The 57203-nt window shown below is 62.2% G+C and carries 48 protein-coding genes (1 of these 48 running past the window's edge); 20 read left to right on the top strand and 28 right to left on the bottom strand.

Features of this window, described 5'->3' with window-relative positions; genetic code table 11:
• On the bottom strand, positions 1–200 hold the start of the coding sequence (locus GGI48_RS05235) for an adenine phosphoribosyltransferase (RefSeq protein WP_016966592.1). 349 nt of this gene lie to the left of the window's left edge; the window shows 200 of its 549 coding nt (coding positions 1–200); it begins with the start codon at positions 198–200; its stop codon lies beyond the left edge, outside the window.
• Between the two features lie 82 nt (positions 201–282).
• Positions 283–1017: a Crp/Fnr family transcriptional regulator FnrA gene (gene fnrA, locus GGI48_RS05230; protein WP_011060230.1), complete on the bottom strand. Its 735-nt coding sequence runs from the start codon at positions 1015–1017 to the stop codon at positions 283–285.
• 153 nt (positions 1018–1170) lie between these two features.
• On the opposite strand from fnrA, the gene GGI48_RS05225 reads away from it, so the two are divergent.
• Complete coding sequence (locus GGI48_RS05225; RefSeq protein WP_016966595.1) at positions 1171–1650, top strand: hypothetical protein; 480 nt, start codon at positions 1171–1173, stop codon at positions 1648–1650.
• On the opposite strand, the gene hemN is transcribed toward GGI48_RS05225, so the two are convergent.
• The 14 genes from hemN to ccoN (GGI48_RS05155) all read right to left on the bottom strand — a co-directional run bounded on the left by hemN (position 1647) and on the right by ccoN (GGI48_RS05155) (position 15953).
• Positions 1647–3029: an oxygen-independent coproporphyrinogen III oxidase gene (gene hemN / locus GGI48_RS05220; RefSeq protein ID WP_016966597.1), complete on the bottom strand. Its 1383-nt coding sequence runs from the start codon at positions 3027–3029 to the stop codon at positions 1647–1649. The two genes, GGI48_RS05225 and hemN, sit on opposite strands and share 4 nt — an antisense overlap.
• 148 nt (positions 3030–3177) lie before the next feature.
• Entirely contained in the window at positions 3178–3861 is a 684-nt protein-coding gene (locus GGI48_RS05215; RefSeq protein WP_047302953.1) for a sulfite exporter TauE/SafE family protein, read from the bottom strand.
• Complete coding sequence (ccoS, locus tag GGI48_RS05210; protein ID WP_179597334.1) at positions 3854–4084, bottom strand: cbb3-type cytochrome oxidase assembly protein CcoS; 231 nt, start codon at positions 4082–4084, stop codon at positions 3854–3856. The genes GGI48_RS05215 and ccoS overlap by 8 nt, the downstream gene beginning before the upstream one ends.
• A 21-nt stretch (positions 4085–4105) precedes the next feature.
• The gene (locus GGI48_RS05205; protein WP_179597332.1) at positions 4106–6556 is read right to left on the bottom strand and encodes a heavy metal translocating P-type ATPase; all 2451 of its coding nucleotides are present in this window, start codon (positions 6554–6556) and stop codon (positions 4106–4108) included.
• 100 nt (positions 6557–6656) lie between these two features.
• Complete coding sequence (locus GGI48_RS05200) at positions 6657–7193, bottom strand: FixH family protein (protein ID WP_016966603.1); 537 nt, start codon at positions 7191–7193, stop codon at positions 6657–6659.
• Between the two features lie 18 nt (positions 7194–7211).
• Positions 7212–8627: a cytochrome c oxidase accessory protein CcoG gene (gene ccoG, locus GGI48_RS05195; protein WP_016966605.1), complete on the bottom strand. Its 1416-nt coding sequence runs from the start codon at positions 8625–8627 to the stop codon at positions 7212–7214.
• A 393-nt stretch (positions 8628–9020) separates the two neighbouring features.
• Positions 9021–9998, bottom strand: a complete 978-nt coding sequence (gene ccoP, locus GGI48_RS05190) for a cytochrome-c oxidase, cbb3-type subunit III (RefSeq protein ID WP_179597330.1) — start codon at positions 9996–9998, stop codon at positions 9021–9023.
• Positions 9995–10180 (bottom strand): CcoQ/FixQ family Cbb3-type cytochrome c oxidase assembly chaperone, encoded by a 186-nt coding sequence (locus GGI48_RS05185; RefSeq protein WP_011060239.1) that lies wholly within the window; start codon positions 10178–10180, stop codon positions 9995–9997. Before GGI48_RS05185 ends, ccoP (GGI48_RS05190) begins: the two co-directional genes overlap by 4 nt.
• 5 nt (positions 10181–10185) lie before the next feature.
• On the bottom strand, positions 10186–10794 hold the full coding sequence (gene ccoO, locus GGI48_RS05180) for a cytochrome-c oxidase, cbb3-type subunit II (protein WP_016966609.1): 609 nt from the start codon (positions 10792–10794) through the stop codon (positions 10186–10188).
• Positions 10794–12236 (bottom strand): cytochrome-c oxidase, cbb3-type subunit I, encoded by a 1443-nt coding sequence (gene ccoN / locus GGI48_RS05175; RefSeq protein WP_011060241.1) that lies wholly within the window; start codon positions 12234–12236, stop codon positions 10794–10796. The genes ccoO (GGI48_RS05180) and ccoN (GGI48_RS05175) overlap by 1 nt, the downstream gene beginning before the upstream one ends.
• A 495-nt stretch (positions 12237–12731) precedes the next feature.
• Positions 12732–13679 (bottom strand): cytochrome-c oxidase, cbb3-type subunit III, encoded by a 948-nt coding sequence (gene ccoP, locus GGI48_RS05170; RefSeq protein ID WP_179597328.1) that lies wholly within the window; start codon positions 13677–13679, stop codon positions 12732–12734.
• Positions 13676–13906 (bottom strand): cbb3-type cytochrome oxidase subunit 3, encoded by a 231-nt coding sequence (locus GGI48_RS05165; RefSeq protein ID WP_016967269.1) that lies wholly within the window; start codon positions 13904–13906, stop codon positions 13676–13678. The genes ccoP (GGI48_RS05170) and GGI48_RS05165 overlap by 4 nt, the downstream gene beginning before the upstream one ends.
• Before the next feature lie 3 nt (positions 13907–13909).
• Positions 13910–14518: a cytochrome-c oxidase, cbb3-type subunit II gene (gene ccoO / locus GGI48_RS05160; protein ID WP_016967270.1), complete on the bottom strand. Its 609-nt coding sequence runs from the start codon at positions 14516–14518 to the stop codon at positions 13910–13912.
• A 10-nt stretch (positions 14519–14528) separates the two neighbouring features.
• Complete coding sequence (ccoN, locus tag GGI48_RS05155; RefSeq protein ID WP_047302957.1) at positions 14529–15953, bottom strand: cytochrome-c oxidase, cbb3-type subunit I; 1425 nt, start codon at positions 15951–15953, stop codon at positions 14529–14531.
• A gap of 99 nt (positions 15954–16052) precedes the next feature.
• Between ccoN (GGI48_RS05155) and GGI48_RS05150 the strand changes: the two genes are divergently transcribed.
• Positions 16053–16748, top strand: coding sequence for an alpha/beta family hydrolase (locus tag GGI48_RS05150; protein ID WP_260620625.1), 696 nt, complete (start codon positions 16053–16055; stop codon positions 16746–16748).
• A gap of 167 nt (positions 16749–16915) precedes the next feature.
• Here GGI48_RS05150 and GGI48_RS05145 read toward each other — a convergent pair whose 3' ends face one another.
• The 3 genes from GGI48_RS05145 to acnA form a co-directional block, all read right to left on the bottom strand.
• Positions 16916–18481: a methyl-accepting chemotaxis protein gene (locus tag GGI48_RS05145; RefSeq protein ID WP_016962821.1), complete on the bottom strand. Its 1566-nt coding sequence runs from the start codon at positions 18479–18481 to the stop codon at positions 16916–16918.
• A gap of 217 nt (positions 18482–18698) precedes the next feature.
• Positions 18699–19490 (bottom strand): CPBP family intramembrane glutamic endopeptidase, encoded by a 792-nt coding sequence (locus tag GGI48_RS05140; RefSeq protein ID WP_047302961.1) that lies wholly within the window; start codon positions 19488–19490, stop codon positions 18699–18701.
• A gap of 176 nt (positions 19491–19666) precedes the next feature.
• Complete coding sequence (acnA, locus tag GGI48_RS05135; protein WP_179597326.1) at positions 19667–22408, bottom strand: aconitate hydratase AcnA; 2742 nt, start codon at positions 22406–22408, stop codon at positions 19667–19669.
• A 208-nt stretch (positions 22409–22616) separates the two neighbouring features.
• On the opposite strand from acnA, the gene rlmM reads away from it, so the two are divergent.
• Positions 22617–23690 carry a 23S rRNA (cytidine(2498)-2'-O)-methyltransferase RlmM gene (gene rlmM / locus GGI48_RS05130; protein ID WP_179597324.1) on the top strand — a complete coding sequence of 358 codons (1074 nt, stop codon included), beginning with the start codon at positions 22617–22619 and terminating at the stop codon, positions 23688–23690.
• 192 nt (positions 23691–23882) lie between these two features.
• Entirely contained in the window at positions 23883–24134 is a 252-nt protein-coding gene (gene tusA / locus GGI48_RS05125) for a sulfurtransferase TusA (RefSeq protein WP_047302965.1), read from the top strand.
• Here the strand turns inward: tusA and GGI48_RS05120 are convergent.
• Complete coding sequence (locus GGI48_RS05120; RefSeq protein ID WP_047302967.1) at positions 24131–25540, bottom strand: MATE family efflux transporter; 1410 nt, start codon at positions 25538–25540, stop codon at positions 24131–24133. The genes tusA and GGI48_RS05120 overlap by 4 nt on opposite strands.
• A 188-nt stretch (positions 25541–25728) precedes the next feature.
• Between GGI48_RS05120 and pdxB the strand changes: the two genes are divergently transcribed.
• Entirely contained in the window at positions 25729–26871 is a 1143-nt protein-coding gene (gene pdxB / locus GGI48_RS05115) for a 4-phosphoerythronate dehydrogenase PdxB (RefSeq protein ID WP_179597323.1), read from the top strand.
• A 75-nt stretch (positions 26872–26946) separates the two neighbouring features.
• On the opposite strand, the gene GGI48_RS05110 is transcribed toward pdxB, so the two are convergent.
• Positions 26947–27126, bottom strand: a complete 180-nt coding sequence (locus GGI48_RS05110) for a PA1571 family protein (RefSeq protein ID WP_011060254.1) — start codon at positions 27124–27126, stop codon at positions 26947–26949.
• A 259-nt stretch (positions 27127–27385) separates the two neighbouring features.
• Here GGI48_RS05110 and GGI48_RS05105 point away from each other — a divergent pair, with 259 nt between their 5' ends.
• Entirely contained in the window at positions 27386–29164 is a 1779-nt protein-coding gene (locus GGI48_RS05105; protein WP_179601928.1) for an ABC transporter transmembrane domain-containing protein, read from the top strand.
• Positions 29165–29300: 136 nt separating this feature from the next.
• Here GGI48_RS05105 and GGI48_RS05100 read toward each other — a convergent pair whose 3' ends face one another.
• Positions 29301–31229 (bottom strand): transglycosylase SLT domain-containing protein, encoded by a 1929-nt coding sequence (locus GGI48_RS05100; protein ID WP_179597321.1) that lies wholly within the window; start codon positions 31227–31229, stop codon positions 29301–29303.
• A gap of 213 nt (positions 31230–31442) precedes the next feature.
• Between GGI48_RS05100 and GGI48_RS05095 the strand changes: the two genes are divergently transcribed.
• Positions 31443–33365: an ATP-binding cassette domain-containing protein gene (locus tag GGI48_RS05095; RefSeq protein WP_103741352.1), complete on the top strand. Its 1923-nt coding sequence runs from the start codon at positions 31443–31445 to the stop codon at positions 33363–33365.
• Between the two features lie 86 nt (positions 33366–33451).
• Here GGI48_RS05095 and GGI48_RS05090 read toward each other — a convergent pair whose 3' ends face one another.
• The gene (locus GGI48_RS05090; protein WP_016964862.1) at positions 33452–33889 is read right to left on the bottom strand and encodes a universal stress protein; all 438 of its coding nucleotides are present in this window, start codon (positions 33887–33889) and stop codon (positions 33452–33454) included.
• Between the two features lie 101 nt (positions 33890–33990).
• Here GGI48_RS05090 and GGI48_RS05085 point away from each other — a divergent pair, with 101 nt between their 5' ends.
• From GGI48_RS05085 to GGI48_RS05040, 10 genes are all read left to right on the top strand, one after another.
• Positions 33991–34428, top strand: a complete 438-nt coding sequence (locus GGI48_RS05085; protein ID WP_047302977.1) for a hypothetical protein — start codon at positions 33991–33993, stop codon at positions 34426–34428.
• A 557-nt stretch (positions 34429–34985) separates the two neighbouring features.
• The gene (gene fadB / locus GGI48_RS05080; RefSeq protein ID WP_179597319.1) at positions 34986–37133 is read left to right on the top strand and encodes a fatty acid oxidation complex subunit alpha FadB; all 2148 of its coding nucleotides are present in this window, start codon (positions 34986–34988) and stop codon (positions 37131–37133) included.
• Between the two features lie 28 nt (positions 37134–37161).
• Complete coding sequence (gene fadA, locus GGI48_RS05075; protein WP_016964860.1) at positions 37162–38337, top strand: acetyl-CoA C-acyltransferase FadA; 1176 nt, start codon at positions 37162–37164, stop codon at positions 38335–38337.
• A 99-nt stretch (positions 38338–38436) separates the two neighbouring features.
• The gene (locus GGI48_RS05070; protein WP_019093731.1) at positions 38437–38673 is read left to right on the top strand and encodes a DUF1653 domain-containing protein; all 237 of its coding nucleotides are present in this window, start codon (positions 38437–38439) and stop codon (positions 38671–38673) included.
• A gap of 114 nt (positions 38674–38787) precedes the next feature.
• Positions 38788–41400 (top strand): type I DNA topoisomerase, encoded by a 2613-nt coding sequence (gene topA / locus GGI48_RS05065; protein ID WP_179597317.1) that lies wholly within the window; start codon positions 38788–38790, stop codon positions 41398–41400.
• A gap of 165 nt (positions 41401–41565) precedes the next feature.
• Positions 41566–42090, top strand: a complete 525-nt coding sequence (locus tag GGI48_RS05060; RefSeq protein WP_179597315.1) for a DUF6586 family protein — start codon at positions 41566–41568, stop codon at positions 42088–42090.
• Positions 42091–42140: 50 nt separating this feature from the next.
• Positions 42141–43175 carry a hypothetical protein gene (locus GGI48_RS05055; protein WP_179597313.1) on the top strand — a complete coding sequence of 345 codons (1035 nt, stop codon included), beginning with the start codon at positions 42141–42143 and terminating at the stop codon, positions 43173–43175.
• The gene (locus tag GGI48_RS05050) at positions 43175–44191 is read left to right on the top strand and encodes a hypothetical protein (protein WP_179597311.1); all 1017 of its coding nucleotides are present in this window, start codon (positions 43175–43177) and stop codon (positions 44189–44191) included. The genes GGI48_RS05055 and GGI48_RS05050 overlap by 1 nt, the downstream gene beginning before the upstream one ends.
• 3 nt (positions 44192–44194) lie before the next feature.
• On the top strand, positions 44195–44752 hold the full coding sequence (locus tag GGI48_RS05045) for a LemA family protein (protein ID WP_179597310.1): 558 nt from the start codon (positions 44195–44197) through the stop codon (positions 44750–44752).
• A gap of 158 nt (positions 44753–44910) precedes the next feature.
• Positions 44911–45144, top strand: a complete 234-nt coding sequence (locus GGI48_RS05040; RefSeq protein ID WP_011060267.1) for a hypothetical protein — start codon at positions 44911–44913, stop codon at positions 45142–45144.
• 107 nt (positions 45145–45251) lie between these two features.
• Here GGI48_RS05040 and sulA read toward each other — a convergent pair whose 3' ends face one another.
• A complete protein-coding gene (gene sulA / locus GGI48_RS05035) occupies positions 45252–45725 on the bottom strand; it encodes an SOS-induced cell division inhibitor SulA (RefSeq protein ID WP_016967103.1) in 474 nt (157 codons plus the stop codon).
• Between the two features lie 10 nt (positions 45726–45735).
• Positions 45736–46341, bottom strand: a complete 606-nt coding sequence (lexA, locus tag GGI48_RS05030; protein WP_047302992.1) for a transcriptional repressor LexA — start codon at positions 46339–46341, stop codon at positions 45736–45738.
• A 251-nt stretch (positions 46342–46592) separates the two neighbouring features.
• On the opposite strand from lexA, the gene GGI48_RS05025 reads away from it, so the two are divergent.
• Together GGI48_RS05025 and nagZ are read left to right on the top strand one after the other, a co-directional pair.
• On the top strand, positions 46593–47300 hold the full coding sequence (locus GGI48_RS05025) for a TetR/AcrR family transcriptional regulator (protein ID WP_016967101.1): 708 nt from the start codon (positions 46593–46595) through the stop codon (positions 47298–47300).
• A gap of 201 nt (positions 47301–47501) precedes the next feature.
• The gene (gene nagZ, locus GGI48_RS05020; RefSeq protein ID WP_177435171.1) at positions 47502–48500 is read left to right on the top strand and encodes a beta-N-acetylhexosaminidase; all 999 of its coding nucleotides are present in this window, start codon (positions 47502–47504) and stop codon (positions 48498–48500) included.
• Positions 48501–48552: 52 nt separating this feature from the next.
• Here the strand turns inward: nagZ and GGI48_RS05015 are convergent, their stop codons facing one another.
• The 3 genes from GGI48_RS05015 to mfd are packed head-to-tail and all read right to left on the bottom strand — an operon-like array spanning position 48553 to position 55281.
• Positions 48553–51243, bottom strand: a complete 2691-nt coding sequence (locus GGI48_RS05015) for a DEAD/DEAH box helicase (protein ID WP_179597308.1) — start codon at positions 51241–51243, stop codon at positions 48553–48555.
• A gap of 11 nt (positions 51244–51254) precedes the next feature.
• On the bottom strand, positions 51255–51821 hold the full coding sequence (locus GGI48_RS05010) for a CsiV family protein (protein WP_179597307.1): 567 nt from the start codon (positions 51819–51821) through the stop codon (positions 51255–51257).
• A gap of 10 nt (positions 51822–51831) precedes the next feature.
• The gene (gene mfd / locus GGI48_RS05005) at positions 51832–55281 is read right to left on the bottom strand and encodes a transcription-repair coupling factor (RefSeq protein ID WP_179597305.1); all 3450 of its coding nucleotides are present in this window, start codon (positions 55279–55281) and stop codon (positions 51832–51834) included.
• A 354-nt stretch (positions 55282–55635) separates the two neighbouring features.
• Here mfd and GGI48_RS05000 point away from each other — a divergent pair, with 354 nt between their 5' ends.
• A complete protein-coding gene (locus tag GGI48_RS05000) occupies positions 55636–57099 on the top strand; it encodes a glyceraldehyde-3-phosphate dehydrogenase (RefSeq protein ID WP_016967095.1) in 1464 nt (487 codons plus the stop codon).
• The last annotated feature ends 104 nt before the right edge of the window (positions 57100–57203 follow it).

Raw genomic sequence — 57203 nt, 5'->3', positions numbered from 1 at the left:
ATCAGGAAGCCTCGGGCATCCATGGCGCCGATGTGGCTGAAGTCTTCTTCGACATAACGCTGGGCGAAACTGTCGGCCACCAGGCGCAGGGCACGGGGAGACTGAAACAGGGGAGTGATGTCACGGAAGATCACCCCGGGTTTCGGGAAGTCGATGACGGGGCGGATCAGGGATTTGATGTCAAAGGAGTCGAAGGCCATCTTCAGGTGTCCTGGCGGGCAATTTAGGCCGCGCCATTATAGCCGCGACCGAGCGCCTTGGCTCAGTCGCGAACGCCGTGGATCAGCCTTCTACAGAGCCCCCGGCCAGGGCGCACAGCTGGATCGGATCGAGGATGTGCACTTCCTTGCCTTCGGCGGCAATCAGTTCGTTCTGCTGGAAGCGGGTGAACACCCGGGACACGGTTTCCACCGCCAGGCCCAGGTAGTTGCCGATTTCGTTGCGCGACATGCTCAGGCGGAACTGGTTGGCCGAGAAGCCGCGGGCGCGGAACCGGGCCGACAGGTTGACCAGGAAGGTGGCAATGCGTTCGTCGGCGGTCTTTTTCGACAGCAGCAGCATCATTTGCTGGTCGTCACGGATTTCCCGGCTCATGACGCGCATCAACTGGCGGCGCAGTTGCGGCAGTTGCAGGGCCAGTTCGTCGAGACGTTCGAAGGGGATTTCACACACCGAAGTGGTTTCCAGAGCCTGTGCCGAAACCGGATGGCTTTCGGTGTCCATGCCGGACAGCCCCACCAACTCGCTGGGCAGGTGGAAACCGGTGATCTGCTCTTCACCGCTGTCGCTAAGGCTGAAGGTTTTCAGGGCGCCCGAACGCACGGCATACACCGAGTCGAAGCCGTCACCCTGACGGAACAGAAATTCGCCTTTTTTCAATGGGCGGCCACGTTTGACGATTTCGTCCAGCGCGTCCATGTCTTCCAAATTCAAGGAAAGTGGCAGGCACAGAGGGGCCAGGCTGCAATCCTTGCAATGGGCCTGGTTATGAGCGCGCAGTTTAACTGGCTCGGACATTCTAGAATCCTTGTGGGAAAACACACATAAGCCGTAAGGGTAACTCACGGGAGGAGGTTCCGGCCAGTCCGTGCCGTATTAACTGTGAGTCGTAAAGCAATCCTTTTGTGGGTCGATAACCTGTTAACGAAAACAACTTGGAGCGCCGCAACTATGTCCTTTGTTGGCGGTATTACTAATGGCAGCAATAACTTGCAGCCACTTTCTGAATCCTCGAAAAGCGATCAGGCTGATGAACTAAGGGCGTCGCCGTTAGTTGCAGAACCTGTGGTAGGAGAGGGCGTCAAAGTGTCGCTGTCGGGGGCCGGACTGAAGAAATCCTCCAGTGCTGCGGGCGATGACAGTGACATCGAGGAAAGCGGCCTGCCCGAAAATATTCAACAACTCCTCAAAATGATCAGAAAATTGCAACAACAGATTGCTGAAAAGCTGGCCCAGCTTCAGGCCGTCATGGCCGACAAGCGCCTGAGTCCGGAAGAGGCCAAGGCCAGGGTCGGCAGCCTGCAATCGGCCCTGGCGGCCCTCAACAGCGGATTGCTGACCGCCAATGCCGCATTGGCCAAGGCGATGAGGGATGCCGGCTTGAGTGCCGAGCAGGTGGCGAAGGCCTCTGCACTGCTCATGAAATCCTAGATGACCCGGGAAAAACGCTGGCGATTCTGCTGCCCGAGATAGGCATCAAAGATCATGCATACCGAACGTACCAACAGGCGTCCCGCCGGAAGTACGGTGATGGCCTCGGGGCTTAGTTGAATCAGTCCATCGTCGTCCATCTCCTGCAAGTCTGGCCATAGTTCATTGAAGTAGCCGCGAAAGTCGATATTGAAGGCTTGCTCTATATCTTCGAACTTAAGACTAAAGTTGCAGATCAGTTGTTGAATAACTTCACGGCGCAGACGGTCGTCGGCATTGCAGACCAGGCCGCGACTAGTGGCCAGTTGCGCGCCTGCCAAGGCATTTTGGTAGTGCGTAAGATCGCTGCTGTTCTGGCAATACAGATCACCAATCTGGCTGATCGCGGAAACGCCCAAGCCGATCAGATCGCAATGACCATGAGTGGTGTAACCCTGGAAGTTGCGCTGCAGGGTCGACTCTTCCTGGGCGATCGCCAATTCATCATCGGGAAGGGCGAAATGGTCCATGCCGATGTAGCGATAACCGGCGGCGGTCAGTTGTTCGATGGTGCGTTGCAGCATTTCCAGTTTCTCCGCCGGGGCCGGCAGTTCACTGCCGTTGATCCGTCGTTGCGGCATGAAGCGCTCGGGCAGATGGGCGTAGTTGAACACCGAGAGCCGATCGGGCTGCAGGCTGATGACTTCTTCCACGGTGCGGGCGAAGTGTTCCGGAGTCTGCTTGGGCAGGCCGTAGATCAGGTCGATGTTGATGGAGCGAAATTGCAGGGTGCGCGCCGCCTCGATCACCGCCCGGGTTTCCTCCAGGCTTTGCAGGCGGTTGACCGCGCGCTGCACCGCCGGATCCAGGTCCTGCAGGCCGATGCTGACCCGATTGAAGCCCAGCTCTCGCAGCAGGCCCATGGTCGACCAGTCGGCTTCGCGAGGATCGATCTCGATGCCGTAGTCGCCGGAGTCATCCTCCAGCAGGTTGAAATGCTTGCGCAGCAACGCCATCAGCTGGCGCAACTCGTCGTGATTGAGAAAAGTCGGGGTGCCGCCGCCGAAATGCAGTTGCTCGACCCGCTGGCTGGGCGCCAGGTGGCAGGCGATCAGTTGCATCTCCTGTTCCAGGCGTTGCAGGTAGGGCAGGGCCCGGCTGCGATCCTTTGTGATGACCTTGTTGCAGGCGCAGTAGTAGCAGATGTTGGCGCAGAACGGGATGTGCACGTACAGCGACAGCGGGCGCTGGGCCTTGCGGCTGTCACGCAGGGCGTGCAGCAGATCGAAGGCGCCGACCTGGCTGTTGAATTGCACGGCGGTCGGGTATGAGGTGTAGCGCGGTCCCGCCAGGTCATAGCGGCGGATCAGATCTGTGTCCCAACGAATGGCGTCGAGCATGCGGGAATTCCCCCGGATAGGCTGGCAGTGTTCGCGAGTCTAGGAGGTTAGGCGCGCGGCCATCTTGACTTGTATCAAGGGTGTTCGGGAGCTGCCGGGGTAGCGCTGGCGGGGCTTGGGGCTGCGGTTGCCGGGCACAGCCCCGGGGTCAGTGGCCCATCAGCCAGTGCTGGTGAGGGCCGGGCAGGGTCCAGAGGCCGAAGAGGATGACCAGCAGGCCTCCGGTCAGGCGCACGCTGCGTCGCCGCAACAGGGCCGTGACCCGTTCCGCCGCCAGGCCGGTGGCCAGCAGGACCGGCCAGGTGCCCAGGCCGAAGGCCAGCATCAACAGGGCGCTGTCCAAGGCATTGCCCTGGCTCGCAGACCACAGCAGGGTGCTGTACACCAGGCCGCAGGGCAGCCAGCCCCAGAGTGCCCCCAGGAGCAAGGCGCGGGGCAGGCTGGAAACCGGTAACAGACGATTGGCCACTGGCTGGATATGCCGCCACAGGCCCTTGCCCAATCCTTCGACGCGGGTCAGGCCGCTCCACCACCCGGCGAGGTACAAGCCCATGGCAATCAGCAGCAGCCCGGCCAGTATGCGCATGAACAGCGCCACCGGGCTGTTGGCCACCGCCCAGCCGGCCAGGCCCAGCAACAGGCCGGCCAGGGCGTAGCTGAGGATGCGGCCCAGGTTGTAGGCCAGCAACAGGCGAAATCGCCGGCTGCGCTGTTCCCGGGGGATCGCCAGGGTCAGGGCGCCCATCAGGCCGCCGCACATGCCCAGGCAGTGGCCGCCGCCCAGCAGACCGAGTATCACTGCCGACACCAGCAGGGGAGCCAGCTCAAGCATGGGGTGGTTCCGTTTTGCGGGTGGCTTCGCTCGGGGCGTCGGGCTGGCCCTTGGCTTCGTCCACCGCGGCGGTGTGGCTGGGGTCCTGATCGTCGAACAGGATGCTGTGGGCCGGGCCGTCGAGGTCGTCGTACTGACCGCTGTCCACGGCCCAGAAGAAGATGTAGATGGCGATGGCCACGATCAGCAGTGCGGCCGGGATCATCACATAAAGAGCTGGCATCTGGACTCCAGGCCCGGCGGCTCAGGCCGGCAACGGGCGGGGTTCGGGGGCGCTGGCACTGGCGGCCGGCCGCGGCATGCGGGTCAGGCGCAGGGCATTGAGCACCACGGTCAGGGAACTGATGGACATGCCGACCGCGGCCCACACCGGGGTGATCCAGCCGAGGGCGGCGAACGGCAGCATCAGGCCATTGTACAGTCCGGCCCAGAGCAGGTTCTCGATAATCACCCGGCGGGTCCGGCGGGCCAGGCTGAAGGCCTGTACCAGGGCGTCCAGGCGATTGGACAGCAGCACCGCATCGGCGCTGGTCTTGGCCAGGTCGGTGGCCGAACCCATGGCGACGCTGATATCAGCGGCAGCCAGCACCGGCACGTCGTTGACGCCATCGCCGAGCATCAGCACTTTGCGGCCCTGTTGATGCAGTTGTTGCAATACCTGCAGTTTGTCGTCCGGACGCAGACCGCCCCGAGCCTCGTCGATCTGCAGTTCGGCGGCGACGCTGGCGACCATCGGCGAGCTGTCCCCGGACAGCAGCAGGGTATGCCAGCCGCGAGCCTTGCAGGCGGCCAGGAGTGCCGGGGCGTCGCTGCGCAGCCGGTCATCGAGTACCAGCCAGGCGAGGGCACCCTGACTGTCCCCCAGCAACAGCCACTGGCCGGCTTCATCGGGCATGGGCGGAACCTTGCAGCCGCTGAGTTCGCAGACGTAGGCTGGTTGGCCGATCCGCAGGCGCCGTTCGCCCACCAGGCCTTCCAGGCCCAGGCCCGGGCTGCTGGTGACATCCTCGGCGGCCACCGGGGCACGGCCGAAGGCTCGGGCGATCGGATGCTCGGAACGGTTCTCCAGGGCGGCGGCGAGACTCAGGCAGTCATCGCTGGATAAGCTGCCCAGGGGGCGGATGGAGCGCAGCGCCAGGCGCCCTTCGGTGAGGGTGCCGGTCTTGTCGAAAATCACCGTATCGATCTGGTTCAAGCCTTCCAGCACATGGCCGCGGGTCAGCAGCAGGCCAAGCTTGTGCAGGGTGCCGGTGGCGGCGGTCAGGGCGGTCGGGGTGGCCAGGGACAGCGCGCAAGGACAGGTGGCGACCAGCATGGCCAGGACGATCCAGAAGGCGCGCGAGGCGTCCAGTTGCCACCACAGCAGGCCGATGGCGGCGGCCGCGATCAGCGAGAACAACAGGAACCACTGGGCCGCCCGGTCGGCGACTTCGGCCAGCCGCGGTTTCTCCGCCTGGGCGCGGTCCAGCAGGCGGACGATGGCGGACAGCCGGGTGTCCTGGCCCAGGGCCTGGACTTCCACCGTCAGCGCGCCTTCGACGTTCAGGGTGCCGGCCGTGACGCTATCGCCCAGGCCGCGGGGTTGCGGCAGGTACTCGCCGGTGAGCAGGGATTCGTCGATGCTCGACTGGCCATCGAGGATCTTGCCATCGGCTGGCAGCACAGCACCGGGGTGCACCAGCACCCGGTCGCCCAGGCGCAGTTCGGTGAGCAGGATGCGTTCGCTTTGGCCGTCCTGGCCCAGGCGCAGGCAGGAGGCAGGCAACAGGTTGACCAGTTGCGCGGTGGCCGCCGCGGTGCGTTCCCGGGCCCGACGCTCCAGGTAGCGGCCGGCAAGCAGGAACAGGGCAAACATGCCCACCGCGTCGAAGTAGAGTTCGCCGACACCGCTGATGGCGGTCCAGATTCCCGCCAGGTAGGCGCCGCCGATGGCCAGGGATACCGAGACATCCATGGTCAGGTGACGGGTGCGCAAGTCGCGCATGGCGCCCTTGAAGAAGGGCGCGCAGCTGTAGAAGACGATGGGGGTGGTGAGGAACAGTGCGACCCAGCGCAGGATGGTGTGCAGCTCCGGGCTCAGGTCGATATTGAATTCCGGCCAGGTGGCCATGGTCGCCATCATGGCCTGGAACCACAGCAGTCCGGCGACCCCCAGCTGGCGCAGGGCCAGGCGGTTCTCGCTGGCCAGTTGCTCGGAGGCGCGATCCGGCTGGTAGGGGTGGGCTGCGTAGCCGATGTGGCGCAGCTCGCTGAGCACCTGGCTCAGGGGCAGTTGACTGTCGGCCCAGCGCACATGCAGGCGATGGTTGGACAGGTTGAGTCGGGCCTCGGCCACTGCCGGCAGGCTGCGCAGGTGTTTTTCGATCAGCCAGCCGCAGGCGGCGCAACTGATGCCTTCCATGAGCAGAGTGGTTTCGGCCAGTTCGCCTTGGTGACGGACGAAAGGCTGCTGCACGTCGGCACGGTCGTACAGTGCCAGTTCGTCAACCAACTGCACGGGCAGGGCTTCGGGGTTGGCCGAGGCTTCACTGCGGTGGCTGTAGTAGTGCTCCAGGCCGCCGGCGACGATGGCCTCGGCCACTGCCTGGCAGCCAGGACAGCAGAACTCCCGGGATTCGCCGAGCACGACGGCGGTGAACCGGCTGCCGGCGGGAACCGGCAGGGCGCAGTGGTAGCAGGGCAGTGGCGTGGTCATCGGCGATCTTTGTGGTCGGGGAAAAACTCATCGCCGGCCGCTCGACTCCAGCCCTGAAAAAGGGGGGAGGCGGCGCACCGGCGATGGACGACGGGGGCGATCAGTTCAGGTCTTCCGCCCCTTGCAGCGGCTCGTCACCCAGCAACAGGTCCTTGTCGTGGCTGACCTGTTCCTCTTCGAACATGCGCCAGGTCTTGTCGCCTTCGACGCCCAGCAACTCGACGAAGCGTCGGCCTTCGACCTGATCGCTCAACTGGCCGATGTAGCGGCCGTGTTCGGTTTCGCTGCGGGCCAGGGTGATCTTGCGGTCTTTCTCCGGCTGGGTCGGCGAAATCAGGTTCAGCTCCAGGGTCTTGGGCTGGCTGTCGCCGCTCAGGCGCAGTTCCACTTCGCCGGTCAGTTCGTCGAGGTGCACGCTGGCGCGCATCTTCAGGGTCTGGGCCAGCAGTTCGCGGTCCAGGGAGCGGTTGATGCCCTTGCCGGCCTCGTAGTAGTTGTCGTTGACCAGGTTGTCCGGATTGTTCACGGCAATGGTCACCATGGACAGGGTCAGGGTCACCGAACAGGCGAGAATGCCAATGATGATCCAGGGCCAGAGGTGTTTGTACCAGGGGCTGGTGGCGGTGGCTGCGGGCATGATCACTTCTCTTGGCTCTTAACGGATTTGGGGGCCGATGAATCGGCTCTTGGCTTCAATGTGGACGCTGCTGTCGTCGGCATCCTCAAGGATGAACTTCACCTCGTTGGTGGTCGAGGGCAGGTGTTCCGGAGCAATCGACAGCTCCACCGGCATGCTGACGATATCGCCGGCCACCACGTGGATTTCGCGCTTGCCCTGCAGCTTCAGGTCCGGCAGGCCGGCGGCGTCGAGCACATAGGTGTGATCGCGCTGGTCCTTGTTCATGATCTTCAGGCTGTAGACGTTCTCGATCCGCCCTTCGGCGTTCTCGCGGTACAGCACGCGGTCCTTGCTGACATCGAAACCCACCAGCGAGCGCATGAAGAACGCGGTGATCAGCAGGCTGATCATGGCCAGCAGCACCAGGGCGTAGCCAATCAGGCGTGGGCGCAGTTTATGGGTTTTCTGTCCGGAGAGGTTGTGCTCGGTGGTGTAGCTGATGAGCCCGCGCGGATACTCCATCTTGTCCATGATGCTGTCGCAGGCGTCGATGCAGGCAGCGCAGCCGATGCATTCGATCTGCAGGCCGTCGCGGATGTCGATGCCGGTCGGGCAGACCTGGACGCACATGGTGCAGTCGATGCAGTCGCCCAGGCCCTGGGCCTTGTAGTCGGCGCCTTTCTTGCGCGGACCACGGCTTTCGCCACGGCGCGGGTCGTAGGAGACGATCAGGGTGTCCTTGTCGAACATCACGCTCTGGAAGCGCGCGTAGGGGCACATGTAGATGCACACTTGCTCGCGCAGCCAACCGGCGTTGCCGTAGGTGGCCAGGGTGAAGAAACCGACCCAGAAATACGACCAGCCATCGGCCTGGCCGGTGAAGAAGTCGATGACCAGTTCACGGATCGGCGAGAAGTAGCCGACGAAGGTCATGCCGGTGACGAAGCCGATCAGCAGCCAGAGGCTGTGCTTGCTCAGCTTGCGCAGGAATTTGTTGGCGCTCATGGGCGCCTTGTCCAGCTTGATGCGCTGGTTGCGGTCGCCTTCGGTGACCTTTTCGCACCACATGAAGATCCAGGTCCAGACGCTCTGCGGACAGGTGTAGCCGCACCAGATACGTCCGGCATAGACGGTGATGAAGAACAGGCCAAAGGCGGCAATGATCAACAGGCCCGAGAGCAGGATGAAATCCTGGGGCCAGAACGTGGCGCCAAAGATGAAGAACTTGCGCTCCGGCAGGTTCCACCAGACCGCCTGGTGGCCGCCCCAGTTGAGCCACACGGTGCCGAAGTACAGGAGGAACAATCCGGCGCCGCCAAGCATGCGCAGATTGCGGAACAGGCCGGTGAAGGCGCGGGTGTAGATTTTTTCCCTGGAGGCGTAGAGATCGACGCTGTTGGTCGCGTTTTTGGCAGGCGGGGTAACGTCTTGTACGGGAATCTGGTTGCTCATCATTGCATCCCACGGCAGTGGAAAAATGCCTCGGTCAGTACGTGCCGACCGCGGTCAAAAGGGGTGTTGCAGTGGCGCAATGATACGCCTGTAGCTCTAGCGCAAGGGTGCGACCTTTGGTCGCGTTGGGAGAAATCAACTGATGGTGTAATGACTTGAATCAATTGACTTGTGGATTATGGACTCTTTTGCCCGTCGCGCCGTTCAATTCTTCCGGGGAGCGGGCAGGTGTACGCCGCAGGTTTTGACGTCCGCCATATTGTCGAAACCTGGCGACCGGGTTGCCGGAAAGGCTGATCCGCCGTCGCGCATCACTCGATGCCAGGCGCAAACAAAACGGCCCCGCCAAGGTTGATTGGCGGGGCCGTCGGGTGTTGCTTTCAGGCGTCGGTCTTACTCGGCGTCGGCCTGCTTGTCACCGTGGGACAGGCTGTAGACATAAGCCGCCAGCAGGTGAACCTTGTCGTTGCCTTGCAGTTGTTCCTGCGCAGGCATCACGCCCTGACGGCCGTAACGAATGGTCTGCTGCAGTTGCGCAAAGCTCGAACCGTAGATGAAGGCTGCCGGGTGGGTCAGGTTGGGCGCGCCCATGGCTGGGGTGCCTTTGCCCTCCGGACCGTGGCAGACCGCGCAGTTGGCGGCGAACAGTTTCTGGCCATTGACCGGGTCGGCCTTGATGCCTTCCGGCAGCTTGCGACCGTCGAGGTTGGTCAGGACATAAGCGGCAACGTCGCTGACGCCTTGTTCCTTGATCGCGTCCAGCCAGGCCGGCATCACCGCGTGGCGACCGCCCATGATGGTGGCCTTGATGGTCTCCGGCTCGCCACCCCAGCGCCAGTCGGCGTCGGTCAGGTTGGGGAAGCCATAGGCGCCCTTGGCGTCGGAGCCGTGGCAGACCGAGCAGTTGGAAGCGAACAGGCGACCGCCCATTTTCAGGGCTTGCGGGTCCTTGGCCACTTCTTCGATAGGCATCGCAGCGTATTTGGCGAAGATCGGACCAAACTTGGCATCCGACTTGGCCATTTCCTTTTCCCACTCGTGCACGCCGGTCCAGCCGGACTGGCCGTTGGCGAATGGGGTCTGCTTCTCGTTATCCAGGTAGTTGTAGCCCGGCAGGACGCCTTTCCAGTTGCCCAGGCCCGGGTACAGCACCAGGTAACCCAGGGCGAAGACGATGGTGCCGACGAACAGCATGAACCACCATTTCGGCAGTGGGTTGTCGTACTCCTCGATCCCGTCGAAGGAGTGGCCGACCGTCTCGTCGGTCTGCTCGGCGCGCTGGCCCTTGCGGGTCGACAGCAGCAGCCAGGTCAGGGCGAAGATGGTACCCAGACTGAGGGCTGTGACGTACAGACTCCAGAACGTAGTCATTCTTTGTTACTCCTAGAAGCTTGCTCGACGTGCTTGATGGCGTCGGGATCATCCGCGAACGGCAGCAAGGTTGCGTCTTCAAACTCGGACTTGCGCTTGGGGCTGAACACCCAGAGCGCCAAGCCGATGAAGGCCACCATCACAACAAGGGTGCCCAGGCCACGAATCATCCCGATATCCATCTAGATCACCGTTTGCTTTTGATGATGGTGCCCAGGCCTTGCAGATAGGCTACCAGCGCGTCCATTTCGGTTTTGCCCTTCACAGCATCCTTGGCGCCGGCGATGTCTTCGTCGGTGTAAGGGACGCCGAGCTTGCGCAAGACTTCCATTTTCTTCGCGGTGTCTTTGCCGTCGAGCTTGTTTTCTACGAGGAACGGATAAGCCGGCATCTTCGACTCGGGGACCACGTTGCGCGGGTTGTACAGGTGCGCACGCTGCCAGTCATCGGAGTAGCGACCGCCCACTCGGGCCAGGTCCGGACCGGTACGCTTGGAACCCCACAGGAACGGGTGATCCCAGACGCTTTCACCGGCCACCGAGTAGTGGCCATAACGTTCGGTTTCAGCACGGAACGGACGGATCATCTGCGAGTGGCAGCCGACACAGCCGTTGGCGATGTACACGTCGCGGCCTTCCAGTTCCAGGGCGGTGCGCGGCTTCATGCCTTCCACCGGCTTGTTGGTGACGTCCTGGAAGAACAGCGGGACGATCTGGGTCAGGCCGCCAATGCTGACGGCGATGACCATGAAGAAGGCCAGCAGGCCAATGTTCTTCTCGACTACTTCGTGCTTCATCAGTGAGCTCCAACTACAGCGATCTGAGCGGCGGCTTCAGCTTCAGCCGGGTTCGAGGCGCGAACGGTGCGGAACACGTTGTACGCCATGATCAGCATGCCGGTGGCGAAGAACGCACCGCCCAGGGCGCGGACGATAAAGCCCGGGTGACTGGCTTGCAGCGCTTCGACGAAGGAGTAGGTGAGGGTGCCGTCATCGTTGATTGCACGCCACATCAGGCCCTGAGTGATGCCGTTGACCCACATCGAGGCGATGTACAGCACGGTACCGATGGTCGCCAGCCAGAAGTGGGTGTTGATCAGGCCGATGCTGTGCATCTGCTGACGGCCGAAGACTTTCGGGATCAGGTGGTACAGGGCGCCGATGGAGATCATCGCTACCCAGCCCAGAGCGCCGGCGTGTACGTGGCCGATGGTCCAGTCGGTGTAGTGCGACAGCGAGTTGACGGTCTTGATCGCCATCATCGGACCTTCGAAGGTCGACATGCCGTAGAACGCCAGGGACACCACCAGGAACCGCAGGATCGGGTCGGTGCGCAGCTTATGCCAGGCGCCCGACAGGGTCATCATGCCGTTGATCATGCCGCCCCAGCTCGGAGCCAGCAGGATGATCGACATGGCCATGCCCAGGGACTGCGCCCAGTCCGGCAGTGCGGTGTAGTGCAGGTGGTGCGGACCGGCCCAGATGTACAGGGTGATCAGCGCCCAGAAGTGCACGATGGACAGGCGATAGGAGTAGATCGGACGCTCGGCCTGCTTGGGTACGAAGTAGTACATCATCCCCAGGAAGCCGGTGGTCAGGAAGAAGCCCACGGCGTTGTGGCCGTACCACCACTGGATCATCGCGTCAGTCGCACCGGCGTAGGCCGAGTAGGACTTGAAGAAGCTGACCGGCAGGGAGGCGTGGTTGACGATGTGCAGCATCGCGGTGACCACGATGAAGGCACCGTAGAACCAGTTGCCGACGTAGATGTGCTTGGTCTTGCGCTTGGTGATGGTGCCAAAGAACACCAGGCCGTAGGTGACCCAGACGATCGCCAGCAGGATAGCCAGGGGCCATTCCAGTTCGGCGTATTCCTTGGTGGTGGTGTAACCCAGTGGCAGGGTCACGATCGCGCCGACGATCACCGCTTGCCAGCCCCAGAAGGTGAAGGCCGCGAGGCTGTCGGAAATCAGTCGCGTCTGGCAGGTTCGCTGCACGACATAGTAGGAGGTGGCAAACAATGCACATCCACCGAAGGCGAAAATTACCAGGTTGGTGTGCAGCGGGCGCAGGCGTCCAAAGGTCGTCCATGGCAGACCGAAGTTCAACTCCGGCCAGACCAGTTGCGACGCGATGAAGACACCGAGCCCCATGCCAAGGATCCCCCAGACCACCGTCATGATGGCGAACTGGCGGACTACCTTATAGTTATAAGCAGTCGGACTGATTGCTGTGCTCATTCTAAGGTTCCACGGTTTGGGTGTTTTATTAGGGATAAAAATCGGTCGCAAGTATGGAGAAAGCAGGGGGTCATTGCAACGCGCTATGACCTGGGTCAATGCGTTCCATGCCTGATTCTGCGGCCTTTCCCTATGCCGAGTAGGGACAAATATTGTCCTCGGGCAAACTGTCGCAGTGGACAAAAAATCGTGGGGGTCAGGTCAGTTGTAACCGGGTGTGTGGAAGCTCGTGGATCAGCTGACAGGCGGTAAGTCAGTCGACAGCCGGTATAAACCAGCCTTTGCGGCCTGTCATTGAGGAAAGCTCCGAACGTCAGGGATACCGATGGCCTGTGACCAGCCATTGCCAGTCCACTTCGGGGCAAGCTTAGACCTGATTGGGATCAGTGCAAACGCGGCGGGGGAGAGGGGTGCGACACTTGGTCGCAAAGCGGCAGGGAGGAAAGCTTCAAGCGGCAAGCTGCAAGTGAAATCTCGCAGCTTGCCGTTGATTTTTTACTTGTCGCCTTCAGCTTGTGGCTTGTCGCTGTTGTGGTGGGACAGGCTGTACACGTAGGCGGCCAGCAGTTGCACCTTGTCATTGCCGAGCAGTTCGCTCTGCGCTGGCATGTGGCCCTGGCGACCATGACGGATGGTCTGTTGCAGTTGCGCCAGGCTGGTGCCGTAGATGAAGCCGGCCGGCTGGGTCAGGTCGGGCGCGCCCATGATCTGGGTGCCCTTGCCGTCGGCGCCGTGACAGGCCACGCAGGTGGTGCTGAACGCTTGCTGCCCGGCTACCAGGTCGGCGTCGCTGTCGGCTGGCAGAGGCAGGCCGGCCAGTTCGTGACGGACATAAGCCGCTACGTTCTTCACGCCTGCTTCCTTGAGCACTTCGCCCCAGGCCGGCATGGCTGCCATGCGGCCGCCCATGATGGTGGCCTTGATGGTGTCGGCACTGCCGCCCCAGCGCCAGTTGTCGTCCGCCAGGTTGGGGAAGCCGAAGGCACCCTTGGCGTCCGAGCCGTGGCACACCGAGCAGTTGGAGGCGAACAGGCGTCCGCCCATCTTCAGTGCTTGCGGGTCCTTGGCTACTTCTTCCACGGGCATGGCTGCGAATTTGGCGAAGATCGGACCAAACTTCACGTCCGCCTTGGCCATCTCCTTTTCCCATTCCTTGGTCTGGGTCCAGCCGTCTTCATAGCCCGGCAGGATGCCTTTCCAGTTACCCAGGCCCGGGTAGAGGATCAGGTAGCCCACGGAAAACACCAGGGTCCCGGCGAACAGCAGGAACCACCATTGCGGCAGGGGGTTGTCGTACTCCTCGATGCCATCGAAGGCGTGGCCCATGGTCTGGTCCACGCTGCCCTTGGTTTCACCCTTGCGGGTGCCAACCAGCAGCCAGGTCAGGCCGATCAGGCTGCCGATGGTCAGTACGCAGATCCACGTACTCCAGAAGGTGGTCATGGCCGAATGCTCCTTGTTGCAGGCTCTTGAGGTTGAGCGTCATCAGTTGTGTTGCCGGCCGGTGCCGCACCCGGCATCGGGTCGTCGGCGAAGGGCAGCAGGCGTGCCTGGGCAAACTCGGGATTGCGTTTGGAGTTGAACACCCAGATCGACAGGCCGACGAAGGCGATCATCACCACCAGGGTCCCGAGCCCGCGGATCATGCCGCTATCGAGTTCAAAACCCATGGCTCACCTCTTGCTCTTGATCGCAGTGCCAAGCACTTGCAGGTAGGACACCAGGGCGTCCATCTCGGTCTTGCCCTTGAGCGTGGCGGTAGCGCCGGCGATATCTTCGTCGGTGTACGGCACACCCAGGGTGCGCATGACCTTGAGCTTGGTTTCGGTATGGCTGCTATCCACCGGTGCGTTCACCAGCCATGGATAGGCCGGCATCTTCGACTCGGGCACGACGTTGCGCGGGTTGTACAGGTGCGCGCGGTGCCAGTCATCGGAGTAGCGGCCGCCCACCCGGGCCAGGTCCGGACCGGTACGCTTGGAGCCCCACAGGAACGGATGGTCCCAGACGCTCTCACCGGCTACCGAGTAGTGGCCATAGCGTTCGGTTTCGGCGCGGAACGGACGGATCATCTGCGAGTGGCACTGTACGCAGCCTTCGCGGATGTAGATGTCGCGGCCTTCCAGTTGCAGCGCGGTGTAGGGCTTCATGCCTTCCACCGGCTTGTTGGTGACGTCCTGGAAGAACAGCGGGACGATCTGGGTCAGACCGCCGATGCTCACCGCGAAGACCATCAGCAGCATCAGCAGGCCGACGTTTTTTTCAATCGTTTCGTGTTTCATGGCGAACTCCTCAGGCCATCTGCGCAGCGGCGTTGACTTCGGCTGGCACTGCGGCACGCACCGTGCGCCAGGTGTTGTAAGCCATCAGGAACATGCCGCTGAGGAAGATCGCACCACCGACCAGTCGCACGATGAAGCCTGGGTGGCTGGCCACCAGGGTTTCGACGAAGGAGTAGGTGAGGGTGCCGTCTTCGTTGACCGCACGCCACATCAGGCCCTGGGCGATGCCGTTGACCCACATCGAAGCGATGTAGAGCACGGTGCCGATGGTGGCGAGCCAGAAGTGGGTGTTGATCAGGCCGACGCTGTACATCTGCTCGCGACCAAAGACTTTCGGGATCAGGTGGTACAGCGCGCCGATGGAGATCATCGCCACCCAGCCCAGAGCGCCGGCGTGTACGTGGCCGATGGTCCAGTCGGTGTAGTGCGAGAGGGCGTTGACGGTCTTGATCGCCATCATCGGACCTTCGAAGGTTGACATGCCGTAGAACGCCAGGGACACCACCAAGAAGCGCAGGATCGGGTCGCTGCGCAGCTTATGCCAGGCACCCGAGAGGGTCATCATGCCGTTGATCATGCCGCCCCAGCTTGGAGCCAGCAGTACCAGGGACATCACCATGCCCAGAGACTGAGCCCAGTCCGGCAGCGCGGTGTAGTGCAGGTGGTGCGGACCGGCCCAGATGTACAGGGTGATCAATGCCCAGAAGTGCACGATGGACAAGCGGTAGGAGTACACCGGACGCTCGGCCTGCTTGGGTACGAAGTAGTACATCATCCCCAGGAAGCCCGCGGTCAGGAAGAAGCCCACGGCGTTGTGGCCGTACCACCATTGCACCATCGCATCGGTCGCACCGGCATACACCGAGTAGGACTTGGTGAAGCTCACCGGCAGCTCCAGGTTGTTGACGATGTGCAGGATGGCCACGGTGATGATGAACGCGCCGAAGAACCAGTTGCCCACATAGATGTGCTTGGTCTTGCGCTGCATCAGGGTGCCGAAGAACACGATGGCGTAGGCCACCCAGACAATGGTGATCAGGATATCGATCGGCCATTCCAGTTCGGCGTATTCCTTGGAGCTGGTGTAGCCCAATGGCAGGCTGATGGCCGCCAGGAGGATCACCAACTGCCAGCCCCAGAAGCAGAACGCGGCGATTTTCGGCGCGAACAACTGAGTCTGGCAGGTGCGTTGCACCGAGTAGAACGAGCTGGCAAACAGCGCGCAGCCGCCGAAGGCGAAGATCACGGCGTTGGTGTGCAATGGACGTAGACGGCCGAAGCTGGTCCACGGTAAGTCAAAGTTGAGTTCAGGCCAGACCAACTGGGCAGCGAGAAAAACCCCGAGCCCCATGCCGACGATGCCCCACACCACCGTCATAATGGCGAATTGGCGGACCACCTTGTAGTTGTAGGCGGTACTGATAGAAGTGTTCATGGTTCCCCATCCACGGTTCAGCTGAAGTGAAAGCGACTGCGCACGGCAAGGCGCGCTCACTTCGTCTGGAGTTATAGGCAGACTAAAAGCGAGGCAAGCATGAGCAATGAGCACAAGGCCAGTATTGACGGGGATCAATGGGCGCAGTGCGTGCAGGAACGCGGCTGGTTATGGGAGGTCGCCGCTGTTACCGACCCGTTGCAAGCACCGACGCTGATCCTGGCCCACGGTGCCGGCGCGCCGATGGACAGCGGGTTCATGAACGACATCGCTGCACGCCTTGCCAGGCATGGGGTGAACGTCTTGCGCTTCGAGTTTCCCTACATGGCCCAGCGGCGCCTGGACGGCGGCAAGCGGCCGCCCAACCCAGCGGCCAAACTCCTGCAATGCTGGCGTGAGGTGCAGGCTGCGGTGCGACCTTATGTCACTGGGGTCCTGGCGCTGGGCGGCAAGTCCATGGGCGGGCGCATGGCCAGTCTGCTGGCCGACGAACTGGCGGCCGATGCCCTGGTGTGCCTGGGTTATCCCTTCTATGCGGCCGGCAAGCCGGAGAAACCGCGGGTGGCGCATCTGGCCGAACTGGCGACGCCGAGCCTGATCGTACAGGGCGAGCGCGACGCCCTGGGCAATCGCCAGGCGGTCGAGGCCTACACCCTGGCACCCAGTATCGAGCTGTACTGGCTGACCGCCGCTGATCACGATCTCAAGCCTCTGAAGGCTTCCGGTTACACCCATGAGCAGCATCTGGAGTCAGCGGCGGCCAAGGTCGCGGCGTTCCTGCAAACACTGGCCTGATCCTGTAGGCGCGAGCTTGCTCGCGAAGCGTTCACCCGGCTTTCGAATTTGTAGCGCGGTGAAGATTTATCGCGAGCAAGCTCGCTCCTACGTTTGTTGGGCGGGTTCGCGGGCATAAAAAAACCGCAAGCCGGTGCTTGCGGTTTTTTTGTCGCCGGCCCGGGGGCTTAGCGGTTGAAACGCTCCACCAGCGAGTACTGGGTGTGGGCGGTGCGGGTCAGGGCTTCGCTGAGTTCGGCCGAGTGCTGGGCCTGCTCCGACGTCTGGTCCGCCAGTTGCGCGATGGTGCTGATGTTGCGGCTGATCTCTTCGGCCACCGAGCTTTGCTCTTCGGTGGCGGCGGCGATCTGGGTGGTCATGTCGGTGATGTTGGCCACCGCTTCGCTGATGCCCACCAGCGCCTGGTCGGCTTCCAGCACCCGCGCCACGCCTTCTTCGGCCTGGCGATGACCGGCGTCCATGGTCTGCACCGCAGTGGCGGCGGTTTGCTGCAGCTTGGCGATCAGGGTGTGGATCTGCCCGGTGGATTCGCTGGTGCGTTGCGCCAGCTGGCGCACTTCATCGGCGACCACGGCAAAGCCGCGGCCCATTTCCCCGGCGCGTGCCGCCTCGATGGCCGCGTTCAACGCCAGCAGGTTGGTCTGGTCGGCGATGCCCTTGATCACATCGACCACGCCACCGATCTCGTCGCTGTCCTTGGCCAGCTGGGTCACGGTCAGGCCGGTCTCGCCCACCACCACCGACAGGCGCTGGATGGCTTCGCGGGTTTCCCCGGCGATGTCCCGGCCGCGGCCGGTGAGGCGATTGGCTTCCTGGGTGGCGTCGGCGGTGCGTTGTACGTGGCTGGCCACTTCCTGGGTGGTGGCGGCCATCTGGTTGACCGCGGTGGCCACTTGCTCGGTCTCGACCCGCTGGCGTTCCAGGCCGCTGGAGCTGTTGTGGGCCAGGGTGTCGGACTGCCGGGCCTGCTCGTTGAGGTGCTCGGCGGTGTCCTGCAGGCGGGTCAGGCAGGTCTTCAGGCGGGCTTCCTGGCTCAGGATCGACATTTCCAGGCGCGCCTGGGCGCCGCGGCTGTCGGTGTACATCTGGGCGATCAGCGGGTCGGAGGTGGTCTGCTCGGCCAGGCGCAGCAGGCGCTTGAGGCCGCGTTGCTGCCAGCTCAGGCCCAGCAGGCCCAGGGGCACCGAGAGCGCCGCCGCCAGGGCGAAGCCCCAATGGGAGTTGAGCCAGGCGCCGATCATGAAGCTCAGTTGGCTGACCAGAATGAACGGCAGCCAGTCCTGCAGTATCGGTAGCCACTTGTCACGCTTGGGAATGGCCGACTTGCCGGAGTTGATCCGCTGGTAGAGGGCTTCGGCGCGGCGTACCTGCTCGGCGGTGGGCTTGACCCGTACCGACTCGTAGCCCACCACCTGGCTGCCTTCGAACACCGGCGTGACATAGGCGTTGACCCAGTAGTGGTCGCCGGTCTTGCAGCGGTTCTTGACGATGCCCATCCATGGCAAGCCTTGTTTCAAGGTGCCCCACATGTGCGCGAACACCGCTGCCGGTACATCGGGGTGGCGGACCAGGTTGTGCGGTGCGCGAACCAGTTCTTCACGGGAGAACCCACTGATTTCGACAAAGGCGTCGTTGCAGTAGGTGATCACGCCTTTGGCGTCGGTGGTGGAAATCAACCGTTGTTGAGCCGGGAAGGTACGTTCGCGCTGAGTGACAGGCTGGTTATTACGCATGGTTTTTCAATCCGCAAGGCTTTGATGGGTTGTCGGCCGCTTCAACCGATTATTGAAATTATTTTTCAATAATCGGCGCTGGGTCTTATTGGCAGAATGTGTCGCTTGCAAAAAACGCCTGCGGGTTTCAGCCGGCGTTGGCGAGGGGCTAATCATTGACCTTCTTCCTTGGCAGTCAATACTTCTGAAGTACTGGTTTGGCTAAATGACCGGCCGTTTATCCGGCCAGCATCGGGTAGGTGAACAAGCCGAAATGCAGCAGATTGAGGCCGAAGTGAGTGGCAATCGCCGCGCTCAGGCCGCCAAAACGATAAGCCAGACCGTAGCCGACCCCGGCGATGCCCGCCAGTAGGGTCCATTGCCACCCCGCGCCCAGATGCACCAGGCCGAACAGCAGGGCTGCGCACAGCAGCGCCAGGTTCTCGCCGTAGGGCAGCGCCTTGAAGCGTCGGCTCAGGCCACCCTGGATGTAGCCACGGAACAGCGCTTCCTCCACCAGGGTCACCAGCAGCAGGTTGTTCAGCACCCACAGCCAGGCCTGATCTGGCCATTTCGGGGCCCAGCTGATGATCCCCAGCAGCAGCGCGCCACCTAGCGCCGCCACTGCACACAGGGTCAGGGCCACGGCGCTGGCATACAGCGACAGGCGCAACGAGCGCCGGCCGACGATCCATGGACACACCAGCAGCAACCAGAAACCGATCAGCGGCTTGTCCTGGTTCAGGTACATGGAAAACGGCACGGCATCATCGGTAAAACGTTGCGGGTCGATGGCCCGGCCGTTGTAGAAGCCAGGCAACCAGTGCATGGCCAGGGCCAGGGCCAGCACCACGAACAGGCCGTGGCCCAGGTACTGGCCGACCCGACTGCGTTGCTGGCGCACGGCAAAGCCGGCACACAGCAGGAGGAGGATCGAAAGGGCGGCCAGCAGCCCCAGTTGGCCATAGCTCAGGGCCAGTGCGTAGCCAATGGAAAGGAGTGCCAGATACATCCATGGCAGAGCGGTCATGTGGAATCCTTGTTGCGAAGAATGGGTATTGCAGAGACGTGGTACAGCGCCGGATCTGTAGTCGTTTTTACGACCGATGGGTCAGTTTCGACGGGCGGCAAGTATAACCAGCTGAGTCTTGTTCGACAGCCCGACGAAAAACACCGCCCGGAGGCGGTGTCTGTTTTCGTGGCGGATCAGGATGCAATCAATTGCCGCAACACGTAGTGCAGGATCCCTCCGGACTTGAAGTACTCCACTTCATTCAAGGTGTCGATGCGGCACAGCACCTCGATCTTCTCCTGGCTGCCATCTTCGCGGGTGATGACCAGGGGCAGGTTCATCCGCGGTGTCAGTTCCACATCGCTCAGGCCGAGGATGTCCAGGGTTTCCTTGCCGGTGAGCTTGAGGCTCTTGCGGTTCTGATCGAGCTTGAACTGCAAGGGCAAGACCCCCATGCCCACCAGGTTGGAGCGGTGGATGCGCTCGAAGCTTTCGGCGATCACCGCCTTGACCCCCAGCAGGTTGGTGCCCTTGGCGGCCCAGTCGCGGCTGGAGCCGGTGCCGTATTCCTGGCCGGCGATCACCACCAGCGGCGTGCCGTCGGCCTGGTAACGCATGGCCGCGTCATAGATCGCCAGCTTCTCGCCGGTGGGGATGTACAGGGTGTTGCCGCCTTCCTCGCCGCCGAGCATTTCATTGCGAATGCGAATGTTGGCGAAGGTGCCGCGCATCATCACTTCGTGGTTGCCGCGCCGTGAGCCGTAGGAGTTGAAGTCCCGCGGTTCCACGCCCTTGTCCCGCAGGTAGCGGCCGGCCGGGCTGTCGACCTTGATGTTGCCGGCGGGGGAGATGTGGTCGGTGGTCACCGAATCCCCCAGCAGGGCCAGGACCCGGGCGCCGTTGACATCCTTGATCTGCGGCAGCGGTCCGGCGATGTCATCGAAGAAGGGCGGGTGCTGGATATAGGTGGAGTCGTCCTGCCAGACATAAGTGGCCGCTTGTGGCACTTCAATGGCTTGCCATTGGGCGTCACCGGCAAACACTTCGGCGTATTCCTTGTGGAACATCCGGGTGTTGACCTGGGCCACGGCCTCGGCGATCTCCTGGCTGCTGGGCCAGATGTCCCGCAGGTACACCGGCTGGCCGTCCTTGCCCTGGCCCAGGGGTTCGCTGCTGAGGTCGATGCGCACCGTACCGGCCAGGGCATAGGCCACCACCAGGGGCGGCGAGGCCAGCCAGTTGGTTTTCACCAGCGGGTGCACCCGGCCCTCGAAGTTGCGGTTGCCCGACAGCACCGAAGCCACGGTGAGGTCGGCCTGTTGGATGGCTTTTTCGATCGGCTCCTGCAGCGGTCCGGAGTTGCCGATGCAGGTGGTGCAGCCGTAACCCACCAGGTCGAAGCCCAACTGATCCAGGTATTGCGTCAGGCCGGCGGCCTTGTAGTAGTCGGTCACCACCTTGGAGCCAGGAGCCAGGGAGCTCTTGACCCAGGGCTTGCGCTGCAGGCCCTGTTCCACGGCTTTCTTGGCCACCAGTCCGGCGGCCATCATCACGCTGGGGTTGGAGGTGTTGGTGCAGGAGGTGATGGCGGCGATCACCACCGCGCCGTTTTTCAGGCGATAGGTCTGGCCGTCGTATTGGTAGTCGGCTTCGCCCACCAGATCGGCATTGCCGACGGCAACACCACCGCCGCCTTCGCTTTCCAGGCGGCCTTCTTCCTTGCTGGTGGGTTTGAACTGCAGGTCGAGAAAGTCAGTGAACGCTTGGGCCACGTTGGGCAGTGCAACCCGGTCCTGTGGCCGTTTGGGGCCGGCGAGACTGGCTTCGACGCTGCCCATGTCCAGTTCCAGGCTGTCGGTGAACAGCGGTTCCTTGCCGGGCAGGCGCCACAGGCCCTGGGCCTTGCTGTAGGCCTCCACCAGCTTCACCAGCTCGGCAGGGCGCCCGGACAGGCGCAGGTAATCCAGGGTGATGTCGTCCACCGGGAAGAAGCCGCAGGTGGCGCCGTATTCCGGTGCCATGTTGGCGATGGTGGCGCGGTCCGCCAGGGGCAGGTCGGCCAGGCCGTCGCCATAGAACTCGACGAACTTGCCCACTACGCCCTTCTTGCGCAGCATCTGGGTCACCGTCAGCACCAGGTCGGTGGCGGTGATGCCTTCCTTGAGCTTGCCGGTGAGCTTGAAGCCGATGACTTCCGGAATCAGCATCGACACCGGCTGGCCGAGCATGGCCGCCTCCGCCTCGATCCCGCCGACGCCCCAGCCGAGCACGCCGAGGCCGTTGATCATGGTGGTGTGGGAGTCGGTGCCCACCAGGGTGTCGGGGAAGGCGTAGGTGCGGCCATCCTCGTCCTTGGTCCAGACCGTGCGTCCCAGGTATTCCAGGTTGACCTGGTGGCAGATGCCGGTGCCCGGCGGCACCACGCTGAAGTTGTCGAAGGCGCTCTGGCCCCAGCGCAGGAAGGCGTAGCGTTCGCCGTTGCGCTGCATTTCGATGTCGACGTTCTGTTCGAAGGCGCTGCTGCTGGCGAACTTGTCCACCATCACCGAGTGGTCGATCACCAGGTCCACCGGCGACAGCGGGTTGATCCGCTGCGGATCGCCGCCGGCCTTGGCCATGGCGGCGCGCATGGCCGCCAGGTCGACCACCGCCGGCACTCCGGTGAAGTCCTGCATCAGCACCCGCGCGGGGCGGTACTGGATCTCGCGGTCGGAGCGGCGTTCCTTGAGCCAGGCCGCGAGGGCCTTGAGGTCGGCGCCGGTGACGGTCTTGTCGTCTTCCCAGCGCAGCAGGTTTTCCAGCAGGACTTTCAGCGACATCGGCAGGGCGTCGATGTCACCCAGGCTCTTGGCGGCGTCCGGCAGGCTGAAATAGTGATAGGTCTTGTCATCGACCTTCAGGGTTTTAAGGGTTTTCAGGCTATCGAGGGATGGCATTGAATGACTCCTTGTGGCCCGCACGGCTACGGACCTGTGATACGGACAGAGAGTTAACCTAGCTCTGTTTGCGGCCTATGGCTAATCACTGGACTGCTGGCGCAAGTCCAAGGTTCCGAACTCGGTTATGATGCGCCGGTTTTCGTGACAGGCTTTGCTACAGGGCAGGTTTGCGCATCGATTCGTCGCCATTTGCCCAGGAGATTCAATGTACACCCTGTTTATCCATTGCCGGCCCGGTTTCGAGGGCGAAGTCTGCTCCGAGATCGCCGATTACGCGGCCCGCTTGAATGTCGCGGGCTACGCCAAGGCCAAGCCCAGCAGCGCCTGCGCCGAGTTCATCTGCACCGAGGACGACGGCGCCCAGCGCCTGATGCTGGGCTTGCGCTTCTCGGAACTGATCTTTCCCCGGCAGTGGGCCCGTGGCGGCTTCATCGAGTTGCCGGAAATCGACCGCATCAGCGTGATCCTGGCCTACCTGGCCCACTTTCCCCAGTGCGGCAGCCTGTGGCTGGAGGTGGTGGATACCAATGACGGCAAGGAACTGTCGAACTTCTGCAAGAAGTTCGAAGGTCCGTTGCGCAAGGCCCTGAGCGCTGCCGGCAAGCTGGTGGACGACGCCACCAAGCCGCGCTTGCTGCTGACCTTCAAGAGCGGCCGTGAAGTTTTCGTCGGACTGGCGGATGCGGGCAATTCGGCCATGTGGCCCATGGGCATTCCACGGCTGAAGTTCCCCCGGGAAGCGCCGAGCCGTTCGACCCTGAAGCTGGAAGAGGCCTGGCACCACTTCATCCCCCGCGATCAATGGGACGAGCGCCTGCACAGCGACATGACCGGGGTTGACCTGGGCGCGGCGCCGGGAGGCTGGACCTGGCAACTGGTCAATCGCGGCATGCTGGTGACCGCCGTCGATAACGGCCCGATGGCCGAAAGCCTGATGGACACCGGTCTGGTGCAGCACTTGATGGCCGACGGTTTTACCTTCAAGCCACGGCAGCCGGTGGACTGGATGGTCTGCGATATCGTCGAGAAGCCGGCGCGCAACGCGGCGCTGCTGGAAACCTGGATCGGCGAGGGCCATTGCCGCGAAGCGGTGGTCAACCTGAAGCTGCCGATGAAGCAGCGTTATGCCGAAGTGAAGCGCTTGCTGGAGCGGATTGAAGACGGCTTCAAGGCCCGGGGGATTCGCGTGGCGATTGGTTGCAAGCAGCTGTATCACGACCGTGAAGAAGTGACCTGCCACCTGCGGCGCCTGGATGTGAAAAAGCCCAAATCGGCGTAGTCCCCGCAACACCACGCGCTTTCTGGTAGGAGCCGGCTTGCCGGCGAAAAAGGCCCCACACCCGTGCAAGGCGTGAGGATGCCTTCGCTGGCAAGCCAGCTCCTATGGGAGGGCGGGGGGCGTGGAACGACGGCAACAGATGACCCGATGGCGCCATTGCGTGACAATGCCCGCCTGTTTCAGGAGTGAACCATGAGTCAAATCATCGATACGCCGGTCGACGGCACCCTTGACGCCACCGGCCTCAATTGCCCCGAGCCGGTGATGATGCTGCACCAGCACATCCGCGACCTGCCGGCAGGCGGGCTGTTGAAAGTGATCGCCACCGACCCCTCCACCCGCCGCGACATTCCCAAGTTCTGTGTGTTTCTCGACCACGAACTGGTGGCGCAGCAGGAAGAGGCCGGAACCTACCTCTACTGGATTCGCAAGAAGCTCGATTAACCGGCCGAACGGCTGATGCGGATCTGCTTGCGCGCGCTGCGGGTCAAGCGGATCAGCAGCATCAGCGCGGCGCAGGTCAAGCCGGCAATCAAGCCCTCCCACAGGCCGCTCGGGCCACGCGCCGGACCGAACCAGTCGGTCAGGCCCAGGACGTAGCCGACCGGCAGGCCAATCCCCCAATAAGCGAACAGGGTCAGGATCATGGTCACCCGGGTGTCCTGATACCCCCGCAGTGCGCCGGCGGCGGTGACCTGGATGCCGTCGGAGAACTGGAACAGCGCCGAGTAGACGATGAGCATCGAAGCGACCTGGATCACCAGTGGGTCGTTGGTGTAGATCGAGGCGATGGGTTCGCGCAGCAGGAACATCAGGCTCGCCGACAGGCAGGCATAAGCCAGGGCCGCGCCCATGCCGACACCGGCGCTGAAGCGTGCGTTGCGCGGCTGCTGGCGTCCCAGGGACTGGCCGACCCGCACGGTCACGGCCATGGCCAGGGAGTAGGGGATCATGAACATCAGGGCGCTGACGTTGAGGGCGATCTGGTGTCCGGCCACCACCGTGGCTCCCAGGCTGCCGATCAACAGGGCGATCACCGCGAAGATGCTCGACTCGGCGAATACCGCGATGCCGATGGGCAGGCCGACGCTGAGCAAGCGCCCGATCACGGCCCCCTGTGGCCAGTCGAACTGGCAGAACAACTGGATCTTGCGATAGGCCGGTGCCCAGGCAATCCAGCCGGCCATGCCCAGCATCATGGCCCACATGACGATGGCGGTGGCCCAGCCACAGCCCACGCCACCCATGGCCGGCACGCCGAAGTGGCCATAGATGAAGATGTAGTTGATGGGGATGTTCAGGGCCAGACCACACAGGCCGATGACCATGCTCGGCACCGTGCGTCCCAGGCCGTCGCTCAGGCAGCGCAGCACGTAGTACAGCGCCACCGCCGGCAGTCCGCTGGCGATGCCATGCAGATAGCCCATGCAGGGCTTGATCAGTTCAGGATCGACGTTCATCAGGTGCAGGATCGGTTCGGCGCTGACCAGCATCAGTGTCGCCGAGATCCCGGCGACCAGGGCCAGCCACAGGGCCTGGCGTACCACCGGGCCGATCTCGTGCAGCTTGCCGGCGCCAAAGCGCTGGGCGACCTTGGGCGTGGTGGCCAGCAGGGTGCCGGTCATCAGCAGGAACACCGGAATCCAGATCGAGTTGCCCAGGGCCACGGCCGCCAGGTCCCGCGAGCTGACCCGGCCGGCCATCACCGCGTCGACAAAGCCCATGGCGGTGGTGGCCACCTGGGCAATCATGATGGGCAGGGCCAGTTGCAGCAGGTCCCGCAGTTCGCGGCCGACCCGGGCAGGGCGGCTGATGGCAGTGTTGGAGGGGGTGTCGGTCACGGAATTCACGGGGCGGAGCGTCCATAGGTGTGTTGCGCAGGACGCGACAGTCTACGCGTTGACATCGTGGTCAGGAAAACATCCAGTGTTGTGGATTTGTAAGGGCGCCCGCGCTGCATCTGGGCTCTGGGCTTCAAGCGGTGCTGGCTCGCCCTGGCATCTGCGCCTACACTGCGGCTCCGCACGAGGAGCCTGCCATGTTGATTGTTGCCGACGAAAATATTCCCCTGATTGAAGAGTTCTTTGCCGGTTTCGGGGAGATCCGGCGTTTCCCCGGGCGCGCCATTGATCGGGCGACTGTGGAGCAGGCGGACGTGCTGCTGGTGCGCTCGGTGACCCAGGTCGACCGCCAATTGCTCGAAGGCAGCCCCGTGCGTTTTGTCGGCACCTGCACCATCGGCACCGATCACCTGGACCTGGACTACTTTCAGCAAGCGGGGATCAGTTGGTCCAGCGCCCCGGGCTGCAATGCCCGTGGCGTGGTGGACTATGTGCTGGGCAGCCTGTTGACCCTGGCCGAGATCGAAGGGGCGGACCTGACGCAACGCTGTTACGGCGTGGTGGGGGCCGGCGAGGTCGGTGGGCGCTTGATCAAGGTCCTGCGTGGCCTGGGCTGGCAGGTACTGGTCTGCGACCCGCAACGTCAGGCGGCGGAAGGCGGCGACTACGTCAGCCTGGAGCAGTTGATCGAACGTTGCGACGTCATCAGCCTGCACACCCCACTGACCCGGCACGGCGAGCATGCCACCTGGCACCTGCTGGATCGGCAGCGCCTGAACCGGCTCAAGCAGGGCACCTGGTTGATCAACGCGGCCCGTGGCCCGGTGGTGGATAACCAGGCGCTGCGTGAAGTGCTGCTGCAGCGTGAGGATTTGCAGGCGGTGCTGGATGTCTGGGAAGAGGAGCCGACCGTGGACCGCGAACTGGCGGACCTGTGCGTGCTGGCCACGCCGCATATCGCCGGTTACAGCCTGGACGGCAAGCAGCGTGGCACGGCACAGATCTACCAGGCCTATTGCCGTTTTCTCGGGCAGGCCGAACAGGTCAGTCTGGCCAGCTTGCTGCCGGCGCCCTGGGTGCCGCAAGTGAGCGTCAATGCCAATGCCGACCCGGCCTGGGCCCTGGCGATGATCTGCCGGGCGGTGTACGACCCGCGCCGTGATGATGCGGATTTTCGCCGCAGTCTGGTGGACGATGTCGCCCAGCAGCGCGCCGCCTTCGATGGCCTGCGCAAGCATTACCCGGAGCGCCGCGAAGTGGATGGCCTGCAAGTGCGGATTCAAGGCGAGTCGCCGGTCTTGAGCCGGATCGTCCGGGCTCTGGGGGCCAGCCAAGTCTGAGCCCGTTCAACCTATAGGGCGCGGGCATAAAAAACCCGGCCGCAAGGCCGGGTCAAGAGGACGTGAGGCTGTGTGTCAATCTTGCCGAGCAGGCTTGACCAGTCGCTTTTCCAGTTCGCGGCAGGCGTTCTGGATCATGTCTTCAGTAATAGGTACTTCGCGACCCTGAGCGTCGATGATGGCACACCCTAGAGACTGGTTCGGCTGGGTACGGATCACTTGAATCTTGTCATTGCTGCTGTGTTGCAAGGACATGGCCTGTCTCCTCATCAGGTTGTGTGCTTACTTTAGAATGGCCGGGTGACCAAGCTGTTACAGACCGCCGCAGGGACTGGCCCGGCCACTTCACTCCACCAGAAATGTCCAGGGAGTGCCAGCCACAGATTAGACCGATAATCTCTAGGCTCTAGTGTCAGCGGTCATAATCAACCTGACTCATTGTGATTTAGCAAAGTTCCTGCGAATTCATCTCGTTGCCGCCGCTGCAGCGGATCAGTCGCCGGTGCGTCAATGGATGAACTGCATGCTCTCTTCTCGTCACCGCCGGGCGTTGCATCTGGCCAGCCGCTTTATCGCTCCCTACCGTTGGCAGGCGCTGGGCGCCTTGCTGGCGTTGATCGTCACTGCCGGCATTACCCTGTCCATGGGGCAGGGCATCCGCCTGCTGGTGGACCAGGGTTTCATGACCCAGTCGCCGCATTTGCTGAATCAGTCCATTGGTTTGTTCCTGCTGCTGGTCCTGGCCCTGGCGGTGGGCACCTTTGTGCGTTTCTACCTGGTGTCGTGGATCGGCGAGCGCTGTGTGGCGGACATCCGGCGCCAGGTGTTCAATCACCTGATCTACCTGCACCCCGGGTTCTACGAGAACAACCGCAGTTCGGAGATCCAGTCGCGGCTGACGGCGGACACCACTTTGCTGCAGTCGGTGATCGGCTCTTCGCTGTCGTTGTTTTTGCGCAATGCGCTGATGGTGCTCGGCGGCATCATTTTGCTGTTCATCACCAACCCCAAGCTCACCAGTATCGTGGTGGTGGCCTTGCCGCTGGTGCTGGCGCCGATTCTGATCTTCGGTCGCCGGGTCCGCAGCCTGTCGCGCCTGAGCCAGGACCGGATCGCCGATGTCGGCAGCTACGTCTCGGAAACCCTGGGCCAGATCAAGACGGTCCAGGCCTATAACCACCAGGCCCAGGACGAGCAGCGTTTCGCCGTGACGGTGGAAGAAGCCTTCGATACGGCGCGCAAGCGCATCGTCCAGCGTGCCTGGCTGATTACCCTGGTGATCGTCCTGGTCCTGGGAGCGGTGGGGGTGATGCTCTGGGTCGGCGGCATGGATGTCATTGCCGGGCGCATTTCCGGCGGTGAGCTGGCAGCGTTCGTCTTCTACAGCCTGATCGTCGGCAGTGCCTTCGGCACCTTGAGTGAAGTGATTGGCGAGTTGCAGCGGGCCGCGGGGGCGGCGGAACGCATTGCCGAATTGCTGCGGGCGGACAGCAGCATCCAGCCGCCTAGCAGCGGCCTGGTGAGCCTGCCGGCGCGGGTGCGTGGCGATCTGCAACTGGAGGATCTGGGGTTCGCCTACCCGTCGCGGCCGGATCGCTATGCCGTCGACGGTTTGACTCTGACGGTGCGGGCCGGGGAAACCCTGGCGCTGGTGGGGCCTTCGGGAGCGGGAAAATCCACGCTCTACGACCTGTTGCTGCGTTTCTATGATCCCCAGCGGGGGCGGATACTGCTGGACGGCGTTCCCGTGACCCAGCTCGATCCGCAGGATCTGCGCCGCTGTTTTGCCCTGGTGTCGCAGAACCCGGCGCTGTTCTACGGCAGCATCGAAGAGAACATCCGCTACGGCAAGCCTGACGCGACCCTGACCGAGGTTCAGGAAGCGGCGAAGATCGCCTACGCCCACGAGTTCATCGAGCAGATGCCAGAGGGTTATCAGACTCATCTGGGGGATGGCGGTATGGGGCTTTCCGGCGGCCAGCGGCAACGTCTGGCAATAGCCCGGGCGTTGTTGGTGGACGCGCCGATCCTATTGCTGGATGAGGCCACCAGCGCCCTGGATGCGCAGAGTGAACATCTGATTCAGCAGGCGTTGCCCAGTCTGATGAAGGACCGCACCACCCTGGTGATTGCCCATCGCCTGGCCACGGTGAAGAATGCCGACCGCATCGCGGTCATGGATCAGGGCAAGCTGGTGGCGGTGGGGACTCATCAGCAACTGATCGCCAGCAGTCCGCTGTATGCGCGATTGGCGGCCCTGCAATTCAGCGACGGCCCGCCGGCCTCTGTGTAGGAGCCGGCTTGCCGGCGAAAGCGCCCATCAGCCTGGCGCCGAGCGCGAAGACTTGGTCGCTGGCAAGCCAGCTTCTGCCCTAGGCGAGGGCCCAATAAAAAGCCCGCATCGCTGCGGGCTCGTGGAGTGCCGGGTTTCACTGGTCGTCGAAGTAGCGCTCATGCCAGTCCACCAGCGGCTGCGGTGAGTTGAGCTTCTGGCCATAGATCACCGAGTACGACAGCACGTTCTGCACATACTGGCGGGTTTCGTCGAAAGGAATGCTTTCCACCCAGACATCGAAACTCAGGTGGTCGGCGCCCTTGAGCCATTGGCGCACCCGTCCAGGGCCCGCGTTATAGGCGGCAGATGCCAGCACCCGGTTGCCGTTGAACTGGCTATGCACCTGGCTCAGGTAGGCGGCGCCCAGTTGGATGTTCTTGTCCGGGTCCAGCACTTGCTGGGGCGAGGCCAGGGGGATGCTGAACTTGCGCGCGGTTTCCTTGGCGGTGCCGGGCATCAGTTGCATCAGGCCGCTGGCGCCGACGTGGGAGCGGGCGTCGTCCATGAAGGCGCTTTCCTGGCGGGTGATGGCGAACACCCAGCTCGAATGCAGGCCGCGGACCTTGGCTTCGCGCACCAGGGTGTCGCGGTGAGCCATGGGGAAGCGGATGTCCAGGTCATCCCAGTATTGGGCCTGGCTGATGGTGCGGATGGCCGGGAAGTACCACTTCAGGTCGTAGGCCAGCCTGGCCTGGGCCACCATTTCGTCACGGTTGAAGTGCCGGCTGACGTGGTACCACTCGCGGCGACCGTCGACGATCTGGCCCCGGGCATGAAATTCCAGGGCACGACGCACACCCGGGGTATTGCGAACTTTATTGATCACCGCCTGGCTCAGCATCAGCGGTTGGTTGTTCAGCTGATAGGGGGCCTTGGCGTGATCGGCGGCGAGGAAGCCGTAGAAGTCCCGCTCCCGGGCCAGTCCCTTGAACAGCACCTGGGCCTGAGGGTTTTGCGGCTGGGCCAGTTCCAGGCTGCGAGCCTGCCAGTAGCGCCAGCGGTTGGTGGTGGCCAGGTCCTGAGGCAGCTTGCGGGTCAACTGATAGGCATCCTCCCAGCGTGCCAGGCGCAACAGCAGGCGCAGGCGCCATTCGGAGACGGTGTTGTCGCGCAGCTCCGGGTCGTACTTGGTCATCACGTCCAGGGCGCGGCTGTCGAAGCGGCGGGCCAGGGTCAGGCCGATTTCGCGGGCAATCGCCACTTTTTCGTCACGGGAGAAGTGCATGCTGCTGGCATAGCCGTCCAGCAGGGCCATGGCCTTGTCCGGATCCTGGCGTGCCAGTCGGCGCAGACCCAGGCCGACCACGTCGGACATGGCCTCGTCGGCCGGCAGGAAGCGCGAGGGCTGGCTCAGTAGTTCGGGTTTTTGCGCCACGTCCACCAGCAAGCGGCCCTGGGGCGCCAGGGTGGTCATGCTCTTCACCAGGCTGTTGGCCAGAGGATAGTTGCGGGCTTCGGCCGCCAGTTTGGCCCGTTGCCAGCGTTTTTGTTCGGTCAGCTGGCCTTCAGCGGCCCATTGCGCGAACAAGGCGTCACAAGCGGCCGGTTGGGATTTGCCGGTCAGCCAGAGCTTTTCGGTGGCGGCGTAGCCTTCGGCCTTGAGATTGTGTCCCAGCTGGTACTGGCCGTTGAGGCAGTCCAGCTCGGTGAAATTGAGTTTTGGGTCGTAGTACTGGGTGAAGGTCGCCCAATCGCCACGTTCGGCCAACCAGCGCAACCAGCGCAGTTTCATCCAGTTGGCCTGGGGCAGATCGCCATGTTCGGCGAGGAATTTCTCGATCTCGGCGTTGCTGGCGGATTTCAGCCGGGCGGTCAGTTCGTCGTAGGCCAGGTAGGGTTCCAGCGGGTAGTCGCGCAGTGCATCGGCGTAACGGAAGTAGGGACCGGAATCACCCTTGGCCAGGGCGCGCTTGGCTTCATCGTAATACTGGCGTTGTAGAGTCAGGTCTGCCGCCTGGGCGGAGTGGACGGCTGCGGCGGTGAGAAGCAGGCAAGATAAAACACTGAAAAGGCGACTGCGCATGAGACATCCGGGCAGAGAAATCATGACAAGTGCCGACAAGGCCAACACTGATTGCTCACTAGCTTAGCCTTTTGCCAGCAACCGGTGAAAGCTTTGCCGAACCCTCGGCATCAGTTGGCAACAAAAGTGCCTCGGGGGTGGCCGGCGGCGAAATAGCCGGCCTTCTGCGGGCTCAAGTCAGGTAGAATGCGCGCCCGGTTTTTGGAGAAGAACATGACCCTGCTCAAATTCAGCGATGTGTCCCTTGCTTTCGGCGCCATGCCGTTGTTGGACAAGGTGTCCTGGCAGATCGCCCGTGGTGAGCGGGTGTGCATCATCGGCCGTAACGGTACTGGCAAATCCAGCATGATGAAGCTGGTCAAGGGCGATCAGAAGCCCGATGACGGCTCTGTATGGCGCGCACCCGGTCTGAAGATCGGCGAGTTGCCCCAGGAATTGCCGGTGGCCGACGAGCGGACCGTGTTCGACGTGGTTGCCCAGGGCCTGGACGGTGTCGGCGAGCTGCTGGCCCAGTACCACCACCTGAGCCAGAACATCGTCACCGACGCCGATCTGGAAAAGCTGATGCACGTCCAGCACGATCTCGAAGCCCGTGACGGCTGGCGCCTGCAGCAACTGGTGGACAGCACCCTGAGCCGTCTGCAGCTGCCGGCCGACAAGACCCTCGCCGAGTTGTCCGGCGGCTGGCGTCGTCGCGTATTGCTGGCCCAGGCCCTGGTGTCCGAGCCGGATCTGCTGCTGCTCGACGAACCGACCAACCACCTGGACATCGGCGCCATTGCCTGGCTGGAAGAGGCGCTGAAGGATTTCCAGGGCGCGGTGCTCTTTATTACCCACGACCGTTCCTTCCTGCAGAACCTGGCCACGCGCATCCTCGAACTGGACCGCGGCGGCCTGATCGACTGGAACGGCGACTACGCCAGCTTCCTGGTGCACAAGGAAGCCATGCTGGCGGCGGAAGAAACCGCCAACGCGCTGTTCGACAAGCGCCTGGCCCAGGAAGAGGTGTGGATTCGCCAGGGCATCAAGGCCCGGCGCACCCGTAACGAAGGCCGCGTGCGGGCGCTCAAGGCGCTGCGCGTGGAGCGCAGCGAGCGTCGCGAGCGTACCGGCAAGGCCAATATCCAGCTGGAAACCGCCGACAAGTCCGGCAAGCAGGTGATGGTGCTGGAGAACGTCAGCTTCGCTCACCCGGGTGGTCCGTTCCTGGTCAAGGACTTCTCCATGGTCCTGCAGCGCGGCGACCGCATCGGCCTCTTGGGCGCCAACGGCACCGGCAAGACCACCTTGCTCAAGCTGATGCTCGGTGGCCTGGTGCCCAGCAGCGGCAAGGTGGAGGAGGGCACACGGATCGACGTGGCCTACTTCGACCAGTTGCGCCACCAGTTGGACCTGGAAAAGACCGTGATCGACAACGTCGCCGAGGGTCGCGACTTTATCGAGATCGATGGCCAGAGCCGTCACGTGCTGAGCTACCTCGGTGACTTCCTGTTCAGCCCGCAACGTGCTCGCACGCCGGTCAAGGCGTTGTCTGGCGGTGAGCGTGCCCGTCTGTTGCTGGCCAAGCTGTTCAGCAAGCCGGCCAACCTGCTGGTGCTCGACGAACCGACCAACGACCTGGATGTGGAAACCCTCGAACTGCTGGAAGAAGTGCTGCTGACCTTCCAGGGCACGGTACTGATGGTCAGCCACGACCGGGCTTTCCTCGACAACGTGGTGACCAGCACCCTGGTGTTTGAAGGCGAAGGCAAGGTTCGTGAATACGTTGGCGGTTATCAGGATTGGTTGCGTCAGGGCGGTTCGCCACGGTTGCTGGGCGTGACCGAGAACAAGTCCGGCAAGGCCGAGCTGAATTCAGCCGTGGTTGCGCCGGTGCAAGCCGCGGCCCCGGCCCCGGTGCAGGAGGCTCCGGCGGCGAAGAAGAAGCTCAGCTACAAGCTGCAGCGCGAGCTTGAGGCGTTGCCGGGACAGATCGAAGCGATGGAACAGCAGATTGCCGGGGTCGAGGCGGAAATGGCCGATGCCGGTTTCTATCAGCGTCCGGTGGCGGAAACCGCCGCGGTCATCGCCCGGCTGGAGCAGTTGAATGCCGAGCTGGAGCAGATGGTCGAGCGCTGGGCCGAGCTGGATGCCTGAATGATCGCTGAGTAATGAAAAAGCCCGACTTCAGAGTCGGGCTTTTTGTCGAGGCCGCTGGCGTGCTGGCGGCCGGAGGGGTGTATTCAGCGCTTGACCAGGTGCACCGCCAGCACGTCACAAGGCGCGCCGTGGAGAACGTCATTGGCGGTGGAGCCCAGCAACAGCGCCAGGCCGTGGCGGCCATGGCTGCCGACCACGATCAGGTCGCATTCCTGTTCCTTGGCCAGATGGTGAATTTCCTGGCGCGGTTGTCCATAGGTCAGGTGACTGTATTCCTTGGTCAGCTCCGGATACTTGTGGATCAGCCGGTCCAGGCGCTCCCTGGCCTGGTCGAACTGTTGCTGTTGCAGTTGCGAAAGATCCATGGGGACATCACCGCCGAAGGCCATGGCCATGGGCTCGACGATATGCACCAGGGACAGCTTGGCCCCATTGCTCACCGACAGCTCGCGAGCGCGGTGGATAACAGGATCGCACTCTTCGGTTAGATCTACGGCGACCAGAATATGGTGGTAGGACATGAGGTGCTCCTCCTGAGGATTGCAATAGCTTCAAGTATGGCTGCTTTCAAGCGGGTTGGTTTCGCCCAGGCCCCGCTCATCAAAAAATCGAGAGTACTGATATGACGGTCTGGATAGTGGTGTCAATCCTTGCGGTGGTTCTGAGTCCGCTGGCGTGGTTGCGTCCTTCGCGCCGCCAAAGCGGCCTGATCGCCTTGCGCATGGAGGCGCGACGCATGGGCCTGGCCATGCAACTGGCGCCTCAGGAGTGGCCGCACTGGCTGGGTCAGGAACCTCCCAATCCGTGCCCGCAGTACCACCGCCCGCGGCGCAGCGCGCAATCGGCCTGCTGGAGCTACTGGCAGACAGCCCCCGGTTGCTGGGTCAACCAGTGGCGCGAGCCCTGTGTCGACGAGTCGCTGCTCAAGCACCTGCAAACATTGCCGTCCGGGGTGTTCAAGGTTGAGGCGGACAAGCAGTTGATAGCGCTGTACTGGAACGAGCGTGGCGAGGTCAGTGTCCTGGAAAGTATCGCCTCGGTGCTCAAGGCCTTGGCCTGAAGCCTTGGAAGAGAGCGCCCAGGGTGGGCCTGTGCGCTGGGCAATAAAAAGCCCGACTCAGCATCGGGCGGGATGGCCAGGCAGGCCGGTAATCGGGTTGGAGCCACCTTCGGGTGGCTTTTTGCTGTCTGGGTCGTGGCGATATTCGATAAATGTTTTCTGGTCATTTCTTCAGATATATCCCCAGCTTAGTCGTGCTTGCTCTTGGAGGCCGGGGGATTTAGGGCGATTTTTCTAAATATTGATCCTATGAATGGCCTTGAATGCAGTGCCGTGTTGATCGTCCGGGGAGCAGTGCAGTGACCGCAAAGTCGCGTTTCAAACCGTGTTTTGTACGATTGACAATTGTCGGATTTTCCCTGAATGTGGCGTACCCAAATCAAACGGGCGTATGAAATGAGCGTTTGCATCGCAGGCAGCTCTGTACAGAATCCCGACTATCGCGTTGGCGGGTGTGCCTGGCGGATTGGCGTTAGCATCGACGGAGACGTTAGTGCCAAGCCAGAAGTCAGCGTCCGACGTGTACTGTTCAGCTTCCATATCGTGGAGATCAGTTGATGATTTACGAAGGTAAAGCCATCACGGTTAAGGCTCTTGAAAGTGGCATCGTCGAATTGAATTTCGACCTCAAGGGTGAGTCCGTCAACAAGTTCAACCGTCTAACCCTGAATGAATTGCGTCAGGCTGTTGACACCATCAAGGCAGATGCTTCGATCAAGGGCGTGATCGTCAGCAGTGGCAAGGACGTGTTCATCGTCGGCGCCGACATCACCGAGTTTGTCGATAACTTCAAGCTGCCGGATGCCGAACTGGTGGCTGGCAACCTCGAAGCCAACAAGATCTTCAGCGATTTCGAAGACCTCAATGTGCCGACCGTTGCCGCGATCAATGGCATCGCCCTGGGTGGCGGCCTGGAAATGTGCCTGGCAGCGGATTACCGCGTCATGGCCGCCAGCGCCAAGATCGGCCTGCCGGAAGTCAAGCTGGGCATCTACCCGGGCTTCGGCGGCACCGTGCGCCTGCCGCGCCTGATCGGTGCCGACAATGCCATCGAGTGGATTGCCGCCGGCAAGGAAAACCGTGCTGAAGACGCGCTGAAAGTCGGTGCCGTGGACGCTGTGGTTGCTCCCGAGAAGCTCAAGGATGCCGCTCTGGCCCTGGTCAAGCGCGCCATTTCCGGCGAGTTCGACTACAAGGCCAAGCGTCAGCCGAAGCTGGAAAAGCTCAAGCTCAACGCCATTGAGCAGATGATGACTTTCGAAACCGCCAAGGGTTTCGTGGCTGGCCAGGCCGGCCCGAACTACCCGGCACCGGTCGAGGCGATCAAGACCATCCAGAAGGCCGCCAACTTTGGTCGCGACAAAGCCCTGGAAGTGGAAGCTGCAGGCTTCGTCAAACTGGCCAAGACTTCGGCCGCACAAAGCCTGATCGGTCTGTTCCTCAACGATCAGGAACTGAAGAGAAAGGCCAAGGCCTACGACGAGATCGCCAAGGACGTGAAGCAGGCCGCCGTACTCGGCGCCGGCATCATGGGTGGCGGCATTGCCTATCAATCGGCGTCCAAGGGCACGCCGATCCTGATGAAGGACATCAACGAGCACGGCATCGAGCAGGGGCTGGCGGAAGCCGCGAAACTGCTGGTAGGCCGCGTTGATAAAGGCCGCATGACCGCCGCGAAGATGGCTGAAGTGCTCAACGGCATTCGTCCGACCCTGTCCTACGGTGACTTCGGCAACGTCGACCTGGTGGTCGAAGCCGTGGTCGAAAACCCCAAGGTCAAGCAGATCGTACTGGCTGAAGTGGAAGGTCAGGTCAAGGAAGACACCATCCTGGCCTCCAACACCTCGACCATTTCCATCAGCCTGCTGGCCAAGGCCCTCAAGCGTCCGGAAAACTTCGTCGGCATGCACTTCTTCAACCCGGTGCACATGATGCCGCTGGTGGAAGTGATCCGTGGCGAGAAATCCAGCGAGCTGGCCGTTGCCACCACCGTTGCCTACGCCAAGAAAATGGGCAAGAACCCGATTGTGGTCAACGACTGCCCGGGCTTTTTGGTCAACCGCGTGCTGTTCCCGTACTTCGGCGGCTTCGCCAAGCTGGTCAGCGCCGGTGTGGATTTCGTGCGCATCGACAAGATCATGGAGAAATTCGGCTGGCCCATGGGCCCGGCGTACCTGATGGACGTGGTCGGCATCGACACCGGTCACCACGGTCGCGACGTCATGGCTGAAGGCTTTCCGGATCGCATGAAGGACGACCGTCGCTCGGCCGTGGACGTGCTTTACGAGGCCAAGCGCCTGGGTCAGAAGAACGGCAAGGGCTTCTACGCCTATGAAGCCGACAAGAAGGGCAAGCAGAAGAAGGTCGCCGATCCGTCGGTGCTGGAAGTGCTCAAGCCGATTGTCTACGAGCAGCGTGAAGTCACCGACGAAGACATCATCAACTGGATGATGATCCCGCTGTGCCTGGAAACCGTTCGTTGCCTGGAAGACGGCATCGTCGAAACCGCTGCCGAAGCGGACATGGGCCTGGTCTACGGTATTGGTTTCCCTCCATTCCGTGGCGGTGCGCTGCGCTACATCGATTCCATCGGTGTTGCCGAGTTCGTTGCCCTGGCCGACCAGTACGCCGATCTGGGCGCGCTGTACCACCCGACCGCGAAGCTGCGTGAAATGGCCAAGAACGGCCAGAGCTTCTTCGGTTAAGCGCCCACACTAGAGCGAGAGTGAACATATGAGCTTGAATCCTAGAGACGTCGTGATTGTCGACTTCGGTCGTACTCCGATGGGCCGCTCCAAGGGCGGCATGCACCGCAACACCCGCGCCGAAGACATGTCGGCGCACCTGATCAGCAAACTGCTGGAGCGCAACACCAAGGTCGACCCGGCGGAAGTCGAGGACGTGATCTGGGGCTGCGTCAACCAGACCCTGGAGCAGGGCTGGAACATCGCGCGCATGGCGTCGCTGATGACCCAGATCCCCCACACTTCGGCCGGCCAGACCGTCAGCCGTCTGTGCGGTTCGTCCATGAGCGCCCTGCACACTGCAGCGCAGGCGATCATGACCGGTAACGGTGACGTATTCGTCGTGGGCGGCGTCGAGCACATGGGCCACGTGAGCATGATGCACGGTGTTGATCCGAACCCGCACATGTCCCTGTACGCGGCCAAAGCCTCGGGCATGATGGGCCTGACTGCCGAGATGCTGGGCAAGATGCACGGCATCACCCGCGAACAGCAGGACGCCTTTGGCTTGCGTTCCCACCAGCTCGCCCACAAGGCGACCGTGGAAGGCAAGTTCAAGGACGAAATCATCCCGATGCAGGGCTATGACGAGAACGGTTTCCTGAAACTGTTCGACTACGACGAAACCATTCGTCCCGAAACCACCCTGGAAAGCCTGGCGGCCTTGAAGCCGGCGTTCAACCCCAAGGGTGGTACCGTGACTGCCGGTACTTCGTCGCAGATCACCGATGGCGCCTCGTGCATGATCGTGATGTCGGCCCAGCGGGCTCAGGATCTGGGCATCCAGCCGATGGCGGTGATCCGTTCCATGGCCGTGGCGGGTGTGGACCCGGCGATCATGGGCTATGGTCCAGTACCGGCCACGCAGAAAGCCCTGAAGCGTGCGGGCCTGGGCATCAACGACATCGACTTCTTCGAGCTCAACGAAGCTTTCGCCGCACAGGCCCTGCCAGTGCTGAAAGATCTGAAAGTGCTCGACAAGATGAATGAGAAGGTTAACCTGCACGGCGGCGCGATCGCCTTGGGTCACCCGTTCGGTTGCTCCGGTGCGCGTATCTCCGGGACCCTGCTCAACGTCATGAAGCAGAATGGCGGCACCTTCGGTGTGTCCACCATGTGCATCGGCCTTGGCCAGGGCATCTCGACCGTCTTCGAACGCGTTTAAGCGTTGGGTGGATGGAAGCCGGGGCCCTGTGCCCCGGTTTTTGTTTTTCTGAAGATGTGTTTGTTTTTATTTTGAAAAGAATTGCACGAGGGCCAGAGCATGCAGTTACAACCCGGGCTCTATCAGCATTACAAGGGGCCGCAGTACCGCGTTTTCAGCGTGGCGCGGCACTCGGAAACGGAAGAAGAAGTGGTGTTCTACCAAGCCCTGTATGGGGATTACGGTTTTTGGGTGCGCCCCTTGAGCATGTTCCTGGAGTCGGTCGAAGTTGACGGCGAGCAGGTCCCACGCTTTGCTTTGGTGCAGGCCGAACCCAGTCTTTTTTCACCGGCATAAGTGCCGGTCGCGCAGTACCCTGCGCTTGACCTCACCTTGTTGCCACTATATATAGCGGGGCCGCGTCAGGCGCCAACCGCCTTTCTCTTCTCGAATTCAGGAATTTTCCGATCCATGGGCAAATCGCTGGTCATTGTGGAATCCCCGGCTAAGGCCAAGACCATCAACAAGTACTTGGGCAACCAATACGTGGTGAAGTCGAGTATCGGCCATATCCGAGACCTGCCCACCAGCGGTTCGGCCAGTGCCGCCAAAGATCCGGCCGCCAAGCGTGGCAAGGCCGCTGCGGGTGAAGCTCCGGCCCTGTCGCCGAAGGAAAAAGCGCGCAAGCAGCTGGTGTCGCGCATGGGCGTCGACCCCGAGCACGGCTGGAAAGCCAAGTACGAAATCCTGCCTGGCAAGGAAAAGGTCATCGAAGAGCTGCGCCGCCTTGCCAAGGATGCCGACACCATCTATCTGGCAACGGACTTGGACCGCGAAGGGGAAGCCATCGCCTGGCACCTGCGCGAAGCCATCGGCGGTGACGACAGCCGCTACAAGCGCGTGGTGTTCAACGAAATCACCAAGAAGGCGATCCAGGAAGCCTTCTCCCAGCCCGGCGAGCTGGACATTCATCGGGTCAACGCGCAGCAGGCTCGGCGCTTTCTTGACCGCGTGGTGGGCTACATGGTCTCGCCGCTGCTGTGGGCGAAGATTGCCCGTGGCCTGTCCGCCGGTCGTGTGCAGTCGGTAGCGGTGAAGCTGGTGGTGGAGCGCGAGCGTGAGATTCGCGCCTTCATTCCGGAAGAGTACTGGGAAGTCCACGCGGACCTGGGCACCGCCAAGGGCTCGAAGGTGCGCTTTGAAGTGGCTCGCGAGAACGGTGAAGCCTTCAAGCCGCTCAATGAAACCCAGGCCATGGCTGCCCTGGAAAAGCTCAAGGCCTCGGCCTACAGCGTCGCCAAGCGTGAAGACAAGCCCACTAGCAGCAAGCCGTCGGCGCCATTTATTACCTCCACCCTGCAGCAGGCCGCGAGCAACCGCCTGGGCTTCGGGGTGAAGAAGACCATGATGATGGCCCAGCGTCTGTATGAAGCTGGCTACATCACCTACATGCGTACCGACTCCACCAACCTCTCGGCTGATGCCGTGGCGATGGCGCGGACCTATATCGAAGACGAGTTCGGCAACAAGTACCTGCCGGCCTCGCCCAACGTCTACAGCAGCAAGGAAGGGGCCCAGGAGGCGCACGAAGCGATTCGTCCGTCCGACGTGAACACCCATCCAAGCAAGCTGTCGGGCATGGAACGTGACGCTGAGCGGCTCTACGAGCTGATCTGGCGCCAGTTCGTTGCCTGCCAGATGCTGCCGGCGCAATACCTGTCCACTACCGTCAGCGTGGCCGCTGGCGACTTCGAGCTGCGTGCCAAGGGCCGTATCCTCAAGTTCGACGGCTACACCCGGGTCATGCCGCAGATCAGCAAGCCAGGTGATGACGATGTGCTGCCAGACATGGCGCAGGGCGAAGTGCTGAAGCTGATCAAGCTCGACCCAAGCCAGCACTTCACCAAGCCGCCGGCGCGCTACTCCGAAGCCAGCCTGGTGAAGGAAATGGAAAAACGCGGCATCGGTCGTCCTTCGACCTATGCGGCGATCATTTCCACCATTCAGGATCGCGGCTACGTAACCCTGCACAACCGTCGCTTCTATTCGGAAAAGATGGGTGACATCGTCACCGAGCGTCTCTCCGAAAGCTTCTCCAACCTCATGGACTACGGCTTCACCGCCGGCATGGAAGAGAACCTCGATGACGTGGCCCAGGGCGAGCGCGACTGGAAGAACGTCCTCGACGAGTTCTACGGCGACTTCAAGAAGAAGCTCGAAGTGGCCGAAGGCGCCGAAAGCGGCATGCGTGCCAACCAGCCGGTGATGACCGACATTCCGTGCCTGACCTGCGGTCGGCCGATGCAGATTCGTACCGCTTCCACCGGCGTGTTCCTGGGTTGTTCGGGCTACAGCCTGCCTCCGAAGGAACGCTGCAAGGCCACCGTCAACCTGGTGCCGGGCGACGAGATCGCCGCCGATGACGAGGGCGAATCGGAATCCCTGGTCCTGCGCGGCAAGCACCGTTGCCCGATCTGCAGCACGGCAATGGATGCGTACCTGCTGGATGAAAAGCGCAAGCTGCACATCTGCGGCAACAACCCGGATTGTGCCGGCTACGAGATCGAAGAAGGCAGCTACCGGATCAAGGGCTATGAGGGGCCGAGCCTAGAGTGCGACAAGTGCGGCAGCGAGATGCAGCTCAAGACCGGCCGTTTCGGCAAGTTCTTCGGTTGCACCAACGCCACTTGCAAGAACACCCGCAAGCTGCTGAAAAGCGGTGATGCGGCGCCGCCGAAGATGGATCCGGTGAAGATGCCTGAGCTCAAGTGCGAAAAGGTCAACGACACTTACATCCTGCGCGATGGTGCTTCGGGCTTGTTCCTGGCCGCCAGCCAGTTCCCGAAAAACCGTGAAACCCGGGCGCCGCTGGTGCTGGAGCTGATCCCGCACAAGGACGAAATTGATCCGAAGTACCACTTCCTTTGCGAAGCGCCGAAAAAGGACCCGGACGGTCGTCCGGCCGTGGTGCGCTATAGCCGCAAGACCAAGGAGCAGTACGTGCAGACCGAGGTTGATGGCAAGCCGACCGGCTGGCGCGCGTTCTACGACGGTGGCACCTGGAAGGTCGAAGACAAGCGCTAAGCACTGTCTGTGTCGAGGGGCTTGCTCCTCGATATGGCGCTGTACAGGGCCGCATGATTCCGTTGGGAGTCATGCGGCCTTTCTTTTGCCTTGCGGTGCGCGGGAGTGATCCTTGAAACTGTGCCACCCGCATCCGGTTCTGTTCTTGTAGTGGAGGCTGCCTACATGGCCCACGAGCTCTATACCCGTACCAATCAGAAAATCTACTTTGCCGGCCTGGCGCTCGAGACCGTGGCTCGGGCCGAAGAGGGGCGGGCGATGAATGCCCAGGCGCAGGTCCAGGCGGGGCGCGAGTCGGTGCTTTTCCACCTGTACGGTGCCTTGCTGGGGCTATGCCACGAGATCGCCGGGTTCTATCGGCTGCCGCAGGCCAATGCTGCGCGGGTCGAGCAGATCCTCAGCCGTGAAGTACTGGACAGCATTGCCATTCCCGAGCTGGCGGAGCTGGTGGAGTTGGCGCAGAGCCCGCAGACCTGGCTGGCGCAACTGCTGTGCGCTTACAGCGAGCTGTTTCAACCGCCACGAGCGCCGCACAAACCCAAGGGCGACGTGACCCAACCGCTGATCATGGCGGTCAATCTGGACGAGCAGGAGCCGGAACCGGAACTGAGTCGAGAAGAGCTGGAAAGCTGGCGGCAGAACCTCAAGTCCCTGGCCATTCGTTTTCGAGATGGCTTGAACGAGTGTTGAGCCTGAGCGTCGCTTGATACGCGGCGCGTTTAATTGATCAAGGAAGATGCATGTTGTTCTTCTTGCGTGACCAGGCGCTGGTTCGCCTGCTCAGCGATTGCCAGATGCGAGTCATCAATGCCCGGTCCAGGGCGGATCTGCTGGCGGTGCTCGACCGGCTGGAGATATTCCCTGGCGGCCTGGAGTTTGACCATGTGCAGTCAATAACGCTGCTGGTGCTGGCGTTTGCCGCACTCGCGACTGCGCTGTTGATGGATGGCATGGGCGGCATGTTCTGGGTGTTTGTGGCTTTGTGTTTCTTAAGCTATCGGGTCCGCAAAGGCGTCTCTGGGGCGTTGACGGATCTGGCGGTGAGTATCACCCGCAAGTGCATGATGTTTTGCAACGACTTGAGTGAATCCGACAGTAGTGCCGATTGGCGCCTGAAGAGACTGGACAGCGAGTTCACCGATTACCGGCGGGGCAGTGAGAGTGAGCGGCGCCGTATCCTGGACTCGCTCCAGGGGGTGTATCGAGGAAAGCGACATTCGCTGGCATTCGAGTATTACCAGCTGCGATATGTGATCTCCAGTTGCGAGCGCGGGGCCGGTGGAGATCTCAAGACGGTTTACACCAACTACCAGCGCTACAGTCTGGTGGTGGATTTTCCCTGGGTGACAGAGATTGCGCTTCGATCCAGCCCCTTGGAAGTAGCGCTGTCGGGACAGCCCTTCAAGACCGAGCGCGAGGATTTCAATCAGATCTTTGTGCTGCGCGGCATTGACCCTGCCAGTTGTCAGCATTTTGCCACGCCTGCGACGCTGGACTTGCTGATGGAGCTTTCGCGCCAGCTCCATGGGGTCAATCTGGAGTTCTCCAGCCAGGGACGACTCTGCCTGAGCTTCAATAACGAAGACATCATGGCCCACGCCGATCCGGGGTTGCTGAGTGATCTGGCGGTCTTTCGCGCGCGGATCGAGGCCGGCATCGAGTTGCCCAAGTTGTATCCGCTGTTGGGGCTGATAGAGCGGCTGGCCCAGGAGCACGACGGTCATGCTGTCGTTCCGCAGGTTTTGGAATCCAGCGAGTTGATCAAGGAAGAATGATGCAGTTTCTCAAGCACGATGCCGAGTTGGTCCAATTACTGGCCACTTGCAACGCCGAGGTGGCGCGGGCCAAGACCAACGAGGATCTGTTGCAGGTCATCGGCCGGCTCCAATCCTTCAAGGGCGGGTTGCAGTTCGATCATGCCCAGCCCCTGATGCTGGTGATGCTGGCGATTGTTTCGGCGATCCCGGCCATGGCAGGCGTGGTGGTGATGTGGTTCATCGCGGCATGCTTCGGCTTTGCCAGTCTGATCATCTGGATGAGTCGTAAAGCCGCTTTTGATGAGTTGCCAAAGAAAATCGCCCGTAAATGTTCATTCCTCAGTAACGGTCTTTGCGATCCCGGTGGAACCGCCGAAGAGCGTTTCACCCAACTGAGCGGCGAGTTCGAGGACTATGAGCGCGGTAACGACAGCCGCCGCATCGTCGACTCCGCCGGGGGAACCTACCAGGGCGCGCGGCATCAGTTGCCTTTTGTCTTCCACCACTTGCGTTATGTGAATTCCCACTACAAATCCAAATCCGATGGCGAAAGTGAGCGGGTTTACGAGAGCTTCGATCGCTTCAGCCTAGTGGTGGACTTTCCCTGGGTCACCGGTGTGATGGTGTGCAGTGATCGGCCGAATAAAAAGCGCACAAAACGTAAAGTCTACGAGACCACTTCTGATGATTTCAACAGAGCCTTTAATTTCACCGGTGACAGCGAGCTGGCCTGTGCCAAGTTCGCGACCCCCACCACCCTGGCTTTTTTGCTGAGGCTTTGCCGGCAGTTGAAGAAGGTGAACCTGGAGTTTTCCAATGAGGGGCGTCTGTGCCTGAGCTTCGACGATGCCGAGGTCATGGCCTACAAGGATCCGGGAACCTTTGAGGACTTATCGGGCTTCTACGCCAATATCGAGCGGGGGCTGGAGTTGCCTGGTCTGTTTCCGGTGCTGGCCCTGGTGCATGAGCTGGCGGAATTGCACGACAACAATTTCGACCTTCCGATGAAGGTCGCTGATGAAATGGAGCAATAGGGTATGGAGTTGTTGTTGGTCATTGCGATTGCCTTGGGCGTTCTGGCCTATGTGCACTACAACAGGATTGTCAGCGCATACAACCGCGCCCAGCGAGCCTGGTCGGACGTGCTTGCCTACCAGCGGCAGCGCATCAAGGTACTGGATCTGCTGGAGCCGCAAGTGGCTGGTTTTCAGGCTTATGAGAGCCAACTGCTGGAGAGGATCGTTGGGTTGCGCAGCGCGATTGGCAGCTTGCCATCTGCTGCCGATGGCGATGCGTTGAAGTCGGTCGACGAGGGCAGCAAAGCCCTGCTGGGGGGCTTGAACCTGGCGTTTGAGGCCTATCCGGACCTCAAGTCCGTTACGTTGTTGAGCAACCTGATGCGTGAGGTTGCGGAGCAGGAAGGCAATATCGGCGGCGCCATTACCCTGTTCAACCTGAATGTGGAGCAGTTCAACAACTCCATTCAGATGTTTCCCGGTTCCTTGATTAATCGATTGAGCTTGAACAAGTCGCTGATCACCCCTTTTTCCGACAGCCAGGCTTCGGCGGGTTTTGAATACAAACCGAATTTCTGAGCTGGGCTGGCACGGAGTTTTGAGGGCTGGAGCGCCGCATTTCTTGAGTGGGGCAGGGGCTCATGCCTGTTGAAGAGCGCTAGGTCTGGTGCAAGATCCTGAGCGAGGCGGGGGTGATGACTGATATAATCCCGACCTTTCGTGGAGACCAGACCTTTATGCCAACGTCCTTTCTAGAAATTGTCGAGTTGCCAGACGGCCGTATCGAGCTGCGCAGAGCTGAGGACGAGGGTTCTCTGGTTACTTTGGATTTCTCCGAGGATGCCAAAGCCTTTTTGCAAGGTCAGCATGTTGAGGTGGCCAAGGCCATGTTGAGCGTCGGTGTGCAGATGGCCGGACGCCTGGTAGAAGGTGAAATCGATAAGGAAGACGGCCCGCGGGTTCTTCACTAAGCCCGTTTATCGGTTTTCTTCCGGTTGCTCGTCATATTTATTTCGGCTTCTCAATCCTGGAGAAGCCTCGTGCTTTTCAAGCGCATTGTGTAGCGATTTCCCGGTGTTTATCCCAGGCGAATATTCAGGCTTTGCGCATCTCCCGTGCGTGCGGCGCTGATCAACTGTTGCCGTGCGCTAGCGCTCAGTGGATTCAGCCAACTGACCACGGTATGACTGCGCCCCAGGCGCAGGGCCTCGCAAGCCAGCTGTTGTGGGCTCTGAGAGCCCCGGGGGTGAAGCAGCAGGATACGTTCGCGATTCAGGCCGGCATCCCGTAGCCAGCTTTGGGTCAGGCTTGAGGGTGGGGCGATCAAAGTCAGCCATCGTGCGTCCTGCTCCTGGCTCAACTCTCTGAGAATGGGTGCCAGGAGGTTCAGGCAGTTCCCGGCGGCGCCGCGTAACGACAGTTCGCTGAAAGCCTCTGGATCTTTATTCCAGGGCGACTCGACCGCTTCTTTGAGCGCAGGCGCCAAGGGCTGGGCCAGGAACGCTTCAAACAACGGCAGTTGGGCTTGCTGTGGTGTATGAGGGAACTGCATGGAGCCTCCTTTAGCGGCGAATGACGCCGACACTCAAGCCTTCGATCACCAGCTCCTGATCTTTCAGGTTGACTTCGATGGGGGCGAAATCAGGGTTTTCGGCGATCAGCCAGACTTTGCTGCCTTCGCGCTTGAAGCGCTTGACCGTGACTTCATCGCCGATGCGCGCCACCACCACCTGGCCGTTGCGGGCCTCGCGGGTGGTATGCACTGCCAGCAGGTCGCCGTCGAAGATGCCGATGTCCTTCATGCTCATGCCGTTGACCCGAAGCAGGTAGTCGGCGCGAGGATGGAAGAAGGTCGGATTGATGTTGCAGGATTCTTCGATGTGCTGCTGGGCCAGGATGGGGGCGCCAGCGGCAACGCGACCGATGATGGGCAGCGAGTCGTCGGACTTGGCTTCGAAGCCAGGGATGCGGATGCCGCGGGAGGCTCCCGGGGTCATCTCGATGGCGCCTTTGCGGGCCAGGGCCTTGAGGTGTTCTTCGGCGGCGTTGGGCGACTTGAAGCCCAGCTCCTGGGCGATCTCGGCGCGGGTGGGCGGATAGCCGTTGTCTTCAAGGCAGCGTTTGATAAAAGCCAGAATCTCAGCTTGGCGTGGCGTCAGTTTTAGCATGTCGATCGCTCTGTCTTTTTATACAGTGACTGGGATTATATACAGTGGACGTCGCTTGGCAATCCTCCATTTACCGTGGTCGGTCGGGCGGTTGTCATTCCGGGGTAGCAATCCACTGCTCAAGGCTGGCTACAGACCGCGGCAGGTATGATTAAATAGCGCGCCGGACGGCCTTCGCCGAGGCTGGCAGGCTTGACATTGGCGAGCCTGAAACGTATGTTTCAAACAAGTGTTTGTCAGGCGGAGTAGCCATGGCCCAGTCGGAAACCGTTGAACGCATTCTCGATGCTGCCGAGCAGTTGTTCGCGGAAAAAGGTTTTGCCGAAACCTCATTGCGGCTGATTACCAGCAAGGCCGGGGTCAACCTGGCAGCGGTCAACTATCATTTCGGTTCCAAGAAAGCCCTGATCCAGGCTGTGTTCTCGCGCTTTCTCGGGCCTTTCTGCATCAGTCTCGATCGTGAGCTGGAGCGGCGTCAGTCCAAGCCGGACAGCAAGCCGAGCCTGGAAGAGCTGCTGGAAATCCTTGTCGAGCAGGCGCTGGTGGTGCAGCCACGCAGCGGCAACGACCTGTCGATTTTCATGCGTCTGCTGGGTCTGGCTTTCAGCCAGAGCCAAGGGCATTTGCGGCGTTATCTGGAAGACATGTACGGCAAGGTGTTTCGCCGCTACATGCTGCTGGTCAACGAGGCGGCACCGCGTATTCCGCCCATAGAACTGTTCTGGCGCGTGCATTTCATGCTGGGTGCGGCGGCATTCAGCATGTCCGGAATCAAGGCGTTGCGAGCCATTGCCGAAACCGATTTCGGGGTCAACACCTCCATTGAGCAAGTGATGCGGCTGATGGTGCCGTTCCTCGCCGCCGGTATGCGCGCCGAAACCGGCGTCACCGATGAAGCCATGGCCAGCGCCCAGCTCAAGCCCCGCAGCAAATCAGCACCGGCAGTCGCCAAGGCTTGACCTCACGGGTGGGCGCGACAGCTTGCATCCGCTAAGCTAGCCGCCCATGCCGACTCTGTTTTTTTACCCCTGTGCCTTCCCCTTGTTGACGTTGATTGGCCCGGTTGCGTCCGTTGCGGATGAGGCTTGGTCCTGCGTCTTGCGGGAGCCATCGTCGATGGCGTGCGCATTCGTGTCTAAGGAAGTGTTATGACCGCTGGCCTGCAAGGCTCCTTGATGGTGGACGTCGCCGGTACCTGGCTGACGGCTGAAGATCGCCAACTCCTGCGTCAGCCGCAAGTGGGCGGGCTGATCATTTTTGCTCGGAATATCGAGCACCCACGCCAGGTGCGCGAGCTCAGCGCGGCGATCCGGGCCATCCGCCCGGACCTGCTGCTGGCGGTGGATCAGGAAGGAGGCCGGGTGCAGCGATTGCGTCAGGGTTTTGTCCGTCTGCCGGCGATGCGCGCCCTGGCCGACAACCCGAATGCCGAGTTCCTGGCCGAGCAGTGCGGCTGGATCATGGCCACCGAGGTCCTGGCGGTGGGCCTGGACCTGAGCTTTGCCCCGGTCCTTGATCTGGATCACCAGCGCAGTGCGGTGGTGGGCAGCCGGGCGTTCGAAGGTGATCCGGAGCGCGCGGCGCTGTTGGCCGGTGCCTTTATCCGCGGCATGAACAGCGCCGGGATGGCGGCGACCGGCAAGCATTTCCCTGGACATGGCTGGGCCGAGGCCGATTCCCATGTGGCGATTCCCAATGACGAGCGCAGCCTGGACGAGATCCGCGCCAAGGACCTGCTGCCGTTCGCCCGCTTGAGCAAGCAGTTGGCGGCAGTGATGCCGGCCCATGTGATCTATCCGCAGGTCGACCCCCAGCCGGCCGGTTTCTCCCGACGCTGGCTGCAGGACATTCTGCGTGGCGAGTTGCAGTTCGATGGGGTCATCTTCAGTGACGACCTGTCCATGGCCGGCGCCCATGTCGTCGGCGATGCGGCAAGCCGGATCGAGGCGGCCCTGGCGGCTGGTTGTGACATGGGGCTGGTGTGTAACGACCGCGCCGCGGCCGAGCTGGCCTTGAGCGCTGCGCAGCGCTTGAAGGTGCAGCCGTCGCCACGCCTGGCGCGGATGCGCGGTCAGGCGTTCGCCAATCTCGAATACAAGCAGGACCCGCGCTGGCTCGCGGCTCTGGAAGCGCTGAAGGCCGCGCAGTTGATCGATTGAGGTGGTTTGGCCCGGCACCGCGAGTTGCGCGGTGCCCGTGCATTGACCGGCCTCAGCGGCCGGTTTTGTTGTCCGGCAAGGGCGCGAACAGGGCTTCGATGTCTTCGCTCTGTAACTTCCAGTCGCCAGCCTTGCGTCCATCCAGTACGCCTGCCGCCAGGTCCGATTTCTCCTGTTGCAGGTGCTGGATCTTCTCTTCCACGGTGCCGCGGGCGATCAGCTTGTAGACGAATACCGGCTTTTCCTGGCCAATGCGGTAGGCGCGGTCGGTGGCCTGGCTCTCGGTCGCCGGGTTCCACCACGGATCGTAGTGGATCACGGTGTCGGCCTCGGTCAGATTCAGGCCCACGCCGCCGGCCTTGAGGCTGATCAGGAAGATCTGCAGCTTGCCGCTCTGGAAATCCCGCACCGGCGTGCGCCGATCCCGGGTCTGGCCGGTGAGCAGGGCGTAGGCAATGTTGCGTCGTTTCAGTTCAGCCTCGATCAGGCCCAGCATCGAGGTGAACTGGGAAAACAGCAGAATGCGCCGGCCTTCTTCAAACAGTTCCTCCAGCATCTCCATCAGGCTGTCGAGCTTGCCCGAGGAGCTGCCGCGCGCCGGTGGCGAGTCGTTGACCAGGCGCAGGTCGCAGCACACCTGGCGCAGTTTGAGCAAGGCTTCGAGGATGATGATCTGGCTGCGGGCCACGCCCTTGCGGGTGATTTCGTCGCGGACCTTCTTGTCCATGGCCAGGCGCATGGTTTCGTAGACGTCCCGTTGCGCCTCGTTGAGTTCGACCCAATGGATGATCTCGCTCTTGGGCGGCAGCTCAGTGGCCACTTGCTCCTTGGTGCGGCGCAGCAGGAAGGGTTTGATCCGGCCGTTGAGGTGTTGCAGGCGCACTTCGCTGGCGTGCTTTTCGATCGGCACCCGGTAGTCGCGGTTGAAACTCTTGGCATCGCCAAGCCAGCCCGGCAACAGGAAGTGGAACAGTGACCAGAGTTCCCCCAGGTGGTTTTCCAGGGGCGTGCCGGACAGGCACAGGCGCTGTCGGGCGTTGAGTTCGCGGGCGGCTTGGGCGGCCTTGCTCGATGGGTTCTTGATGTACTGCGCCTCGTCGAGGATCAGTACGTGCAAGGGCTGCGCGGCCAGCAGCTCGACATCCTTGGGCAGCAGGGCGTAGGTGGTCAGCAGCAGGTCGTAATCGGCCAGTTGCGCGAAGTGTTTCTTGCGCCCCGCGCCATACAGCGCCAGAACCTTGAGTTGCGGGGTGAAGTGCGCGGCCTCGTCCAGCCAGTTGGGAATCAGGCTGGTGGGCATCACCACCATGCACGGCCGATCCAGGCGGCCGGCATTCTTCTCGCTGAGGATGTGCGCCAGGGTCTGCAGGGTCTTGCCCAGGCCCATGTCGTCGGCGAGGATGCCGCCCACCTCCAGCTGACGCAGAGATTGCATCCAGCTCAGGCCCTCCAGCTGGTAGGGGCGCAGCGTGGCATTCAGGCCTTGCGGTGCTGGCGCCGAGTAGTCGCGGATGTCCCGCAGGCGCTGGGCGAAGGTGCGTATATGCTCGCCGCCTTCCCAGAGCAGTGGCAGCTCTTGCAGTGGATTGAGCCGGGTAGCGTCGGCGCTGCTCAGGCGCAGGGTGGTTTCGCCGGGTTCCTGCAGGTAGAACTCGCCCAGGGTCGCCAGCACCGGCTTCAGGCGGCCGTAGGGCAGCGCCACTTGCAGCGGGCCGTGCAAGGAGTTGGGGCGATTGGGAATGTTCACCAGGATCAGCTCGTCGTCGCGGCGCCTGGCCAGGCGTTCCGGGTTGAGGATCTCGGTGTGGGAGCGCATCAGGTTGAGCAGGATCGGCAGCAGGCTCAGGCGCTCGCCGTTGACGATGATCCCCAGCTCCAGGTCGAACCAGTCGCGCCCGGGGGCTTCGTCGACACTGGCATACCAGTCGTCCACCGCGGTCAGGTCGAAGCCGAAGCCATCGTCGATCTGCAGTTCCCAATCCTGGCTGCGCAACTTGGGCAGTTCATTGAGGGTGAAGGTCAGCCAGGCGCTGTCGTTGACCATCTCGAACAGTTCGCCGGCGCTTTCCGGCAGGGCCTTGCTCTGCCGGGTGGCGATCTTGAAGCCCAGGCTGCGCAACTGTTCGCGCCAGCCTTGCTCCAGTTCTGGCTGGCGCTTGATGCGCAGGCTCTGGTGTTCCTGGCGGATGATCACATCGGCATTTTTCTGGCCGCTGACGTACTCGCCCTGGTAGTTGAACGACAGCGCGGCGCGGTGCTGGATGTAGCGCTGCATCTTGCCGTTGCGTGGCTCGAAGGCGCTGAACTCGATGCTCGCCAGCCGCAGGCGCGGCACTGGGCGCACGTCCTCCAGCAGCACCTGGGGCAGGGCGGCGGGCCGGCGGCTGTCGAGCACGGCAGAGAGTTTCTCCAGCAGTTCGGCGTCTTTGGCCGCCGCCGGGTAGGCCAGGGTTTCTTCCACTTGCAGCAAGACCGCGACCACATGTTTGCAGTTGCTGCGTACCGGGCAGGTGCAATGGGTGTCGATCAGCAGCAGGTTGCCCTTGCTCGACTCGCGCAGGTTGATGCTTTGCCGGTAGACATTGCCACCGGAGCCCTCGCAACTGGCGTTGATAGCGCTGTCTGCGGCGCTGACGATGCGCACGCGCTTTTCCAGGGCATAACGCCGGCCGCGCTCCAAGGTTTGTTCCTTGAAGCGGTTGACCCAGGACGGGGCCAGGGGTTTGGTCAGGGGCGGACTCATAGGGACTTCGATCAGTCCGGTATTTCAGTTGGAGCGGGACGGGGTGCCGGTGCGGTGAGCGAGGTGATCTTGATCAGCAGGGCCAGATGGCCGTTGTCCAGGTAGTTGAGCTGACCGTTCTTGGTGTGGCTTTGCTGCTTCAGGCGCTCGCTTTGGGTCACCAGGCCATTGCTGTCGATCTGGTTGATCCAGAAATCCGCGTCGACATCGGTGAAGCGTCCGAGCTTGAGGTTCAGGGTGCCTTCGATGGGGAACTGGCCGAACAGTTCCGGCCCGTCGCTGAGGGCCACCTTGACCGGGGTTTCCCCCAGGGTCTGCTGCCAGGCCTTGTGCAGCAGCACGCTGTAGTTGCCGCTGGCGTTGAGCTTCTCGACTATCCCACCCAGGGATGGCGTGCGCTGGCTGTCCGGGCTCAGGCGTTGAGCGCCGGCGGCCCAGTCTTCCGGAGCGGCGCGGCTTATGATCTGCGGCTCGGCGTTCTGCCGGACGAGGATCATTTCCACCTGGTACAGATCGTCGGCAAACGCCATGGGCGCGACCAGGGTCAGGAGCAGGGTCAGGGAGCGGAACAGGCGCATGGGGCGTCCTTCAAGCATTTTTCGGGGTGAGGCGTTCAAACAGTGCCTCCAATGTATTAAAGCGCTCTTCCGGGCGCTCCATCGGCACCATGAACTTGAACAGGGTTGCGCCTTCGAATTTGTAGCGTTTGGGCTGGCTCTGAATCAGTTTGATCAGCGCCAATGGGTCCACCGGAGTGTCCGCCGCGAACTCGATGCGCCCGCCTTGCGGGCCGCCGTCGACCTTCTTGATCCCCAGGGTTTCGGCCTGGAGTTTGAGCAGGGTCAGGCGGATCAGGTTCTTGGTCGGCTCAGGCAGCAGGCCGAAGCGGTCGATCATCTCCACCTGCAGGTCCTTCAGGCCGTCCTCGTCGGTGGCCGAGGCAATGCGCTTGTAGAGGATCAGGCGCGCGTGCACATCCGGCAGGTAGTCCTCGGGAATCAGCGCTGGCAGGCGCAGGTTGATTTCCGGGCCGCCGCCCAGGGGCTGGTCGAGGTTCGGTTGTTCGCCCTTGCGGATGGCTTTCACGGCGCGCTCGAGCATCTCCATATAGAGGGTGAAGCCCACGGCCTGGATCTGCCCGCTCTGGCCGTCGCCCAGCAGTTCGCCGGCGCCGCGGATCTCCAGGTCGTTGGTGGCCAGGACGAAGCCGGCTCCCAGGTCCTGGGTATTGGCGATGGCTTCCAGGCGCTTTTCCGCGTCCGGGGTGATCTGCTGGCGCGGTGGCGTCAACAGATAGGCGTAGGCCTGGTGGTGACTGCGTCCGACCCGGCCGCGCAACTGGTGCAGTTGGGCCAGGCCGAACTTGTCGGCGCGCTCGATGATGATGGTGTTGGCGCTGGGCACGTCGATCCCGGTTTCGATGATGGTCGAGGCGATCAGCACGTTGAAGCGCTTGTGGTAGAAGTCGCTCATCACCTGTTCGAGTTCGCGTTCGCGCATCTGCCCGTGGCCGATGCCGATCCGGGCCTCGGGCACCAGTTCGGCCAGCTCGGCGGCGCATTTCTCGATGGTCTTCACGTCGTTGTGCAGGTAGTACACCTGGCCGCCACGCAGCAGTTCGCGCAGCAGGGCCTCTTTGACCGTGCTCTTGTTCTGCTCCATGACGAAGGTCCGCACCGACAGGCGCCGGGCCGGCGGGGTGGCGATGATCGACAGGTCGCGCATGCCCGAGACCGCCATGTTCAGGGTCCGCGGGATCGGCGTGGCGGTCAGGGTGAGGATGTCGACTTCGCTGCGCAGGGCCTTGAGCTGTTCTTTCTGGCGCACCCCGAAGCGGTGTTCTTCGTCGATGATCACCAGCCCCAGGTTCTTGATCTTCACATCGTCCTGCAACAGCTTGTGGGTGCCGATGACGATGTCGATCTTGCCTTCGGCCAGGTCGGCCACCGCGGCGTTCACTTCCTTGGCCGACTTGAAGCGGCTCATCACTTCCACGGTCACTGGCCAGTCGGCGAAGCGGTCGCGGAAGCTGTTGTAGTGCTGTTGGGCGAGCAGGGTGGTGGGCACCAGGATTGCCACCTGCTTGCCGCCGTGCACCGCAATGAAAGCAGCGCGCATGGCCACTTCGGTCTTGCCGAAGCCGACGTCGCCGCACACCAGACGGTCCATCGGCTTGCCCGAGAGCATGTCCTCGCGCACCGCTTCGATGGTGCTCTGCTGGTCCGGGGTTTCCTCGAACGGAAAGCCGGCGCTGAAGGTGGCGTAGTCGGCCTTCGGATCGGCGAAGGCGTAACCTTCGCGGGCGGCGCGCCGGGCATAGATGTCCAGCAGCTCGGCGGCCACATCGCGCACTTGCTCGGCGGCCTTGCGCTTGGCTTTCTGCCAGGCTTCCGAGCCCAGCCGGTGCAGCGGCGTCAGGGCATCGTCGCTGCCGGTGTAGCGGGCGATCAGGTGCAGGTTGGCCACGGGCACATAGAGCTTAGCGCCCTCGGCGTATTCCAGGGTCAGGAACTCGGCGGCCTGGTTGTCGATTTCCAGGGTCGCCAGGCCCAGGTAGCGGCCGACACCGTGGTCGATGTGCACCACCGGCGCGCCTTCGCGCAGCTCGGTGAGGTTCTTGATCACCGCATCGTTGTTGGCGTCGGCGCGTTTTTCCCGGCGCCGGCGCTGCATCACCCGCTGGCCGAACAACGGGCTTTCGGCCACCAGGGCCAGGGCCGGATCGTCCAGCACCAGGCCTTCGTCTAGGGGCGCGATGGTGATCGCCAGGCGCTCCTTGCTGGCGACGAAGTCCGGCCAGCTGTCGACGGTCTTCGGGCGCAGCTTGAGGCGCTCCAGCAGCTCCAGCAGCACTTCCCGGCGGCCGGCGGATTCGGCGGTGAACAGCACCCGGCCGGGGAACTCATCAAGAAAGCCCGAGAGCGCCGCCAGCGGCTGGTTGGCCTTGGCCTCGATGGCCAGGTTGGGCAGTTCGTGGGCCGGGAAACGCTCGCGGCCGACGCCGGTTTCGATGTCCTGCTGGCTGGCCACCACCCGTGGCCAGTTTTTCAGGCGGGCGAAGCAATCTTCCACCGGCAGGAACAGCTCCGCCGGCGGTAGCAGCGGTCGCGAGGGATCGACGCGGCGCTCTTCATAGCGGTTGCGCACGTCGTTCCAGAAGTTTTCCGCGGCCTGTTCGATGCCCGGCAGGGAGAACACCTGGGTGTCCTGGGGCAGGTAGTCGAACAGGGTCGAGGTTTCTTCGAAGAACAGCGGCAGGTAGTACTCGATACCGGCCGGGGTAATCCCGCTGCTCAGGTCCTGGAAGATCGGGCAGCGGCGGAAGTCCACGTCGAAGCGTTCGCGAAAGCGCGCCTTGAAGCGGGTCACCGCTTCTTTCTGTAGGGGGAACTCCTTCGCCGGCAGCAGGCGTACCGAGTCGACCTTGTCGATGGAGCGCTGGTTCTCCGGATCGAAGGTGCGCAGCGTCTCGATTTCGTCGTCGAACAGGTCGATCCGATAGGGCAGCTTGCTGCCCATGGGGAACAGGTCGATCAGCGCGCCGCGCACGGTGAATTCGCCGTGCTCGTAAACCGTGTCGACATAGCGGTAGCCGCTGGCCTCCAGGCGCGTGCGCATCTGTTCCACATCGAGCTTCTGGCCGACATCCAGCACCAGGCTGCTGCCCAGCAGGAACTGGGTCGGCGCGAGGCGGTGCAGGGCGGTGGTGATCGGCACCACCAGCACGCCGTGCTCCAGTTCCGGCAGCCGGTAGAGGCTGGCGATGCGCTGGGAAATGATGTCCTGGTGCGGCGAGAACAGGTCGTAGGGCAGGGTTTCCCAATCGGGAAAATGCAGCACCGGCAGGTCCGGGGCGAAGAAGCTCAGCTCCTGCTCCAGCCGGTCAGCGCTTTGGCTGTCGGCAGTCAGCAACAGGGTAAAGCGCTTGGCGGCGCTGGCGGCTTCGGCGATGGCCAGGCTCAGGGCGGCACCGGGCAGGTTGCCCCAATGCTGTTTACCGGCGGCGGCGGGGAGTAGCGGTAGACGCAGGACGGGCACGGACGGTCAAGCTCCAAGCGTTGCGACGAAAGTCGGTAATTGTAACGGCCCCGGGTGGCCACTGTCAGTGGCTGATGCGTCTATTACGCCGGTCAGGGCAAATGTAGTGGCTATGACAACAAAATGTGCTTTTTGAGCGGAAATGTAGTGCCGAATCCGGCTGGTGTTACGGAGGGTTACAGACAGGCTGGTGCGCCGTCCAAAAAATTGACGCTGCTGGAGGCCGCGGTTTTACTGGGCTCCAGCACAGTGGTGTTTTTTTGCAAGGGCTTTTTGTTACGTTCCGCACGACAGGCGCGCATTGCTACGACAGGAACGGGGCGGCATAATGTAGCCCCTTTTTTCTGCCCCTACATGTGGAAGGTTCCCGTGACTCAGAAGCCCGACCAGTGTCTTGGTGAATGGATCGACCGTGAAGCACTCGCAGAAGCGATGATTCCGCTTATCGGTCAGCTCTACCGCAATAACAATGTGGTGAGCTCGATCTATGGCCGCAGCCTGATCAACCAGTCTGTCATCGCGATTCTCAAGGCTCATCGCTTTGCTCGCCATCGCTCCTCCGACGACAGCGAACTCTCCGTCCACGAAACATTCCCACTGCTCAAGGCCATGAGCGAGCTCAAGCTCGGCGCGGCTTCGGTAGACCTGGGCAAGTTGGCGTTCAAATTCCGCAACGAAGGCAACGGCCGCAGCGCCGAGCAGTTCGTGCGTGAAGAAATGGCTGACGTGGTTGGCCAGCAAAACGCTTCGGCCCGCAAAGGCACTGACGTTGTGCTGTACGGCTTCGGTCGTATCGGCCGTCTGCTGGCGCGCATCCTGATCGAGAAAACCGGTGGTGGCGACGGCCTGCGTCTGCGCGCTATCGTGGTGCGCAAGGGCGCCGAAAACGACCTGACCAAGCGCGCCAGCCTGCTGCGTCGCGACTCGGTGCACGGTTCGTTCAACGGCACCATCACCATCGACGAAGAAAACAACACCATCACCGCCAACGGCAACCTGATCCAGGTGATCTACGCGAAGAACCCGACCGAGGTGGACTACACCCAGTACGGGATCAAGAACGCGCTGCTGGTGGACAACACCGGTGTATGGCGTGACGCCGACGGCCTGGGCCAGCACCTGGCCTGCCCGGGTATCGACCGCGTGGTGCTGACCGCGCCTGGCAAGGGCAAGCTGAAGAACATCGTTCACGGTATCAACCACAACGAAATCACCGCTGAAGACAAGATCGTGTCCGCCGCTTCCTGCACCACCAACGCCATCGTGCCGGTGCTCAAGGCTGTGAATGACAAGTTCGGCATCATCAACGGTCACGTTGAAACCGTTCACTCGTACACCAACGACCAGAACCTGATCGACAACTTCCACAAGGGCGATCGCCGTGGCCGTAGCGCCGCGTTGAACATGGTAATCACCGAAACCGGTGCTGCCACTGCTGCTGCCAAGGCCCTGCCTGAGCTGGCCGGCAAGCTGACCGGTAACGCGATCCGCGTTCCGACGCCAAACGTGTCGATGGCCATTCTCAACCTGAACCTCGAGAAAGCCGCCACCCGTGAAGAGATGAACGAGTACCTGCGCTACATGGCGCTGCACTCCGATCTGCACAAGCAGATCGACTTCGTCAACTCGCAGGAAGTGGTCTCCACCGACTTCGTGGGCTCGCGTCACGCCGGTGTGGTCGACGCTGAAGCGACCATCGTTCAGGATAACCGCGTTGTTCTGTACGTCTGGTACGACAACGAGTTCGGTTACAGCTGCCAGGTGGTGCGCGTGATGGAAGACATGGCCGGGGTCAACCCGCCAGCGTTCCCACGCTAAGCGACTGCTGAAATGAAAACGCCCCGACTCGTCGGGGCGTTTTTGTTTGTGGCTTGCGCCGGCCAGCTAAGCCGGCGCAATTCCGTAGCAGCTGGCTTGGCCAG

This window comes from Pseudomonas protegens, from assembly GCF_013407925.2.
GTDB classification, from domain to species: Bacteria; Pseudomonadota; Gammaproteobacteria; order Pseudomonadales; family Pseudomonadaceae; genus Aquipseudomonas; species Aquipseudomonas fluorescens_AP.
This window is presented reverse-complemented; position numbering and strand designations above follow the sequence as displayed.

Bases quoted from the DNA above. Each gene is read 5' to 3' on its own strand.
- ccoN (WP_011060241.1), bottom strand. From the start codon at position 12,236: ATGAGCACAGCAATCAGTCCGACTGCTTATAACTATAAGGTAGTCCGC.
- GGI48_RS05010 (WP_179597307.1), bottom strand. From the start codon at position 51,821: ATGCGCCTGTTCCGCTCCCTGACCCTGCTCCTGACCCTGGTCGCGCCC.
- GGI48_RS05140 (WP_047302961.1), bottom strand. From the start codon at position 19,490: ATGACCGCTCTGCCATGGATGTATCTGGCACTCCTTTCCATTGGCTAC.
- fadA (WP_016964860.1), top strand. From the start codon at position 37,162: ATGAGCTTGAATCCTAGAGACGTCGTGATTGTCGACTTCGGTCGTACT.
- pdxB (WP_179597323.1), top strand. From the start codon at position 25,729: ATGTTGATTGTTGCCGACGAAAATATTCCCCTGATTGAAGAGTTCTTT.
- rlmM (WP_179597324.1), top strand. From the start codon at position 22,617: ATGTACACCCTGTTTATCCATTGCCGGCCCGGTTTCGAGGGCGAAGTC.
- sulA (WP_016967103.1), bottom strand. From the start codon at position 45,725: ATGCAGTTCCCTCATACACCACAGCAAGCCCAACTGCCGTTGTTTGAA.
- GGI48_RS05165 (WP_016967269.1), bottom strand. From the start codon at position 13,906: ATGGGTTTTGAACTCGATAGCGGCATGATCCGCGGGCTCGGGACCCTG.
- GGI48_RS05110 (WP_011060254.1), bottom strand. From the start codon at position 27,126: ATGTCCTTGCAACACAGCAGCAATGACAAGATTCAAGTGATCCGTACC.
- fadB (WP_179597319.1), top strand. From the start codon at position 34,986: ATGATTTACGAAGGTAAAGCCATCACGGTTAAGGCTCTTGAAAGTGGC.
- GGI48_RS05085 (WP_047302977.1), top strand. From the start codon at position 33,991: ATGACGGTCTGGATAGTGGTGTCAATCCTTGCGGTGGTTCTGAGTCCG.
- GGI48_RS05215 (WP_047302953.1), bottom strand. From the start codon at position 3,861: ATGCTTGAGCTGGCTCCCCTGCTGGTGTCGGCAGTGATACTCGGTCTG.
- GGI48_RS05000 (WP_016967095.1), top strand. From the start codon at position 55,636: ATGTGGAAGGTTCCCGTGACTCAGAAGCCCGACCAGTGTCTTGGTGAA.
- ccoO (WP_016966609.1), bottom strand. From the start codon at position 10,794: ATGAAGCACGAAGTAGTCGAGAAGAACATTGGCCTGCTGGCCTTCTTC.
- GGI48_RS05025 (WP_016967101.1), top strand. From the start codon at position 46,593: ATGGCCCAGTCGGAAACCGTTGAACGCATTCTCGATGCTGCCGAGCAG.
- ccoN (WP_047302957.1), bottom strand. From the start codon at position 15,953: ATGAACACTTCTATCAGTACCGCCTACAACTACAAGGTGGTCCGCCAA.
- GGI48_RS05040 (WP_011060267.1), top strand. From the start codon at position 44,911: ATGCCAACGTCCTTTCTAGAAATTGTCGAGTTGCCAGACGGCCGTATC.
- GGI48_RS05205 (WP_179597332.1), bottom strand. From the start codon at position 6,556: ATGACCACGCCACTGCCCTGCTACCACTGCGCCCTGCCGGTTCCCGCC.
- GGI48_RS05015 (WP_179597308.1), bottom strand. From the start codon at position 51,243: ATGAGTCCGCCCCTGACCAAACCCCTGGCCCCGTCCTGGGTCAACCGC.
- GGI48_RS05060 (WP_179597315.1), top strand. From the start codon at position 41,566: ATGGCCCACGAGCTCTATACCCGTACCAATCAGAAAATCTACTTTGCC.
- acnA (WP_179597326.1), bottom strand. From the start codon at position 22,408: ATGCCATCCCTCGATAGCCTGAAAACCCTTAAAACCCTGAAGGTCGAT.
- ccoO (WP_016967270.1), bottom strand. From the start codon at position 14,518: ATGAAACACGAAACGATTGAAAAAAACGTCGGCCTGCTGATGCTGCTG.
- fnrA (WP_011060230.1), bottom strand. From the start codon at position 1,017: ATGTCCGAGCCAGTTAAACTGCGCGCTCATAACCAGGCCCATTGCAAG.
- ccoG (WP_016966605.1), bottom strand. From the start codon at position 8,627: ATGAGCAACCAGATTCCCGTACAAGACGTTACCCCGCCTGCCAAAAAC.
- ccoP (WP_179597330.1), bottom strand. From the start codon at position 9,998: ATGACTACGTTCTGGAGTCTGTACGTCACAGCCCTCAGTCTGGGTACC.
- GGI48_RS05045 (WP_179597310.1), top strand. From the start codon at position 44,195: ATGGAGTTGTTGTTGGTCATTGCGATTGCCTTGGGCGTTCTGGCCTAT.
- GGI48_RS05105 (WP_179601928.1), top strand. From the start codon at position 27,386: ATGAACTGCATGCTCTCTTCTCGTCACCGCCGGGCGTTGCATCTGGCC.
- GGI48_RS05145 (WP_016962821.1), bottom strand. From the start codon at position 18,481: ATGCGTAATAACCAGCCTGTCACTCAGCGCGAACGTACCTTCCCGGCT.
- hemN (WP_016966597.1), bottom strand. From the start codon at position 3,029: ATGCTCGACGCCATTCGTTGGGACACAGATCTGATCCGCCGCTATGAC.
- GGI48_RS05185 (WP_011060239.1), bottom strand. From the start codon at position 10,180: ATGGATATCGGGATGATTCGTGGCCTGGGCACCCTTGTTGTGATGGTG.
- GGI48_RS05200 (WP_016966603.1), bottom strand. From the start codon at position 7,193: ATGCCCGCAGCCACCGCCACCAGCCCCTGGTACAAACACCTCTGGCCC.
- GGI48_RS05055 (WP_179597313.1), top strand. From the start codon at position 42,141: ATGTTGTTCTTCTTGCGTGACCAGGCGCTGGTTCGCCTGCTCAGCGAT.
- GGI48_RS05225 (WP_016966595.1), top strand. From the start codon at position 1,171: ATGTCCTTTGTTGGCGGTATTACTAATGGCAGCAATAACTTGCAGCCA.
- topA (WP_179597317.1), top strand. From the start codon at position 38,788: ATGGGCAAATCGCTGGTCATTGTGGAATCCCCGGCTAAGGCCAAGACC.
- GGI48_RS05070 (WP_019093731.1), top strand. From the start codon at position 38,437: ATGCAGTTACAACCCGGGCTCTATCAGCATTACAAGGGGCCGCAGTAC.
- GGI48_RS05050 (WP_179597311.1), top strand. From the start codon at position 43,175: ATGCAGTTTCTCAAGCACGATGCCGAGTTGGTCCAATTACTGGCCACT.
- GGI48_RS05095 (WP_103741352.1), top strand. From the start codon at position 31,443: ATGACCCTGCTCAAATTCAGCGATGTGTCCCTTGCTTTCGGCGCCATG.
- GGI48_RS05090 (WP_016964862.1), bottom strand. From the start codon at position 33,889: ATGTCCTACCACCATATTCTGGTCGCCGTAGATCTAACCGAAGAGTGC.
- GGI48_RS05150 (WP_260620625.1), top strand. From the start codon at position 16,053: ATGAGCAATGAGCACAAGGCCAGTATTGACGGGGATCAATGGGCGCAG.
- tusA (WP_047302965.1), top strand. From the start codon at position 23,883: ATGAGTCAAATCATCGATACGCCGGTCGACGGCACCCTTGACGCCACC.
- lexA (WP_047302992.1), bottom strand. From the start codon at position 46,341: ATGCTAAAACTGACGCCACGCCAAGCTGAGATTCTGGCTTTTATCAAA.
- ccoP (WP_179597328.1), bottom strand. From the start codon at position 13,679: ATGACCACCTTCTGGAGTACGTGGATCTGCGTACTGACCATCGGCAGC.
- GGI48_RS05100 (WP_179597321.1), bottom strand. From the start codon at position 31,229: ATGCGCAGTCGCCTTTTCAGTGTTTTATCTTGCCTGCTTCTCACCGCC.
- ccoS (WP_179597334.1), bottom strand. From the start codon at position 4,084: ATGCCAGCTCTTTATGTGATGATCCCGGCCGCACTGCTGATCGTGGCC.